30 protein-coding genes are annotated in these 40,461 nt (G+C 74.8%); 26 read left to right on the top strand and 4 right to left on the bottom strand.

Annotated elements, in window-relative coordinates; translation table 11 throughout:
- Nucleotides 1-259: 259 nt before the first annotated feature.
- The 17 genes from gatC to DNL40_RS15855 all read left to right on the top strand — a co-directional run bounded on the left by gatC (nt 260) and on the right by DNL40_RS15855 (nt 25,126).
- Nucleotides 260-556 (top strand): Asp-tRNA(Asn)/Glu-tRNA(Gln) amidotransferase subunit GatC, encoded by a 297-nt coding sequence (gene gatC, locus DNL40_RS15935; protein ID WP_111252254.1) that lies wholly within the window; start codon nt 260-262, stop codon nt 554-556.
- A 1-nt stretch (nt 557) separates the two neighbouring features.
- The gene (gatA, locus tag DNL40_RS15930; protein ID WP_111252253.1) at nt 558-2,063 is read left to right on the top strand and encodes an Asp-tRNA(Asn)/Glu-tRNA(Gln) amidotransferase subunit GatA; all 1,506 of its coding nucleotides are present in this window, start codon (nt 558-560) and stop codon (nt 2,061-2,063) included.
- A gap of 24 nt (nt 2,064-2,087) precedes the next feature.
- A complete protein-coding gene (gatB, locus tag DNL40_RS15925; protein WP_111252252.1) occupies nt 2,088-3,596 on the top strand; it encodes an Asp-tRNA(Asn)/Glu-tRNA(Gln) amidotransferase subunit GatB in 1,509 nt (502 codons plus the stop codon).
- Nucleotides 3,597-3,609: 13 nt separating this feature from the next.
- Nucleotides 3,610-4,209 carry a GNAT family N-acetyltransferase gene (locus DNL40_RS15920; RefSeq protein WP_111252251.1) on the top strand — a complete coding sequence of 200 codons (600 nt, stop codon included), beginning with the start codon at nt 3,610-3,612 and terminating at the stop codon, nt 4,207-4,209.
- A 115-nt stretch (nt 4,210-4,324) separates the two neighbouring features.
- Nucleotides 4,325-5,851, top strand: a complete 1,527-nt coding sequence (locus tag DNL40_RS15915) for a peptide MFS transporter (protein WP_111252250.1) — start codon at nt 4,325-4,327, stop codon at nt 5,849-5,851.
- 173 nt (nt 5,852-6,024) lie between these two features.
- Nucleotides 6,025-7,887: a dihydroxy-acid dehydratase gene (gene ilvD, locus DNL40_RS15910; protein WP_111252249.1), complete on the top strand. Its 1,863-nt coding sequence runs from the start codon at nt 6,025-6,027 to the stop codon at nt 7,885-7,887.
- 84 nt (nt 7,888-7,971) lie between these two features.
- Entirely contained in the window at nt 7,972-9,666 is a 1,695-nt protein-coding gene (gene ilvD, locus DNL40_RS15905) for a dihydroxy-acid dehydratase (RefSeq protein WP_111252248.1), read from the top strand.
- A 106-nt stretch (nt 9,667-9,772) separates the two neighbouring features.
- Entirely contained in the window at nt 9,773-10,633 is an 861-nt protein-coding gene (locus DNL40_RS15900; RefSeq protein ID WP_111252247.1) for a hypothetical protein, read from the top strand.
- 58 nt (nt 10,634-10,691) lie between these two features.
- Nucleotides 10,692-10,967, top strand: coding sequence for a WXG100 family type VII secretion target (locus DNL40_RS15895; protein ID WP_111252246.1), 276 nt, complete (start codon nt 10,692-10,694; stop codon nt 10,965-10,967).
- Between the two features lie 171 nt (nt 10,968-11,138).
- Nucleotides 11,139-12,404, top strand: a complete 1,266-nt coding sequence (locus DNL40_RS15890; RefSeq protein ID WP_111252245.1) for a hypothetical protein — start codon at nt 11,139-11,141, stop codon at nt 12,402-12,404.
- Complete coding sequence (locus tag DNL40_RS15885) at nt 12,404-12,973, top strand: hypothetical protein (RefSeq protein ID WP_111252244.1); 570 nt, start codon at nt 12,404-12,406, stop codon at nt 12,971-12,973. The genes DNL40_RS15890 and DNL40_RS15885 overlap by 1 nt, the downstream gene beginning before the upstream one ends.
- 80 nt (nt 12,974-13,053) lie before the next feature.
- Nucleotides 13,054-13,320, top strand: a complete 267-nt coding sequence (locus DNL40_RS15880; protein ID WP_111252243.1) for a hypothetical protein — start codon at nt 13,054-13,056, stop codon at nt 13,318-13,320.
- Between the two features lie 140 nt (nt 13,321-13,460).
- Nucleotides 13,461-17,834, top strand: coding sequence for a type VII secretion EssC family protein (locus tag DNL40_RS15875; protein WP_111252242.1), 4,374 nt, complete (start codon nt 13,461-13,463; stop codon nt 17,832-17,834).
- Between the two features lie 11 nt (nt 17,835-17,845).
- Nucleotides 17,846-20,674, top strand: a complete 2,829-nt coding sequence (locus DNL40_RS15870; protein WP_111252241.1) for a hypothetical protein — start codon at nt 17,846-17,848, stop codon at nt 20,672-20,674.
- A complete protein-coding gene (locus DNL40_RS15865) occupies nt 20,671-21,642 on the top strand; it encodes an AAA family ATPase (RefSeq protein ID WP_111252240.1) in 972 nt (323 codons plus the stop codon). The genes DNL40_RS15870 and DNL40_RS15865 overlap by 4 nt, the downstream gene beginning before the upstream one ends.
- Nucleotides 21,639-22,814, top strand: coding sequence for a DUF58 domain-containing protein (locus DNL40_RS15860; protein ID WP_111252239.1), 1,176 nt, complete (start codon nt 21,639-21,641; stop codon nt 22,812-22,814). The genes DNL40_RS15865 and DNL40_RS15860 overlap by 4 nt, the downstream gene beginning before the upstream one ends.
- Nucleotides 22,811-25,126 (top strand): transglutaminase-like domain-containing protein, encoded by a 2,316-nt coding sequence (locus tag DNL40_RS15855; protein WP_111252238.1) that lies wholly within the window; start codon nt 22,811-22,813, stop codon nt 25,124-25,126. The genes DNL40_RS15860 and DNL40_RS15855 overlap by 4 nt, the downstream gene beginning before the upstream one ends.
- A gap of 6 nt (nt 25,127-25,132) precedes the next feature.
- On the opposite strand, the gene DNL40_RS15850 is transcribed toward DNL40_RS15855, so the two are convergent.
- Together DNL40_RS15850 and DNL40_RS15845 are read right to left on the bottom strand one after the other, a co-directional pair.
- Nucleotides 25,133-26,908 carry a serine/threonine-protein kinase gene (locus DNL40_RS15850; RefSeq protein ID WP_111252237.1) on the bottom strand — a complete coding sequence of 592 codons (1,776 nt, stop codon included), beginning with the start codon at nt 26,906-26,908 and terminating at the stop codon, nt 25,133-25,135.
- Nucleotides 26,909-26,952: 44 nt separating this feature from the next.
- Entirely contained in the window at nt 26,953-27,903 is a 951-nt protein-coding gene (locus DNL40_RS15845) for a hypothetical protein (RefSeq protein WP_111252236.1), read from the bottom strand.
- A 166-nt stretch (nt 27,904-28,069) separates the two neighbouring features.
- On the opposite strand from DNL40_RS15845, the gene DNL40_RS15840 reads away from it, so the two are divergent.
- The 7 genes from DNL40_RS15840 (at nt 28,070) to DNL40_RS15810 (ending at nt 35,627) form a co-directional block, all read left to right on the top strand.
- Nucleotides 28,070-28,756: a VOC family protein gene (locus DNL40_RS15840; protein WP_111252235.1), complete on the top strand. Its 687-nt coding sequence runs from the start codon at nt 28,070-28,072 to the stop codon at nt 28,754-28,756.
- Between the two features lie 277 nt (nt 28,757-29,033).
- Entirely contained in the window at nt 29,034-30,872 is a 1,839-nt protein-coding gene (locus tag DNL40_RS15835; protein ID WP_111252234.1) for an acetolactate synthase large subunit, read from the top strand.
- Between the two features lie 7 nt (nt 30,873-30,879).
- Nucleotides 30,880-31,401: an acetolactate synthase small subunit gene (gene ilvN / locus DNL40_RS15830; protein ID WP_111252233.1), complete on the top strand. Its 522-nt coding sequence runs from the start codon at nt 30,880-30,882 to the stop codon at nt 31,399-31,401.
- A gap of 37 nt (nt 31,402-31,438) precedes the next feature.
- Entirely contained in the window at nt 31,439-32,467 is a 1,029-nt protein-coding gene (gene ilvC / locus DNL40_RS15825; protein ID WP_111252232.1) for a ketol-acid reductoisomerase, read from the top strand.
- A gap of 96 nt (nt 32,468-32,563) precedes the next feature.
- A complete protein-coding gene (locus DNL40_RS15820; protein ID WP_111252231.1) occupies nt 32,564-33,187 on the top strand; it encodes an ASCH domain-containing protein in 624 nt (207 codons plus the stop codon).
- A 68-nt stretch (nt 33,188-33,255) separates the two neighbouring features.
- Nucleotides 33,256-34,323 carry a 3-isopropylmalate dehydrogenase gene (locus DNL40_RS15815; RefSeq protein WP_111252230.1) on the top strand — a complete coding sequence of 356 codons (1,068 nt, stop codon included), beginning with the start codon at nt 33,256-33,258 and terminating at the stop codon, nt 34,321-34,323.
- Nucleotides 34,324-34,481: 158 nt separating this feature from the next.
- Nucleotides 34,482-35,627 carry a branched-chain amino acid aminotransferase gene (locus DNL40_RS15810; protein ID WP_111252229.1) on the top strand — a complete coding sequence of 382 codons (1,146 nt, stop codon included), beginning with the start codon at nt 34,482-34,484 and terminating at the stop codon, nt 35,625-35,627.
- Between the two features lie 86 nt (nt 35,628-35,713).
- Here DNL40_RS15810 and DNL40_RS15805 read toward each other — a convergent pair whose 3' ends face one another.
- Nucleotides 35,714-36,304 (bottom strand): hypothetical protein, encoded by a 591-nt coding sequence (locus tag DNL40_RS15805; protein WP_111252228.1) that lies wholly within the window; start codon nt 36,302-36,304, stop codon nt 35,714-35,716.
- A gap of 258 nt (nt 36,305-36,562) precedes the next feature.
- On the opposite strand from DNL40_RS15805, the gene cimA reads away from it, so the two are divergent.
- Entirely contained in the window at nt 36,563-38,164 is a 1,602-nt protein-coding gene (gene cimA / locus DNL40_RS15800) for a citramalate synthase (RefSeq protein WP_111252227.1), read from the top strand.
- Nucleotides 38,165-38,166: 2 nt separating this feature from the next.
- On the opposite strand, the gene DNL40_RS15795 is transcribed toward cimA, so the two are convergent.
- Entirely contained in the window at nt 38,167-39,042 is an 876-nt protein-coding gene (locus DNL40_RS15795; RefSeq protein WP_111252226.1) for a MurR/RpiR family transcriptional regulator, read from the bottom strand.
- A 252-nt stretch (nt 39,043-39,294) separates the two neighbouring features.
- Here DNL40_RS15795 and lplB point away from each other — a divergent pair, with 252 nt between their 5' ends.
- The gene (gene lplB / locus DNL40_RS15790) at nt 39,295-40,371 is read left to right on the top strand and encodes a lipoate-protein ligase small subunit (RefSeq protein WP_111252225.1); all 1,077 of its coding nucleotides are present in this window, start codon (nt 39,295-39,297) and stop codon (nt 40,369-40,371) included.
- Nucleotides 40,372-40,461: the final 90 nt, after the last annotated feature.

Below are 40,461 nucleotides of genomic sequence, written 5' to 3'. Positions count from 1 at the left end.
GGAAGCTCAGCCCTACAGCGCCGATGGTACTGCCCTGGAGACGGGGTGGGAGAGTAGGACGCCGCCGGACACCCTTTCACCGAAGGCCCGCACCACATGGTGCGGGCCTTCGGCATACCCCCATCCGGATGACAGCACGATCAGGCACATCGGACGCGGCGTCGCGCCCCGGTGCCGCCACATGAAGTGCGGTGTCGGTGCCGCGTTCTCCGGGCACGGCACGAACGGAACGGGGCCGCGGCCCCGATAGACTGGCGCCATGTCCACCATCTCCCGTGACGAGGTCGCGCGCGTCGCTGCCCTGGCACGCATCGACCTGCGGCCGGAGGAGGTCGACCGGCTCGCCGGCGAGCTCGACGTGATCGTCGAGTCGATCGCCAAGGTGAACGAGGTCGCCACCCCTGACGTGCCCGCGACGAGCCACCCACTGCCGCTCACGAACGTGTTCCGCGAGGACGTGCCTGAGCCGGCGCTGCCGGTCGCGGACGTGCTGGCGAGCGCGCCGGCCGCGGAGGACGGCCGGTTCGCCGTGCCGCAGATCCTGGGGGAGGAGTGACATGACGGACGTGACCCGGCTGTCTGCGGCCGAGCTGGCGGAGGCGCTGCGCAAGCGCGAGCTGAGCAGCGTCGACGCGACGCGCGCGCACCTGGACCGCATCGCTGCGGTGGAGGAGAGCGTGCACGCGTTCCTCCACGTGAGCGGGGACGACGCGCTGGCGACGGCGCAGGACGTCGACGCCCGACGTGCGGCCGGCGAGGAGGTGCACCCGCTCGCGGGTGTGCCCATCGCGGTCAAGGACGTCATCGTGACCAAGGGGATGCCGTCCACCGCAGGCTCCAAGATCCTCGAGGGCTGGATCCCGCCGTACGACGCCACCCTTGTCGAGCGGATCCGCGCGGCCGGTCTGCCGATCCTGGGCAAGACGAACATGGACGAGTTCGCGATGGGCTCCTCGACGGAGCACTCGGCGTACGGAAACACGCACAACCCGTGGGACCTCGACCGGATCCCGGGTGGTTCCGGCGGTGGTTCTGCCGCGGCCGTGGCCGCGTACGAGGCCCCGCTCGCGATCGGTACGGACACGGGTGGCTCGATCCGCCAGCCCGGTGCCGTGACGGGGACCGTGGGCGTGAAGCCGACGTACGGCTCGGTCTCCCGCTACGGCCTGATCGCTCTGGCGTCGAGCCTCGACCAGGCGGGGCCGGTGACGCGCACGGTGCTCGACTCCGCGCTGCTGCACGAGCTCATTGGCGGGCACGACCCGCGTGACTCGACGTCGATCGCCGACCCGCTGCCGAACCTCGTCGAGTCGGCGCGCAGGGGTGCCACGGGTGACCTGTCGGGTGTGCGCGTCGGTGTCGTGACCGAGCTTCAGGGGGAGGGCTACCAGCCGGGCGTGCTCGCCAGGTTCCAGGAGTCGCTGGCCCTGCTGGAGAAGGCCGGCGCCGAGCTGGTCGAGGTCTCGTGCCCCCACTTCCCGTACGCGCTGGCCGCGTACTACCTGATCCTGCCTGCCGAGGCGTCGAGCAACCTCGCCAAGTTCGACGGCATGCGGTTCGGCCTGCGCGTCGAGCCGGAGGACGGACCGGTCACCGCCGAGCGCGTCATGGCGGCCACGCGTGGCGCGGGCTTCGGTGACGAGGTCAAGCGTCGGATCATCCTGGGCACCTACGCCCTGAGCGCCGGCTACTACGACGCGTACTACGGCAGCGCCCAGAAGGTGCGCACCCTGATCCAGCGCGACTTCGCGGGCGCGTTCGCCCAGGCGGACGTGCTGGTCTCGCCGACCGCACCCACCACCGCGTTCAAGCTGGGCGAGAAGCTCGACGACCCGCTGGCGATGTACCTCAACGACGTCGCCACGATCCCGGCCAACCTGGCGGGCGTGCCGGGGATGTCGGTGCCCAACGGCCTGTCCGACGACGGTCTGCCGGTGGGGTTCCAGATCCTGGCCCCGGCCAAGGCCGACGACCGCCTCTACCGCGTGGGCGCTGCGCTCGAGGGCGCGCTCCAGGCGCAGTGGGGCGGCCCCCTGCTGGCCCAGGCTCCCGAGCTGGTCTGACGCGAGAAGACGGAGAACCACATCATGTCTGTTCAGGGAACCGCCCTGGTCGACTACGCCGACGCCGTCAAGCGTTATGACCCGGTGCTGGGCATCGAGGTCCACGTCGAGCTCGGCACCCGCACCAAGATGTTCGACGCCGCGGAGGCCTCGTTCGGTGCGGAGCCGAACTCGCAGACGACCCCGGTGAGCCTCGGTCTCCCCGGCGCTCTGCCGGTGGTCAACGGCAAGGCCGTCGAGTACGCCATCCGGATCGGGCTCGCGCTGAACTGCGAGATCGCCGAGTACTGCCGCTTCGCGCGGAAGAACTACTTCTACCCGGACGTCCCGAAGAACTTCCAGACCTCCCAGTACGACGAGCCGATCGCCTACGACGGGTGGGTCGACGTCGAGCTGGAGGACGGCACGGTCTTCCGTGTGGAAATCGAGCGCGCCCACATGGAGGAGGATGCCGGCAAGAACACGCACGTCGGTGGGGCCACGGGCCGCATCCACGGTGCCGAGTACTCGCTGGTCGACTACAACCGTGCCGGGATCCCGCTGGTCGAGATCGTGACGCGTCCGATCGAGGGTGCCGGCGAACGTGCTCCGGAGGTGGCGCGCGCCTACGTGCAGACGCTGCGCGACATCTTCCGGGCGCTCGACGTCTCGGAGGCGCGCATGGAGCGCGGCAACGTCCGCGCCGACGTCAACGTGTCCCTGCGCCCGACGCCCGAGTCACCGCTGGGCACGCGCACGGAGACCAAGAACGTGAACTCGTTCCGCTCGGTCGAGCGTGCGGTGCGCTACGAGATCTCGCGCCAGGCCGCCGTGCTGGACGCCGGCGCCACGGTGGTGCAGGAGACCCGGCACTTCCACGAGGACACCGGCAGCACGTCGTCGGGCCGCGTGAAGTCCGACGCCGAGGACTACCGGTACTTCCCGGAGCCCGACCTGGTCCCGCTGACGCCGAGCCGGGAGTGGGTGGAGGAGATCCGCGCCTCCCTGCCGGAGCTGCCGGCGGCGCGGCGTCGTCGTCTGCAGGGCGAGTGGGGCTATGCCGACGCCGAGATGCGCGACGTGGTCAACGCCGGTGCGCTCGACCTCATCGAGGCCACGGTCGCAGGCGGTGCCTCGCCGGCGGCGGCGCGCAAGTGGTGGATGGGTGAGCTGGCGCGGTACGCGAAGCAGACCGAGACGGCGCTGACGGAGGTGGCGATCACTCCCGCTCAGATCGCGCAGCTCCAGTCGCTGGTGGACTCCGGTCGCATCAACGACAAGCTTGCACGTCAGGTGCTCGAGGGCGTGCTGGCCGGCGAGGGCGACCCGGAGCAGGTCGTGACGGCTCGTGGGCTGGAGATCGTCTCCGACGACGGCGCGCTGCTGGCTGCCGTGGACGAGGCGCTGGCCGCGCAGCCGGATGTCGTGGAGAAGGTCCGTGCCGGCAACCAGGGCCCCGTGGGCGCCATCATCGGTGCGGTCATGAAGGCGACGAAGGGGCAGGCCGACGCCAAGCGCGTGCGTGAGCTCGTGCTGGAGCGGATCGGTTCGTGAGCCGGGGCCGGGCATGACGCGCGGGCCGGTCCTGCAGGGAGAGATGGTGCGCCTGCGCCCGGTCGAGGCACGGGACGCCGAGCGGATGTGGGACTCCCTGCAGGACCCGGAGGGGCTGCGGCAGACGGGGACGACCGCCACGTTCACGCCGGAGCAGATCCAGGAGTGGGCGGCCACGATCGCCGATCGTCCGGGGCGCTACGACTGGGCGATCACGCCCGGAGCCGTGCGTGACGGGCACCCGGTCAGCGACGACATGATCGGCGAGATTTCGCTGAACGAGATCGACGACGTGGCTCGCTCGGCGAACCTGCGCCTGCAGATGCTGCCCGACTACCGCGGTCGCGGGTACGGGCGCGAGGCGATCTGGGAGGTGCTGCGGTTCGCGTTCGACGGTTACCGGGTCGACGGCGAGCGGGAGCCCGGCCCGGGGTTGCACCGGGTCGGGCTCGACGTGCTCAGCATCAACCCGCGGGCGAAGGCCTTGTACGAGTCGCTGGGCTTCCGTGAGGAGGGCCGCCTGCGCGACGTCTACCGGGACGGCGACGGCTGGGCGGACGCGATCGTGATGAGCATCCTCGAGGACGAGTTCCGGGTGGCAGCCGGCGAGTAAGGCGAGTAAGCGGTGCTGCACCCCCGATCCAGGGACGTGCGTCACAGTGACAAGGCGCCGATAGCATCGCGACGCGATTTGGTCAATCTTGTGTGCCTGGTGCAACCATCGAAGGATGAGCACCTCTGACCTGTCGAGCCGGCCGCACCCCGCGGCGGCCGTCTCCGGTGACCGCCGGTTCTTCGGGCACCCGCTGGGCCTCATGACCCTCTCCGTCACGGAGCTGTGGGAGCGGTTCAGCTACTACGGGATGCGCGCCATCCTGGTGTACTACATCACCGACACCATCGCGGCCGGTGGGCTCGGCATCGACCAGGCGCTCGGCCAGGCCGTCGTCTCCATCTACGGCACGGCCGTGTACCTGCTGTCGGTCGTGGGCGGCTGGTTCGCCGATCGGCTGATCGGCGCCTACCGGGCGACGTTCCTCGGAGGGGTGATCATCGCCGCGGGGCACGTCAGCCTGTCGGTGCCCGGGGCCGGCTTCAGCTGGCTCGGCATCTGCCTCGTCGCGCTCGGTACGGGGTTCCTCAAGCCGAACGTCTCCTCGATGGTGGGGGAGTTCTACGAGCGCGACGACCCGCGTCGGCAGTCCGCCTTCTCGATCTTCTACATGGGGATCAACCTCGGCTCGTTCTTCAGCCCTCTCGTCGTGGGCGAGGTGCGCGACCGGTTCGGCTACCACGCGGGGTTCGTCGTGGCGGCGGTCGGCATGGCGTTCGCCCTGGCCTTCTTCGTCGGTGGCAGGCGGCTCCTGGGCGGTGCTGGTGACGCGGTGCCCAACCCGATCACGCCGCAGGAGCGCCCGGCTGTCGTCCGTATGGTCCTGGGGGTGCTCGCCGGGGTCGCAGCTCTCTTCGTCGTCGTGGGTCTGGTCGGCGGGTTCGGCATGACCACGGTGATCGACGGGCTCAGCTACCTCGCGTTCGTGGTCCCCATCGTCTTCTTCGTGGTCATGTACCGCTCGCCCAAGGTCTCGGACCCCGAGCGGAGCCGGCTGCTCGCGTACGTGCCGCTGTTCGTCGCGGCGATGCTCTTCTTCATGATCTTCGAGCAGGCCGCCACCACCCTGGCGACCTACGCCCGTGACAGCACGGAGCTGTCGTTCCTGTGGTGGGACCAGATCAACCCCGAGGCGTTCCAGTCGGTCAACCCGCTGTGCATCATCCTGCTCGCGCCGGTGTTCGCGTGGGTCTGGCTGAAGACGAAGGACCGGCCGGCGACGCCGTACAAGTTCGCGATCGGCCTCGCGCTGGCCGCCGGGTCGTTCCTCTTCCTCGCGGCGGCGTCCGCGCTGGCGGGCGGCGAGGCCACGCCGGCGTGGGTGCTGGGGCTCGTGTACCTCATCCAGACTCTCGGCGAGCTGTGCCTGTCGCCGGTCGGGCTCGCCGCGACCACGCTCCTCGCGCCCCGCGCGTTCCGCGGGCAGGCGATGGCGCTGTGGTTCCTGGCGCCGGCCGCCGGCCAGGCCATCACGGCCCAGCTGGTGCAGGTCACCGACGGGATGGCCCCGACGCCGTTCTTCGGCGGGATCGGCGCTGTCGCGCTGGTGTTCGCGCTGGCCGTGGCCGCGCTGGGGCCGTGGGTGGTGCGCAGGATGCGGGCTGCCGACGCCGTCGAGGGCGTACGGACGTCGGGCGACTGAACCGCCGGCGCGTCGTGCCCGTGTCGTGCCCTCGCCGTCGTGCCCCCCGTGCCGGGGCGCGACACGGGGGGCACGACGGCGAGGGCCGGGGGTCCAGGCTGGGGCTGACGCCGTCGAGGGTCACAGTGCGGACGGTCACGCTCCGAGCGGCGAGGCAGCCGTAGGGTGACGGCATGAGCCGCCCGCTGCGCTCCCGCACCTCGACCCACGGCCGCAACATGGCCGGAGCCCGCGCCCTGTGGCGCGCCACCGGCATGGGCGCCGAGGACTTCGGCAAGCCGATCATCGCCATCGCGAACTCGTACACCCAGTTCGTCCCCGGCCACGTCCACCTCAAGGACATGGGCGACCTCGTGGCGTCCGCGATCCGCGAGGCTGGCGGGGTGGCCAAGGAGTTCAACACCATCGCGGTCGACGACGGCATCGCGATGGGCCACGGCGGCATGCTGTACTCCCTGCCCAGCCGCGACCTCATCGCCGACTCGGTCGAGTACATGGTCAACGCGCACACGGCTGACGCGCTGGTGTGCATCTCGAACTGCGACAAGATCACGCCGGGCATGCTGAACGCGGCGCTGCGGCTGAACATCCCCACGATCTTCGTCTCGGGCGGTCCGATGGAGGCCGGCAAGGCGGTGGTCGCGGACGGCGTGGCCAAGACGCACCTCAACCTCATCAACGCCATCAACTACTCGGCGGACGACAACGTCTCCGACGCGGCGCTGGCCCAGGTGGAGGAGAACGCGTGCCCCACGTGCGGCTCCTGCTCCGGCATGTTCACGGCGAACTCGATGAACTGCCTGACCGAGGCGCTCGGTCTGTCGCTGCCGGGCAACGGCTCCACGCTGGCGACGCACTCCGCGCGACGGGAGCTGTTCCTCGAGGCGGGGCGCACCATCGTCGACCTGGCCCGGCGGTACTACGAGGACGAGGACGACTCGGCGGCCCCTCGCGGCATCGCCACGCGGGCGGCGTTCACGAACGCGATGACGCTCGACGTCGCGATGGGCGGCTCCACCAACACGGTGCTGCACATCCTGGCTGCGGCGCAGGAGGCCGAGGTCGACTTCACGCTCGACGACATCGACACGATCAGCCGCCGCGTGCCCTGTCTGAGCAAGGTGGCGCCGAACCACCCGAACTTCCACATGGAGGACGTCCACCGGGCGGGCGGGATCCCCGCGCTGCTCGGCGAGCTCGACCGCGGCGGCCTGCTCGACCACGACGTGTCGAGCGTGCACACCCCCACGCTGCGCGAGTGGCTCGACGACTGGGACGTCCGGGGCGGCAAGGCCACGCAGCGGGCGATCGACCTGTTCCACGCCGCGCCGGGCGGGGTCCGCACCACCCAGGCGTTCTCCACCAGCAACGTGTGGGAGAGCCTCGACACCGACGCCGCGAACGGCTGCATCCGCGACATCGAGCACGCCTACACGGTCGAGGGCGGCCTCGCCGTGCTCAAGGGCAACCTCGCTGAGGACGGCGCGATCATCAAGACCGCGGGCATCGACCCGGACGTCTTCCACTTCGTCGGCAAGGCCCTCGTGGTGGAGTCGCAGGAGCAGGCGGTCGAGAAGATCCTCACGAAGCAGGTCGAGCCCGGGCACGTGGTGGTGGTCCGGTACGAGGGCCCCGCCGGCGGGCCGGGCATGCAGGAGATGCTGTACCCGACGTCGTTCATCAAGGGTCGCGGCCTCGGCAAGGTGGTCGCGCTGATCACCGACGGCCGGTTCTCCGGCGGGTCGAGCGGCATCTCCGTGGGGCACGTCTCCCCGGAGGCCGCGGCGGGCGGCACGATCGGCCTGGTGGAGGACGGCGACGAGATCGAGATCGACGTCGAGTCCCGGGTCATCCGCGTCAACGTGCCCGACGAGGTGCTGGCCGAGCGGCGCGCCAAGATGGAGTCGTCGGAGCACCCGTGGCAGCCGCAGGACCGGGACCGCTACGTCTCCCCGGCGCTGCGCGCCTACGCGGCGATGGCGACGTCGGCCGATCGCGGCGCCGTGCGCGACGTCAGCCTGATCAAGCGCCGCTAGTCGAAGCCGCCCGGCTGGGCCCTGGGGCCGGCCGGGCGCGGCGCCGCCCGCGCGAGGTGCGGGCGGCGTCCTTACGCTCGGCCCATGGCTGCTCCTGACATCAAGCCGCGCTCGCGCCAGGTCACGGACGGGCTGGAGGCGACCGCGTCGCGCGGCATGCTGCGCGCCGTCGGCATGGGCGACGAGGACTTCGCCAAGCCGCAGATCGGCGTCGCCAGCTCGTGGAACGAGATCACGCCGTGCAACCTCTCCCTCGACCGGCTGGCGCAGGCCAGCAAGGAGGGCGTGCACGCGGCGGGCGGGTACCCGCTCCAGTTCGGCACCATCTCCGTCTCGGACGGCATCTCGATGGGCCACGAGGGCATGCACTTCTCGCTGGTGAGCCGTGACGTGATCGCGGACTCCGTGGAGACGGTCATGCAGGCCGAGCGCCTGGACGGGTCGGTGCTCCTGGCGGGCTGCGACAAGTCGTTGCCGGGCATGCTCATGGCGGCAGCACGGCTGGACCTGGCGAGCGTCTTCCTCTACGCGGGCTCGATCATGCCCGGCTGGGTGAAGCTCAGCGACGGCACCGAGAAGCAGGTGACGATCATCGACGCGTTCGAGGCGGTGGGGGCGTGCGCCCGCGGCCTGATGAGCGAGGAGGACGTCGGCCGCATCGAGCGGGCGATCTGTCCCGGCGAGGGCGCCTGCGGCGGCATGTACACGGCGAACACGATGGCCTCCGCTGCCGAGGCGCTCGGGATGTCGCTGCCCGGCAGCGCCTCCCCGCCGTCGGCGGACCGGCGCCGTGACGTCTGGGCGCACCGATCCGGCGAGGCCGTGGTGAACCTGCTGCGCCAGGGCATCACGGCCCGCGACATCCTCACCAAGGAGGCGTTCGAGAACGCGATCGCCGTGGTGATGGCGTTCGGCGGGTCGACGAACGCGGTGCTGCACCTGCTCGCCGTCGCCCACGAGGCTGACGTCGACCTCACGCTGGCGGACTTCGACCGCGTCGCCGACCGGGTGCCCCACCTCGGAGACCTCAAGCCGTTCGGCCGGTACGTGATGAACGACGTGGACCGGGTGGGCGGGGTCCCCGTGGTCATGAAGGCGCTGCTCGACGCCGGCCTGCTGCACGGCGACGCGCTGACGGTCACGGGCCGCACGGTGGCGGAGAACCTCGCCGAGATCTCCCCGCCCGACCCGGACGGCAAGATCCTGCGGGCCGTGGACGACCCGATCCGGCCCACGGGCGGCATCACGATCCTCCACGGGTCGCTCGCCCCGGACGGCGCCGTCGTGAAGTCGGCGGGCTTCGAGGAGGACGTCTTCGAGGGCACCGCCCGCGTGTTCGAGCGGGAGCGGGCCGCGCTGGACGCCCTGGAGGACGGCACGATCAGGGCCGGCGACGTCGTCGTCATCCGGTACGAGGGTCCTAAGGGCGGCCCGGGCATGCGGGAGATGCTCGCCATCACCGGTGCCATCAAGGGCGCGGGCCTCGGCAAGGACGTGCTGCTGGTCACCGACGGGCGGTTCTCCGGGGGGACCACCGGGCTGTGCGTCGGGCACGTCGCGCCCGAGGCGGTCGACGCCGGCCCCGTGGCGTTCGTGCGCGACGGGGACCGCATCCGCCTGGACGTGCGGCGCAAGACCCTGGACCTCCTCGTGGACGACGCCGAGCTGGCAGCCCGCCGGCAGGGCTGGTCACCCCTGCCGCAGCGGTACACCCGCGGGGTGCTCGGCAGGTACGCGAAGCTGGTGCAGTCCGCCTCACGGGGCGCCGTCCTGGAGTGACGGGCGCGACGGCGCCCCGCGCCGTCGCAGGATCACCCGCCGCCGGTGACGCCGGAGGTGGCCCTGCACCACGGCGTCCGCCAGACTGTGCGGCGATGGTGGACAGATGCTGCGGGTGACGCTGCGCGGGGTCGGTGTGCCGACGGTCGTGCTCGGCACCGGGGAGACGCTGCTGGTGGGGCGTGACCCGCACCCCGCGCTCGCCGACGCCGACGCCGACGCCCAGCTCGTGCGCACCGGTCTCACCCTGCCTCGCGCCGCACCGCACGTCTCGCGCGTCGTGGGGGAGATCGCCGTCGGCGAGGAGGTGGTGCGCCTGCGCTGGCGCGGAGCCACCGAGGCGCAGCTCTCCAGCCTCTTCGACGCGCCGGGCGGTGCGCGCCGGGTCGCGCTCACGCAGGGGATGACCGCCCTCCTCGACGAGGGCGAGAACCACGTTCTCCTCCTGCGGGGCCGCCAGTCCGCGCCCGGCCAGTACACGGACCTCGTGCTCGTGGTCGACGTCGAGGTCCCGCAGGAGCCGCAGGCTGACGCCTGGCAGCCGCCGGAGGACCTCGAGGGCGCCCCCACCGCGCCGGCCCCGCGGCTCGAGCGGTGGTCGCGGGAGTGGTACGTGGCGCTCGCGCTGGCCGAGCCGTGGCTGGTCGGCTCCGACGACTACCCCCGCCCCGCCTCCAACCGGGAGATCTACGAGCGCATCCTCGCCTGGCGCGGGCACGCCTGGAACCTGGAGCGCTCCCAGCGGGTCGACGACGCCATCCGAGTCGTGGCCCGCACGGCGTTCGGTCCGGCGGACGACCCGTTCACGCAGGGCGCCGGCCGGGTGCAGAACGTCCGCTTCGCCGTCGGGCGGCGCGCCGCGGAGACGCGGCTCGTGACCCCGGACGACCTGCGCGTCGTCGAGGCTGCCCGGGCTCGCGGCGAGGGCCTCAACCCGGAACGTTCCACCCCCGGCGACCTGGTCTGAGCGTCCCCCGGCCTCCTAGCGTCACGGCTACCACCCGTGACGACCTCAGGAGGCCGACGTGCACGACAAGAGCACCTTCTACGGCATCGACCCGCAGCAGAGCCGTGAGCACGCCCGCGCGATGAGGTCGGGAGCCGGCGACCTGTCGGACATCGTCGGCGCCATCGGCTCGATGCTCTCCCAGGTGACCTGGACCGGCCCCGGCGCCGAGCGCTTCCTCCAGGAGTGGGACGGCGCGCTGCGCCCCGAGCTGGAGAACGCCACCCAGAACCTGCGCGAGAACGCGGCCGAGCTCGACCGCCGCGCCGAGATGCAGGAAGAGGCCAGCCGCTAGGCACCAGGCCCGTGCCCGGCCACCTCCGGCGCGTCGGCGTCCCTCAGCCGACCCCGGAGGCCCCGCGACGAGGCGGAACCTTCCACCCCTGTCGCCCTGGCCGCCGGGCCGGCGCCGTCCCTAGCGTCACACCTGCCAAGCCCGCCCCGACCGCCCCCGCAGGAGGCTGAGATGTTCCAGGGATCCGATGTCGACGGCCTCGACCGCATCGTCGCCAGGATGAACGACGCCGCCGCCTTCGCCGACAAGCTCGTCGTGGTGCTCAAGGCGCTCGCGGCCGCGATGGAGGCGATGAGCTGGACGGGGTGGTGCGCGGCGTTCGCCCGCTACCTGCGTGCGGTGGTCATCCCGTGGGTGCAGTCGGTCTCGCGGTACCTCAAGGGCTTCGCCCGCGTGCTCGCGGCGATCTCGTCGGTCCAGCGCGTGACGAGCAACGACTCGCCGACGGTGCACATCCCCGCCGCGGTGTTCCAGCCGACCCCGATGCCGACGCTCTCCGCGGCGAACGGCCCGCTCCTGTCAGCGCCCGACACCACGGTGGTGCCGTCGCAGCCCGGCGGCGGCGCCGGCGGAGGGGGTGCGCAGGTCGTGGTGCCCGTGTCGATCGGTTCGATCACGGTGCACACCACCGGTGCGAGCGGTGCCGGGGCCGAGGTCACCGCCCCGGTGGTCCTCCCCGTCGTCGGGGCCGCACCCGGTCCCTCGCTGGGGGCGGCGGGCACGGCCACCGGCGCGGGAGGCGCCGTCGGCAGCCTGGCGGGCACCATCGCCGGAGGGCTGCTGCGGGACCCGGTGGGCACGGCCGGCCAGGTGGTCGGTGGCGTGGTGGGTGGCGCCGTCGGGCACGCGCTCGGCGGCGGCTCCCTCGGGGAGAGGGTCGGGGCGGCCGTCGCCGACCATGTGGCCGAGCGCCTGACGGCGCCCACCGGCGGTGCCGGGTCGCCCACGGGCGGCTCGGGGGTGCCCGTGGGCGCCCCGGGGCCGGTGGCGCCGATGGGCGCCGACGCCCTGCTCGGCGGCACACCCGGTGGTACGCCCGACGGCGTCTCGTCGGGCGTCGCGGGGGACCCTCCCGTGGCGGTGACCACCGCGGCCGGCGCGCTCGGCGCGCCCTCCATCCCCGACGCTGCCCGCGCCCCGGTGCTCGCAGCGGTGCAGGAGCCCGACGGCGGCACTCCCGTGGCCCTGGCAGCGGCCCCGCTGGGGCTGGGCGCCCTCGGTGCGGCGACGCTCGGGGCGCTCCGGTCCGGCGTGGCGGCCGGCGGTGACGGTGACGGTGACGGTGACGGCGAGGCTCCCGAGGGCGGCGCCGCGGAACCTCTCGTGGTCGCCGACGTGAGCGGCACGGACGCCTGGGCCGGGGGCGCGGCCAGCCCCGCGTCCGGTCTCGGTGACGCGGCCGCCGACCAGGGCGTGAGCACGGCGGAGGCCCGGTGATGAGCCCCGTGACCGAGAAGGCGGCTGCCGAGCACGACACCGAGCACGACACCGAGCGCGACGCCGAGCAGGAGGCCGAGCCCTGCGTCGTCGAGCACCCTGGCCCGCTGCTGCCCGGCCCGCCGCGGTTCGCCCTCGAGGTGCCGGCGGGCTGGACGGCGGCCCCGGCCCCTCGGGCGCTCGCGGTGGTCACGCCGTCGGACCCGGGAGCGCCGTCGGCCGAGCGGTTCGTCCCGAACCTCACGGTGACCGCCGACCTGGTGCCGGCCGGCACGTCGGCCGGACAGGTGCTGGACGCGATGCTCGCGGCCTACCCGGGCACCTCGACCCGGGCGGTGGCCGAGCACGAGGACCGCGCCGGCGCCCGTCTCGCACGTCCGCACGAGGCAGTCACCGTGCACCAGCACGTGGACGTCCACGTGGACGCGACCCGGGCGCCCGCCGGCCACCGGCACGCCGTCACGGTGGTGTCGAGCTGGTCGTCGACCACCCCCACCTCCGAGCGCGAGGCCCTGGCGCACGCGCACTCATCCTTCCGGCTCGGCACCGCCGCGCCGGTCGAGGCCTGATCCCCGGGCCGCGCCGCAAGGCACCACCCACCCCACCCGGCGAGGGCAGCAGCCCGAGCCACGAACGGAAGGACACCACCATGAGCACCGTTCTCGGCATGGACGTCAACGCCGCCCGCGACCTCGTGCGGGTCATGAACGTCGACGCGGACACGATCACCCAGATCACGTCGCGGCTGACGCAGCAGCTGCAGGCGACCCCCTGGTACGGCCCCGACGCCCAGCGTTTCAACGCGGACTGGTCGGGCCAGTACGTGCCGGCCCTGCAGCGCGTCGTGGAGGCGCTGCAGGCGAACGCCGCCTCGCTCGCGCAGCAGGCCGACGACCAGGAGCTCGCGTCGAGCTGACGCCCGACGTCACGGCCCGCACCCCGCCGGGGTGCGGGCCGTCGCCCGGCGTCGCCCGGCGTCGCCCGGCCGTGACCGCTGACCTGCCCCGCTGGCCTGCCGACCGACCCTGACGGACCCGACCGAGAGGAGCTGCGCACGTGTGGCGCCTGAGCATCGAGCCCACCCGCGACAGCGGGCTGGCCGCCGTCGACGTCGAGGTCGTGGCGCGGGAGGGAGCCCGCGTCGCCGACCTGGCCCGCGCGCTGGGAGAGCACCTGGCGGGCAGCCCCGAGACGTTGCTGGCACCGGTCACCGACGGTGCGCCGTGGCCGGCCGGGCTGGTGCTGACCCAGGCACCGCTGCGCACCGGGGCGGTGCTCCCGGTGATGCCGGTGCCGGCGTCGTGGCTCGGGCGGGCCGCCCCGCGGCGGGCGGCCCGAGCTCGTGTGCGGGTGGTGGCGGGGCCCGACGCCGGTCTGGAGGTCGCCGTCGACACGGACGCGTGCACGGTGGGGCGTGGTGCGGGAGCCACCGTGCGGCTCAGCGACCCGGCCGTCTCGCGCCTGCACGCGCGCCTGCTCCTGGTCGGCGGGGTGGTGGTGCAGGACGAGGGCTCGGCGCACGGCACCCGCGTGGCGGGCCGGCCCGTGGTGCGGGCGCAGCCCGTCGCGTGGGGCGAGCGCGTCGAGGTGGGGCGCACGGTCCTCGAGGTGCACCGCGGCGACGCCCCGCTGGCCGAGCCCGACGCGGCCGTGCTGCGCCCGCCGCGGTTCGGCGAGGCGCTGGAACCGGCGGAGCTGGAGGTGCCGGCGCCCCCGGCCGCCCCGCGGCGGCAGCCGTTCCCCTGGCCGATGATGCTGATGCCGGCCCTGCTCGGCGGTGGCATGTTCCTGACGAGCCGCAGCCCGTTCTCGTTGATGTTCATGATCGGGTTCCCGCTGCTGATGACGGTCAACCACCTGGTGGCCCGCCGTCAGGCGGCCAAGGAGCACGACGCGGAGCTGCGGACGTGGCGGGCCGACGTCGAGGACGTCCTCGCGCGGATCGACGACGCCGCGCGGGTGCAGCGCGAGCGTGCCGCGCAGGACGAGCCCGACCTGGTCACCGTGCGTGAGCGGGTCGCGGGCGGCCACCCGTCCACGTGGGTGCGCACGCGCGAGGACGAGGACTTCCTGGTGGTCCGTGCCGGCACGGGGCCGCGCCCCGCCGTCGTCACGGGTCAGGTGGCTCGCGGCGGCGACCGGGTGCAGCGCGACCTGGCGGTGCGGGAGGTCGAGGCGCGGCGCCGCCTCGCCGGGCAGCCGGTGCCGCTGGTCCTGGCGGGGCAGCGGGTCGTGGCGGTCACGAGCGCGGACCGCACCCGCGCCGACGCCGCCGTCCGCGCCCTGCTGGTGCGGGTGGCCGCGGCCCACTCGCCCACCGACGTCGTGCTGGCGGCGGTGCTCGGGGGTGCGGGGGAGCACGTCGAGACCTGGTTGCGCTGGCTGCCGCACACCGCGCACCGGGTGGCCGGCGCTCCGCCGGTCGCCGTGGGGGCGACGGCGGGCGCGGCGCTGCTGGACGCGCTCGTCGGCCAGGACGCGGCGCGCGGCCGCACCGTGTGCGTGGTGGACGAGGAGGCGGGCGTGCCGCGGCGCGTCGTGGAGGCGGTCGCCGCGGCGGGGCCGGAGCGCGGCGTCCACCTGCTGTGGGTGGGGAGCGACCCGGACCGGGTGCCGTCCGCCACCGACGTGCTGCTCGACCTCGACGCGCTGCGGGTGCGGCGTCGTGACCGCGGCGGCGACGACGTGCTCGACACCGCCGACACCCTCGACCTGGCTGCGGCGTGGCACACGGCGCGGGCGCTGACGGCCTGCCGTGACGAGTCGGCGGTGGTGCCGCCGGACAGCGCCTTGCCGGACGCCGTGCGCCTGCCCGACCTGGGCACCGACCTCGCCGACCCCGACGACGCCACCGCTGTGCTCGACCGCTGGTCGGCGGCGGCGGGCCTGCGCGCCCAGCTCGGTGCCGGGCCTGACGGCGTGGTCACCGTGGACCTGCGCGAGGACGGGCCGCACGGCCTCGTCGCCGGAACCACGGGCTCCGGCAAGAGCGAGCTGCTGCAGACGCTGCTGTGCTCCCTCGCGGTGAACAACCCACCCAGCCGCATCACGTTCCTGCTCGTGGACTACAAGGGCGGTGCCGCGTTCCGGGAGTGCGCGGACCTGCCCCACACCGTCGGGTACATCACCGACCTGACGCCCGCGCTCGTGCAGCGCGCGCTGGTGTCCCTGCGGGCCGAGCTGGCCGCGCGCGAGCACCTGCTCGCCGAGCACGGGGCCAAGGACCTCGTCGCCCTGGAGCGCCTGCGGCCCGACGTGGCCCCGCCGAGCATGCTGATCTGCGTCGACGAGTTCGCCGCGCTGCTCGCGGAGGTGCCCGAGTTCGTCGACGGCGTGGTGGACGTCGCGCAGCGCGGCCGCTCGCTCGGCATGCACCTGCTGCTGGCCACCCAGCGCCCGGCGGGCGTGGTCACGCCGCAGATCAAGGCGAACACCGACCTGCGGATCGCGCTGCGCATGGCCTCCACGGAGGACTCCGGCGACGTGATCGACGCCCCCGACGCCGCCGCGCTGTCCCGGCGCACCCCGGGCCGCGCGTGGCTGCGCCGCACCGGCCACGGCACGCGCGAGCTGGTCCAGGTGGCCTGGGTGGGCGCGCACGAGCCGGTCCGGGACGACGCGGCCGCCGTGCAGGTGCGGCCCTTCACGGTGCGCGCGGGTGCCGGGCCGGTGCCCGCCGCCGGCCAGGGCCGGGTGCACGAGCGGTCCGACCTGGAACGCCTCGTGCTCACCGTCGGGGAGGCGTTCGCCCGCTCCGGTCTGCCCGCCCCGTCGCGCCCCTGGCTCCCTGCGCTCGAGGACGAGGTGCAGCTGGCGGGCGGCGCGCCGGGCACCGTGCTCGTCGGGGCGCGGGCACGCGACGAGGCCGCCGTGCCCGGCAGCGCGCCCGACGTCCACGTGTGCGCCCCCGCCCCGGGTACCCTCCCGCTGGGCCTGGCGGACCACCCCGGCACCCAGGACCAGCGGCCGCTCCTGGTCGACTACGCCAGGGCTGGGCACCTCCTGGTGCACGGGGCCTCGGGCAGCGGCAAGACGGAGCTGCTGCGGACCGTCGCCGCCGCCGCCACGCTCGCCCACGACCCCGCGCCCGCCGTCGTCTACGGCATCGACGCCGCCGGCGGCGGCCTGGGCGTGCTCGACGCGCTCCCGTCGGTGGGGTCGGTCGTCGGGGAGCAGCAGCCCGAGCGCGTCCAGCGGCTCGTGCGGATGGTGCACCGCACCGTCGTCGAGCGCAACGCCCTCCTGGCGAGGCACGGCGCCGCCGACATCGGGGCGCTCGCCGACGCGGGCGTGGTGATGCCGCGGGTGCACCTGCTCGTCGACAACCTGCCCGCCCTCGTCGACCAGCTCGAGTCCGGTGGCCCTCTGCGCCGCGCCCACCTGGACCAGCTTTCCGCCGTGCTGCAGGACGGGCGCCGCTGCGGTGTCCACGTCACGGCCACCACGCCGCTGCGCACGGGGCTGCCGAGCGCGCTCGCGGCCTCGTTCGGCCAGCGCCTCGTGCTGCGCATGACGTCCGTGGACGACTACCAGGTGCTCGGGGTGCCGCAGGCGGTGCTCGACGACGCCTCTCCCGCCGGGCGGGGCCTGCTCGGCCGCACCGAGGTGCAGGTCGCGACCGTCGGGGCAGCGGGCACGCCCGAGCAGGGCCGTGCGCTGCGCGAGCTCGCGGCGCGCGAGCGCGACAGGTACGCCTCCCAGCCGCCCGTCGCCGTCCCGGCCATGCCGACGCGCGTGCCCGCGGACCTGGTCCCGGTGCCGGAGGCCGACGGCGTGTGCGTGGGGGTGGACGCCGACCTGGCCTCCGGTGTGGTGCTCTCCCTCCTGGGCGGCCCGCTGCTGGTCACGGGGCGGGGCGGCTCCGGGCGCACGTCGTTCCTGCTCGGCCTCGCCGACGCGGCAGCGCGCTCCACGGTGCCTCCTCGCCGCGTGCGCCTGCTAGGGCCCGCAGCCCCGGCACACCCGGGCGTCGAGCCGCTCGACGAGCCGGCGGCGGTGCTCTCGGCGCTCGAGGAGCACCTGGCCGCTCCCGCGCCGTCGGGCTCCGCCTGGGACCTGGTGCTGGTCGACGACGTCCACGTGTGGGAGCGCGGCTGGGAACGGGGCGGCGAGGACCGGCGGCTCGTCGAGGAGCTCGCACGGCTCGTCGAGGAGGGGCCGGCGCGCCGCACCGCGGTCGTGCTGGCCACCGACGCCGACGAGGCGCGGGCCCGGCAGCACGTGCCGGGGCCCGTGTCGGTTGCCCGCAGGGCTCGTCGAGCGGTGCTGCTGGGGCCCGAGATGGCGGACGGGTCCCTCGTGGGGGTCACCGTGCCGATGCACACCCACGAGCCTCTGGGTGGAGTCGGGCGCGGGTTGCTGGTCGCCTCTGGATCTGCCCGGACCGTCCAGGTACTGTCGCCGTCGACCGAGCGGGAGAGCGTGTCATGAGCGGATCGATCATGAGGACCGGCCTGCTCCGCAGGCTGCGCGGCGCCCCGGGCGACCGGCAGCGTGGTGTGGTCGAGGCGGGCGTCGCCGTCACCGGGGCCGCGCTCGTGCTGGGGGCCGCGCTCGGCAGCGGCGTGGCGAGCACCGTGGTGACCATGTCGGACGGCGTCACCTGGATCCCTGACGACGAGACCGGCCAGGTCGTCCAGATCAACCCCGCGACGGGGCGTGCCGAGCGCCGCCTGCAGGTGGCGGGGCCGGGCGCGGAGCTGGACGTCAGCCAGCGCGACGGCCACCTGGTGATCGGTGACGCCCGGACCGGCACGGTGACGTCCATCGACCTGGCCACCCTGCTCGCGGGCGGCCAGCGCGCCTCCGAGGAACCCGTCGAGGTCCTCGTGGGCGGGGGCCGGGTTTACCTGGTGACCCCGTCCACCGGCACCGTGCGGGCGGTGGACCCCCTCGCACTGACCGACCTGGCCCGCCCGTACCGGGCGCAGGGGCCGTTCGCCGACGCCGTCGTGGACGAGCAGGGCACGGTGTGGGTCGTCGGCACCGACGGCGTGCTGCGCACCGTCAGCTGGCAGCCCTCGGAGCGGGCGCTCACCGTCTCGGACCCCCGGCCCGTGCGCGGGGCGGGCACCGGCACCCGGCTGCTGCCCCACCACGAGGGGGTCACCGTGTTCGCGCCCGACGGCGGCGCGGTGCTCCAGGTGGGGGTCGGGCGCGACCTCGCTGTCGCGGTGCCCGACCTGTCGGGCGAGGTGCTGCCTGCCGCGTCCTCACCCTCGGACCTGGCTCCGGCCGGGGTGCCGGGACGCTCCGCGGTGGTCATGCTCGCGGGCGACCGCATCCTCGACGTCGGCGTGGGGGCGCTGGGCTGCGAGCGCCCGGGCCGCCCTGCCGTGTTCGGGGGGCGGGTGTACGTGCCGTGCACGGGGGCGGGCCGGGTGATCGTGCTGGCCCCCGACGGGACGCGCGGCGGTCCTGACGTCGTGGTCCCTGGCGGGCGCGACCCGCGGTTGCTCGTGGACGACGGCCGGCTCGTGGTGCTGACCGAGGACGGCAGCCGTGCGGTGCTGGTCGAGGCCGACGGGTCGAGCCGGCAGATCGACACCGGACGTGGCGGCGCTCCGGTGCAGGACCCGCGCAACGGTTCACCGGGGCCGCAGGCGTCGGCGCCGCGCCGGGCGGCGCAGCCCCCGGCGGCAGGGGCGGGCGCCGGCCAGCCGAGGGGGCCGGAGCGGGAGACCGTGCAGCCCCCGTTCGCGGGGGAGGCCCCGAGGGCGGACGCCGAGCGCCCCTCGGGCGTGTGGGGCGGGCCGGACGCGGGCACGGTGCCCGAGGGGGTCGCGCCGCCCCGGCTGCCGGACGTCGCCGGAGCGCCGCCGCTCGGCGCGGAGCCTGGCCCGGGGGCGGGTCGGGGCGGGGGTTCGGGGACGCCGCAGGTGCCGGGCGGTCCGTCGGCGAGCCCTGGTGCTCCGACCGCGGGGCCGGGTGCGGCCGTGCCACCGAGCACGGCGCCGCCGGGGGCGGGGACGCCCGCCCCGACGGTGAGCCCGACGTCGGCCCCCTCCTCGAGCCCGGCACCGAGCCCGGCACCGAGCACGACGGCGGAGCCTGACGCCGGCTCGACGCCGGACCCGGCACCGAGCCTGCCCGACGAGCCGGAGCCGGAGCCGGTACCGACACCCCCGGCCGCGGTGGCGCCGCAGCCGGCCACGGGCGTCGCCGCGACGGCGCGCCCGGACGGCTCCGTCACCGTGTCGTGGGCGCCGTCGCCGTCCGAGGTGGACTCCTACCTGGTCGGTCCTGAGGGCGGCTCGACCACGTCCTTCGGGCCGGGTGCCCGCTCGGCGGACGTGCGCGGGCTGCCGCCGGGCGACTTCCGGTTCGTGGTCGTGGCGGTGAGCGGTTCGCTGTCGACGGCCTCGGCGCCGAGCAACGTCGTGACGGTCGCGGGAACGCCCGGTCCCGTGGGCGGTCTGGCGGCGTCGGTGCAGGGCCGCGCCGGTGACGTGCTCGACGTGGCGGTCTCGTGGGCTCCGGCCGCGGACCACGGGTCGCCCGTGACCGGGTACGCCGTCGCGTGGTCCGGCGGGGGCGCCGTCGGCTCGACGAGCGTCGCCGGCACCTCCACCGCGCTCGCGGTGAGCTGTGGCGGCCAGCCGCTGTGCACTGCGGGCGGCACCCTGACGGTCTCGGTGACGCCCCGCAACGGCGTCGGCGAGGGTCCCGCAGCGAGCACCACCACCGCGGTCGCCGCCCCGCCGCCGCCAGGGCCCGCCCCGGGAGACCGTGTGGTCGACTGGGTGTCAGAGGGGACTCCCGGCACGCACGACCCGGTGGTGCCTGTCATCGCCTCCCTGTCGCCGCCGCCGGGCTGGGCGGCCCACCCGGGGCGCTGCATCCTCGTCTTCGACGGGCGGGACGTGCGGGACATCCCGTGCGGCACGTCCGGCCAGGTGGGGTTGCCGGGGAGCCCGGGCGGCACGGAGCACAGCCTGCGGGTCGACGCGGTGGTGGACGGTGCCCGCGTGCCGTCGGCGACGGTGACCGGCTACATCTCGCCACGCAACAACTGGTACTACTGCGACGAGAACGGTCTCTGCTACCAGCCGGTGAGCCTCGGGCCGGGCTCCGTGGGCGACCCCGACGTCGTCGTCGTGCCCCTGCCGTGGACGCCGGTGCCCGGTGTCCCGGGCGGACCCGACCGCCCCACCCTGCTCGCCGGAGGGACCGGTCTGCTGCTGGCCGCTGCCCTGATGCGCGGGCTGCGCACCCGCCGCGCCGCCACCGGCGCCCCCGACCGCCCCGCCACGAAGGAGCCCGCAGCATGACCGCCGCCGACGACCAGACCATCGCCGCCTTCCGCGTGCTGCACGGCCGCGTCGTGGACGCCGTCGAGCACGCCGTGCACGGCAAGCGCCCCGTCGTCGAGCTCGTCGTGGCCGCGCTGTTCTCCGGCGGTCACGTGCTGCTCGAGGACGTCCCGGGCACCGGCAAGACCACGCTGGCCCGGGCGCTGGCCGCCGCCCTGGGCGGCACGTCGCGGCGCATCCAGTTCACCCCCGACCTGCTCCCGGCCGACGTCACCGGCACCACGGTGCTGGACCCGGCCACCGGGCAGGTGGCGTTCCGGCCCGGACCCGTCTTCACCCACGTGCTGCTGGCCGACGAGATCAACCGTGCGGCGGCCAAGACCCAGTCCTCGATGCTCGAGGTGATGGCCGAGCGCCAGGTCACCGCCGACGGCGTCGCCCACCCCGTGCCCGAGCCGTTCCTCGTGGTGGCCACGCAGAACCCCGTCGACCTGGACGGCACGTACCGGCTCCCCGAGGCCCAGCTCGACCGGTTCCTGGTGCGCGTCAGCCTCGGGTACCCCGACGTCGAGCACGAGCTGGAGGTGCTGCGCCCTGGCACGGCGGCGGGCGACGTCCGCCAGGTGCCGGCCGTGACCACGCCGCAGGAGGTCGCCGGGTTCCGTCAGGCGCTGACCGCCGTGCACGTGGCCGACCCGCTGCTGCGCTACGTGCGGGCGCTGGGCGAGGCGACGCGGACCGACGCCCGCACGCGCCTGGGTGCGAGCACGCGCGCGCTGCGGGCGCTCGTGGGGGCCGCGCAGGTCCGGGCCGCGTCGGAGGGGCGGCACTACGTCGTGCCCAGCGACGTCCAGCGGCTCGCGCACGCCGTGCTCGACCACCGCGTCGTCCTGACCCGGGAGGCGGTGCTCGAGGGGCTGAGCACGACCGACGTCGTGGCGGCGGCGCTCGAGGGCGTCGACGTGCCGCGGCCCGCGGCAGCATGAGGCCCCCGCGCCCGGTACGGCTCACCGGCCGCGGGGCGGGCGTCGCCCTGCTCGGTGCCCTGACGTCGGGCGGCGGTCTCGTGGCGGCGTACCCCGGACTGGTGGCCCTCGGGGTCGGCGCTCTCGGCCTCGTGGCAGTCGCGCTCGTCTCCGTGCTCGTGCCGGCCCCTCTCGCCGTGGCGCACCGGCTGAGCCCACCGCGCACGACGCGCCTGGGGGAGGCGGTCGCGCACGTCGAGCTGCACAACCGGTCGCCGTGGCTGCCCCTCACCGTCTCGGGCGTGGAGCAGGTCGGCGGCACCGACCGGGTGGTGGGCCCGGCGTCGCTGCCGGCCGGTGGGCGCAGCACGATCGAGGTGCGGCTGCCCACGGAGCGTCGCGGGCTGGTCACCGTGGGCCCGTTCGCCCTGGAGCGGCGGGGCACCGCCGACCTGGTGGTCGCCCGCGAGCGGCGCGGCGACCCCGTGACTCTCGCGGTCACACCTCGGGTGCTGCCGGTCGAGGGGCCGCCCACCGGGCGCAGACGCGGCCACGTCGGTGCCCAGGAGCGCGTCGAGCACGGCGGGACCGACCTCGTGGGCCTGCGCGAGTACGTCGCGGGCGACGACCTGCGGCGGCTGCACTGGGCCACCAGCGCCCGCAGCGGCACCCTCATGGTGCGCGAGGACGCCGACCCGGCGCAGCCGCACCTGACCGTGCTGCTGGACGACCGGGCGCCGAGCCACGTCGCGGAAGGCTTCGAGGAGGCGGTCGACGTCGTCGCCTCCCTCGTCACCGCCTGCGCCCGGCAGGGGGTCCCCGTCCGCTGCGTGACGTTGTCCGGCAGCCTCGACGCCGACGTCCCCGCGGGCGTGCCCGGCGCGGGAGAGCCGCTGCGCGCGGCGGGCGGCGTCGTCGACCTGCTGACCACGCTGCCTGTCACCGCCGAGGAGGTGCCCGTCGCGCTGCCGGCCGGTGCGGGCGCCGTGCTGGACGTGCTGGCCGTGGTCACCGGGGCCGGCGCGCCGGTCGAGCCGCTCCTGCTGGCTGCCCGCGGTGCGGTGACTACGGTGGTGCTGTCGATCGACCCGCAGCCTCGGCGGGTGCTCGGGGCGGTCGGGAAGGCCACCGTGGTCAGCGGGCCACGGGCCGAGGACGTGCTGGCCGGCTGGGACCTGGTGGGCGCACGGTGAGCACGAGCACGAGCACGAGCGCGAGCACGGCCGGGGGCGTGGGCGCGCAGGCCGGGCGGCCGCCCGGCACCGGCCCGGGCCCGGCGGTGACGTCCTGGGCCGTGGCCCTGCTGCTCCTGGCCGCGCTGCCGCTCTCCGCCGCCTTCGACTCCCCGCTGGTGCTCGGCCCGCTGGCCGGGGCGGTCGTGGTGCCGTTCGCCGTGGTCGCCCTCGCCCGGCGGCTGCGCCTGCCCGCGTGGGCGGCCGCCTCGGCCACGCTGTCCCTCGTCCTGGTCGTCGGGGCCTCGTTCGCGCGCTCGGCCTCGCCGGCACTCACGGGAACAGGGGCGGGCACAGGGATGACCACGGTGGCGGCCTGGCGCACGACGCCGTTCGGGGAGGCGGCGGGCCCGGTGGTCGACGCGGTCGCCCGGCTCCTCACCGCGCCTCGCCCCGCCCCCGTCGAGCACGTGGTCCCCGTGGCCATGCTGACGGCGGTCGTGGCGCTCGCGGTGGCGCTCGCCGTGGCCCGCGGCTCCCGGGCTCGGCTGGCGCCCCTGGTCGGTGCCGTGGTGCTGTACGGCGCGGCCCAGCTGCTCACGGCGGGGGCCGCGGACGCCGGCCCGGTGGCGGCGGCCTGCGTGGTGGTCGCGGCGGCGGGGTGGCTGCTGCTGGACGGCGAGGCCGTGCGGCGCGGCACCCCGGAGGCGGTGCTGGGGCGTGCCGCTCCCGGCTCGCGGGTCCGGTGGCGCGCCGGGGGCGTGGCCGGTCTGGTCGTCGTGGCGCTCGTCGGCGCCGCGGGAGCAGGAGCCGCGACGGCGGTGCGCGGGGCGCCGTACGAGCCGCGCGAGCACGTGACGCCGCCGCGGGTGCCGATGAGCGCAGCGCACCCGGTCGCCGAGCTGGCGCGCTGGCACGCCGAGCCGGACGTCCCGCTGCTGCGGGTGCGGGGCCAGCACCCGGGCTATCTCTCCTGGGTGACCCTCCCGGACTTCGACGGTGCCCGATGGGCGGCGCACCTGGACCTGCGGCCCGTCGGGGCCGTCGTAGAACCGGCCCTGCCGCCCGGCGCCGCGCGCGGGGAGGCCCGCGCCGAGGTCGAGCTGCTGGGGCTGGCCGGTGCGTCGGGCCCGCCGGGGGTGTGGCTGCCGTCGGTGGGGCATCCCGTGTCCACCACGGCACCAGGAGCGCTGAGCGACGCCGACACGGGGGTGCTGGCCCTGGCCGGCCCGGACGCACGCCTGCCGGAGGGGCTCGTGTACGAGCTGCGTGCGCACGTCGACGTCTCCGACGTGGGGCACGCCGCGGCGGCCGGGGTGCCGGCGGGGGAGGAGGTGGCCCGCTACCTGGAGCTGCCCCGGCTGCCCGCCGACCTGCGCGCCTACGCCCAGGCGGTCGTGGAGGGGGCCCCGTCACGGCTCGAGCAGGCCATGCTCCTCGCGGAGGAGGTGCGCACCGGGCGGGAGCTGGCGCACGACGCCGTGAGCGGGTCGTCGTACGCGCGCGTCCGCGAGCTGCTGTTCGCCGAGGCGGCGGACGGTGGCCAGGTGGGTACGAGCGAGCAGTTCACCACGGCCTTCGCCGTGCTGGGCAGGGCCGTGGGCCTGCCCACCAGGGTGGTGCTCGGGTTCGAGGTGCCCCCCGCGGAGGGGGAGGAGCCCGTCGTGGTGCACGGGGCCGACGCCCGGATGTGGGCCGAGGTGTACTTCGCCGGTCCTGGCTGGGTGCGGTTCGACCCCACGCCCGGGGCTGCCACCGCGACGGGGCTGGCCCCCGACCTGGCGGCGCAGCAGGTCGGGGACGTGCCGCAGGACGGCGAGGACGGCCCCGCGCAGGACCTCGACCCGGCGGAGGGGGGCGCCGACGAGGACCCGGAGGCCTCCGGCGCACCCCTCGACGAGAGCGCGCCGGGGGCGGCAGGCCGGTGGGCCGGGGCGCTCGCCGCGCTCCTCGGCGTGGCGTTGCTCGCCGTGCCCGCCGGGCTCGCCGTCGCCCGCGCCGGCCGGCGCCGCCGCCTGCGCACCGCGGGTGTCGTGGGTGCGTGGCAGCACGTCGCCGACGCGATGCTGCTGCGCCAGGGCCTGCCCGCGCCGTCGCGCACGGCCCCCCGGATCGCCGACGACGTCGCGCGGCTGGTCGACAGCGCGACGGGCGCCGCTGCCGCAACCCTGGCCCGGGCTGCCGAGGCGGCCGCGTTCGCGCCCGGCCCGGCCTCGCCGGAGGGGTCGACGTGGTCCCAGGCCGCCCAGGTGTCCAGGGCGCTGCGTCGCTCGGCACCCTGGCGGCGGCGGATCACCTGGTGGGTCGACCCCCGGCCGCTGCGGCGCCGCTGACGGCGCTCAGCGCTCGACGCACGCCCGTTCGGAGACCCCGACCCTGTCGGCCGCCTCGACGTCGACCACGACCACCTGCACGCACACCCGCGCCGCGTCCGGGTCCACGCCCTCGACCGTGGTCTCCGTGACACCGGCCGCCACGCGCTGCAGCGCACGCGGCTCGCCCGGTGCGTCCGGGTCCACGACGATGGCGGTGACCCGTCCGCTCGTCGGGTCGGTCCAGGACAGCTCGAGGCTCGTGCCCCGGTCGACGGCGACCAGGTCCCGCGGCTCGAGCGCCGCCTCCGAGACCTGCGCCTGCACAGGGCCCGACGGCGGAGCGAGGGGTTCGTCGAGGAGCGGGACGTCCACCGCGGTGGGGGCCGCCTCCGGTGGTGGCGGGGCTTGCCGCGAGGACGTCCACAGCGTCACCGCGACACCCAGCGCGCTGCCCAGCAGCACCGCCCCGCCGACGAACGCGGCGACACCCACCCAGGCCCGCCGCGCCGGCGCGGGCCCGGCCTCGGACGGGTCCGGCTCCTGTGACGCCCCGGTCGCGGGCACCAGCTCCGGGTGCAGCCCGGTGGCTTCGTCGTCGGCCGCCGTCACCGCTGGTCCCGGCGTGCCGCCGCCGGCACCCTGCAGCAGGGCGAGCGCCGACGGCGCGAGCGGCCCCGGCGCTTGCGGCTGGTCGGGCGGGAGCTCGAGCCCTGCCAGGGCCGGGGGCGGCGCGGCGCCCGGAGGGACGTCGGCGGGCGGCGGGACGTCGGCGGGCGGCGGGGGTGTCGGCGACGACGGCTCGGGGTGCGCCGCCAGCACGGTCGGTGCTGGGGAGGAAGGGGCTGGGGAGGAAGGGGCTGGCGACGACGGCTCTGCCGGCGTCGTGGGGGCCCACGACCGCGTCTCGGTGGGTACCTGCCGCAGGGCGTGGTGCACCTCGTCGGCACCCGCGAAGCGGTCCTCCCGGTGCGGGGCGAGGCAGCGCTCGACGACGTCGAGCAGCTCGGTGGGCACGTCGTCGCGCTGCAGCGGCCGCCGCAGCCCTGTGCGCACCCGGCGCAGGTAGCCCAGCGCCGTGTCGTCGGCGGCGTCGGGTGCCGCGAACGGTGCGCGGCCGTCGAGCAGCGTGAACAGCGTCGACCCGAGAGACCACACGTCGTCGGCGGGGGTGGGCTCCAGGCCGTCGAGCACCTGGGGCGAGGCGTGCCGGTAGGAGAACCGCTCGAGCGAGGAGGTGTGCCCGGCGTCCGCCATCCGCGCGATGCCGAAGTCGGTCAGCACGTAGGACGTCGGCAGGAGGAGCACGTTCTGTGGCTTGACGTCCCGGTGCAGGACGCCGTGCCGGTGGGCGAACGCGAGCGCGTCGGCCACCGCGGTGCCGGCCGCGACCACCTCGGCGACGGGCAGCGGGCCGTGGCTGCGCAGCCGGTCGTGCAGCGAGCCGAGGTCGTGGAAGTCCATCACCAGGCACGGGTTGCCCTGGGCGGTGGTGCCCGTGTCCAGCACGGTGACGATGTGCGGGTGCTGGCGGCCCAGGCGCACCGTGATCTCCAGCTCGCGGCGGAACCGCGCCAGGGTCGCGGCGTCCGTCTCGAGCAGCACCTTGATCGCCACGTCCCGGTGCAGGGCAGCCTGCCGCGCGCGGTAGACGACGCCGTCCCCGCCGCGCGCGATCTCGCGGACCTGGTCGTAGCCCTCGAGACCCAGCCGGACCTCGTGCCCGGACGCGGGGTGGTCGGCGGGGGTGCGGCCCGCGGCACCCGCGGCCGGCGCGGGCGCCCACAGGTCGTCGTCAGTCATGCTCTCCCCGTCCACCGGCGCTGCGGGCCCTGTCGGGCACGAGACTAGCGGCGCGGCGCGTCGAGGGTCCCGTGACCGCCGAGCCCCCGCCACAGGTCGCGCGCCTGGAGCGCGACCTCCTCGACGGCGGTCTGGCCGAGCGCCGCCGGGGTGGCCAGGACGCCCGCGAACCCCACGGCGTCGAAGGTGGCGTCCATGCGGGACGCGAAGCGGTCGCCGAACCTGGTGCCCGCCATCGCCTCGTCGACCTGGGTGCCGGCCCAGGTGCCGACGTCCCAGGAGACGCCGAGGGCAAAGCCGGCCAGGTTCAGCCCGGGTACGTGGCCCACCGCCCCCAGCACCGCCGAGACGCCGTTGTCGACAGCGCCGTGCAGGTCCCCGCCGGTGTGGCTCCGGTAGGCGCCGTAGGCGTCCGTGAGGACGCCGGCGGTGCCGAGCGCCCCCGTGACCCGGCCCACCGCGGGGCCGACGTGGGCCTCGGAGACGATCCCGAACGCCTGGTCGAGCGTGCGGTACGAGGCGCCGCTCAGGTCCCACCGGGCGGCGGCGTGCGCCACGGCCGCGGCGCCGGTCGCCGTCGCGACAGGGTCGTACCGGTCGAGGAAGTCGGCCACCACGGCATGGGTGCGGTCCACCGCCTGGCGCAGCGCGGCGGCGTCCGGGCCGCCCGTCCCGCCCGGCCCGCCAGCCCCGCCGGCCGCCGCTGTCGCGGGGCCGCTGCCTGCCGCGGCGCTCACCGCCTCCTGCTCGTCGGCGTCGTCCAGCAGCCGCAGCGTCGCCTCGTCCAGCGCCTCGACGCACCGCAGCAGCACCGGGACGTGCTCCTGGCGCCACCCCTGCCGGGCGCGCTCGGCGTCCTGACCCTGCCAGGTGAGCGCCTGCAGCCCGGCGCCCACCCGCGCGGCGCACGCCACGAGCGCCTCGGCGGCCTGGTGCAGCGCGGCCGCCTGCGCCCGCAGGGCGGCGACGTCGGCGCCGCGGAAACCCTCGACCATGGCTCAGCTCCTCGTTCTGGTGACCACCCGAGCCTGGCGGGGACCGGGTGCGGCGTCGAGGCCCGCGGGGGTGGAACGTTCCGCTCCGTGCCGACCCCCTGCCCCTCGGCAGGGCGCTGACCTGCGCCGAGAGGCGTGCGCCCTCCACCCGCGCGAGGGTGGAGACATGGACGACCGCATCACTCCCGAACAGTTCCAGGGGGCGGACGGCACCGGGGACTGGCGCTCGCTGGGCCCCGCGTACGCCTTGTTCCGGACGGGCACCTTCCAGGCCGGCGCGCGCCTGGTGGCGAGGATCGCCGAGGTGGCGGACGAGCTGGGCCGCCACCCGGACGTCGACCTGAGGGGCGGCACGGTCACGGTGCGGCTCGGGTCGCACGAGGTCGGGGGGCTGTCGGCACGGGACGTCGAGCTGGCCCGGCGCATCTCGGCGGCGGCGGCCGGCATGGGGGTCGAGGCCGACCCGTCCGGGGTCCAGCAGACCCAGCTGGGCGTCGACGCTCTCGCCGGTGGGAGGGTCCAGCCGTTCTGGCGTGCCCTGCTGGGCTACGACGAGCGCCCCGGCGAGGAGGCCGTGCGGGAGGAGGAGGCGGCCCCGAGCCTCGTGGACCCGCGGGGGCGGGGGCTGGACGTGTGGTTCCCGCGCGGGGACAGCCCGCGCACCGAGCACAACCGGCTGCACCTGGACGTGTTCGTGCCGGACGACGTCGCGCAGGAGCGGGTGGAGGCGGCGCTGGCGGCGGGCGGCCACCTGGTGACGGACCGGTGGGCGCCGAGCTGGTGGGTGCTGGCGGACCCGGAGGGCAACGAGGCGGCGGTGTGCACGTGGCAAGAGCCGCCGCTGGAGGTGTGACGGCGTGCCCACGAGCGCGTCCCACGCTGCGGTCGTCTATCTCGTCATGTGAGACGTCCCGCGTGTGGCGTGACACCGCTCGCCGGGGCGGCGTAACGTGCGTCACGTGCAGACGATCCTCCTCGTAGTACTTCCCGGGCGCGCCGGCTGAGGCCGCCGTACTCCGTACCGGCTTCGTCAGCGCGCTCACCCCTCGATCGTCCCGGGCACCGCCCAGGGACCGGGGGGTTTTCGTTTGCCCCCGTACCACTCGTAGAACCGACGGCAGGAGAGTCCGATGGCCCAGCCGCACCCGAGCCCCGCACAGGTCGCCGCCCGCAGCGGCTCCGTCGCGCCGGCCGCGAGGGCGTCCGCCGCCCCCGTGCGCGAAGAGATGACCGGTGCGCAGTCGGTCGTCCGCTCGCTCGAGGAGGTCGGGGCCGAGGTCGTCTTCGGCATCCCCGGGGGCGCCATCCTGCCCGCCTACGACCCGCTCATGGACAGTGAGCGGCTGCGCCACATCCTGGTGCGCCACGAGCAGGGCGGGGGCCACGCGGCGTCCGGCTACGCGCACGCCACCGGCAAGGTGGGCGTCACCATGGCCACCAGCGGCCCGGGAGCCACCAACCTGGTCACCCCGATCGCCGACGCCAACATGGACTCGATCCCGATGGTCGCGATCACGGGTCAGGTCGGGGCGGCCGCGATCGGCACGGACGCGTTCCAGGAGGCCGACATCGTCGGCATCACCATGCCGATCACCAAGCACTCCTATCTGGTGACCGACCCGGCCGAGATCCCGCGCACCATCGCCGAGGCCTTCCACATCGCCTCCACCGGCCGGCCCGGCCCGGTGCTCGTCGACATCGCCAAGTCGGCCCTGCAGTCGCCCACCACGTTCGAGTGGCCCACCGAGCCGCACCTGCCCGGCTACCACCCCGTCACCAGGCCGCACGGCAAGCAGGTCCGCGAGGCGGCCCGCCTCCTGGCGACCGCTCGCCGGCCCGTGCTGTACGTGGGCGGCGGCGTGATCCGGGCCGGGGCGTGGGAGGGCGTGCGCCGCCTGGTCGACGTCTCCGGCGCCGCCGTGGTGACCACGCTCATGGCCCGCGGGGCCGTGCCCGACTCCCACCCGCAGCACCTGGGCATGCCCGGCATGCACGGCACCGTCCCGGCCGTCGCTGCGCTGCAGAAGGCCGACCTCATCGTGGCGCTCGGCGCCCGGTTCGACGACCGCGTCACCGGGAAGCTCTCGAGCTTCGCCCCGCACGCCGCCATCGTCCACGCCGACATCGACCCGGCCGAGATCGGCAAGAACCGCGAGGTCGACGTGCCCATCGTGGGCGACCTGCGCGAGGTCGTCGCCGAGCTGGTGCCGGCCCTGGAGGCCGAGCACGCCAAGAACGGCCTGCCCGACCTCGCGGCCTGGTGGCACCAGATCGACACCTGGCGCGAGACGTACCCGCTCGGCTACACGCCCACCGCCGATGGCCTGCTGGCACCCCAGCACGTCATCTCGCGGCTCGGGGAGATCGCCGGCTCGGACGCCGTCTACGTGTCCGGCGTGGGCCAGCACCAGATGTGGGCCGCCCAGTTCATCCGGTACGAGCAGCCGCGCACGTGGATCAACTCCGGCGGCCTGGGCACCATGGGCTACGCCGTGCCCGCCGCGATGGGGGCCAAGGTGGGCCGCCCCGACGCCACCGTGTGGGCCGTGGACGGCGACGGCTGCTTCCAGATGACCAACCAGGAGCTGGCGACCTGCGTCATCAACGAGATCCCCATCAAGGTGGCGCTCGTCAACAACAGCTCGCTGGGCATGGTGCGCCAGTGGCAGACCCTGTTCTACGACTCGCGCTACTCCAACACGGACCTGCACACGGGCCACGGCACCCAGCGGGTGCCCGACTTCGTCAAGCTCGCCGACGCCTACGGGTGCGTGGGCATCCGGGTGGAGCACGAGTCCGAGGTGGACGACGCGCTGCGGCGGGCCAACGAGATCGACGACCGCCCCGTGGTCGTGGACCTCACCGTCTCGCGCGACGCGATGGTGTGGCCGATGGTCGCCGCCGGCGTGAGCAATGACGACATCCAGTACGCCCGCGGGATCTCGCCCGCCTGGGACCGAGAGGAGTGAGGTGAGCATGTCCCGTCACACGCTGTCCGTGCTGGTGGAGAACAAGCCGGGCGTCCTGACCCGTGTCGCCGCGCTGTTCGCACGCCGCGCCTTCAACATCCACTCGCTCGCGGTGGGCCCCACGGAGCACGAGGACATCTCGCGCATCACCGTGGTGGTCGACGTCGACGAGCTGCCCCTGGAGCAGGTCACCAAGCAGCTCAACAAGCTGGTGCACGTGCTCAAGATCGTCGAGCTCGACGCCGAGTCGTCCGTCCAGCGGCAGCTGCTGCTGGTCAAGGTGCGCGCCGACGCGTCCACCCGCTCGGGCGTGCTCGAGGTCGTGAACCTGTTCCGCGCGCACGTCGTCGACGTCGTGCCCGACACCGTGGTGGTCGAGGCCATCGGCACCGACGCCAAGCTGGACGCCCTGGTGGCGGCGCTCGAGCCGTACGGTGTGCGCGAGATCGTCAAGTCCGGGACCCTCGCCATCGGGCGCGGGTCACGGTCCATCACCGACCGGGCGCTCGAGCGCGTCCGGACCGCCTGACCCCCTGCAACCGACAACCGCTTTAGGGAGCACCACCGTGGCTGAGCTTTTCTACGACGACGACGCCGACCTGTCCGTGATCCAGCAGCGCAAGGTCGCCGTCGTGGGCTACGGCAGCCAGGGGCACGCGCACGCCCTGAACCTGCGCGACTCCGGCGTCGACGTCCGCGTGGGCCTGCGCGAGGGCTCCGCCTCGCGCGAGAAGGCCGAGAACGAGGGCCTGCGCGTGCTGTCCGTGGCCGACGCCGTCAAGGAGGCCGACGTCGTCGTGATCCTCGCGCCGGACCAGGTGCAGCGGCACATCTACCGCGAGGAGATCGCCCCGAACCTGCAGGACGGCGCCGCGCTCGTCTTCGGGCACGGCTTCAACATCCGCTTCGGCTACATCGAGCCCGCCGCGGGCCACGACGTCGTCATGGTCGCCCCCAAGGGCCCGGGCCACCTGGTGCGTCGCGAGTACGCCGACGGCCGTGGCGTGCCCGTGATCGTGGCCGTCGAGACGGACGCCTCGGGCAAGGCGTGGGACCTGGCGCTGTCGTACGCCAAGGCCATCGGCGGCCTGCGTGCAGCCGGCATCAAGACCACCTTCACCGAGGAGACCGAGACCGACCTGTTCGGCGAGCAGGCCGTCCTGTGCGGCGGCGTCTCCCAGCTCATCCAGTACGGCTTCGAGACGCTGACCGAGGCCGGCTACCAGCCCGAGGTCGCCTACTTCGAGGTGCTGCACGAGCTCAAGCTGATCGTCGACCTCATCTACGAGGGCGGCATCACCAAGCAGCGCTGGTCGGTCTCCGACACCGCCGAGTACGGCGACTACGTGTCCGGGCCGCGCGTGATCGACGCCCGCGTGAAGGAGAACATGAAGGCCGTGCTGGGCGACATCCAGTCGGGTGCCTTCGCCGAGCGCTTCATCAACGACCAGGACGCGGGCGCGCCCGAGTTCAAGGAGCTGCGCGAGAAGGGCCAGAACCACCCGATCGAGCCGGTGGGCCGCGAGCTGCGCAAGCTGTTCGCCTGGGTCAAGCCCAGCGACTCCGACTACGTCGAGGGCTCGGCCGCGCGCTGACGCCCCCGCACGACGGCCCGGTGCCCCTGGTGGGCGCCGGGCCGTCGTCGTGCGCGCCGACCGGCCGAGCAGCCGGTCCGCTGGTTGGATGGGGTCATGAGCGACGCACGCGACCTGCCCGACGACCTGCCCGCCGAGCTCGCAGACGGTGCGGCGGCTCCCGTCCCGCCGGACCTTGCCGACGGGCTGCCCGACGACCTCCCGGAGCCGAGCGCCGAGGACCTGGAGCGTGCCGAGCGCGTGCAGCGGTTCTGGGAGTCGGCGCGCGGGCGCGCCGGCCTGGGCCGTGTGGTGGCCGTGACCGGCCCGGCGTGGGGCGAGGCGATGGCCCCGCCCGCGTGGTCGTTCGGCGACTCGCCCGAGCTCGCGGACGAGCTCCTGGGGCTGGTCCTGGAGGGTACGAAGACCGGCACGGCCTCGCTCGTGTGGGAGTACGACGGCGGCCAGGAGCCCATGCCCGCTGAGGGCGACCTGTCGATCCTGCTCGACGGCGCGGGGGAGCCGCGGGCGCTCGTGCGCACCACCGAGGTGCGGGTCGTGCCCTTCGACGAGGTCGACGAGGAGTTCGCGCGCTCGGAGGGGGAGGGGGACCGCACCCTGGCGTCCTGGCGCGAGGGGCACGAGCGCTACTGGCGGCGCAACATGCCGGCGGGGCGAGAGTTCTCCCGGGACATGCCCGTGGTGTGCGAGAGGTTCGAGCTGCTCTACCGGGCCCCGTGACCGGCGGGCCGCCCGGATGGTGAGACGCCTGTCCCGCATCCTGGCACCCTCGGCCTAGGCTCAGGGGCATGACGCAGGGCAGCGAGCAGGCGCAGAGCATCGACCTGGCCGTGGTGGCCGGAGACGGCATCGGCACCGAGGTCGTCGAGCAGGGCCTCGCCGTGCTCGACGCCGCGCTGGCCGGCACCGGCGTCAAGGTCACGACCACGGACTACGACCTCGGCGCGCGCCGCTACCACGCCACCGGCGAGACCCTCACCGACGCCGACCTCGCCGCCCTCCGCGGCCACGACGCGATCCTGCTCGGCGCCGTCGGCGACCCCTCCGTGCCCTCCGGCGTGCTCGAGCGCGGCCTGCTCCTGCGCCTGCGCTTCGCGCTCGACCACTACGTGAACCTGCGCCCCGCCCGGCTGTTCCCCGGCGTCCGCAGCCCGCTCGCCGACCCGGGCGAGGTCGACTTCGTCGTCGTGCGCGAGGGCACCGAGGGGCCCTACGTCGGCAACGGTGGTTCCGTCCGGACCGGCACGCCGCACGAGATCGCCACCGAGGTCTCCGTCAACACCGCCTACGGCGTCGAGCGCGTCGTGCGCTACGCGTTCGCCAAGGCCGCCGCCCGCCCCCGCAAGCACCTGACCCTCGTGCACAAGCACAACGTCCTCGTGCACGCCGGGCACCTGTGGCGCCGCACCGTCGAGGCCGTCAACGCCGAGTTCCCCGACGTGACCACCGACTACCTGCACGTCGACGCCGCCACCATCTTCCTCACCACGGACCCGTCGCGGTTCGACGTGATCGTCACCGACAACCTCTTCGGTGACATCCTCACGGACCAGGCGGCCGCCATCACCGGCGGCATCGGCCTGGCGGCGTCGGGCAACGTCAACCCCGACCGCACCGCGCCGTCGATGTTCGAGCCCGTCCACGGCTCGGCCCCCGACATCGCCGGGCAGGGCAAGGCCGACCCCACGGCCACCGTGCTCTCCGTGGCCCTCCTGCTCGACCACCTCGGCCACACCGACGCCGCGCGCCGGGTCGAGGCCGCGGTGGAGGCGGACCTCGCGGAGCGCTCCACGGGCCCGGCGCGAGTACGCTCGACGGCCGAGATCGGCCGCGAGCTCGCCGCGCGCCTGCACTGACTGCACAGACTGCACAGACCACACGGGCGCGCCGCCGAGAGCGGCCGGTCCGGCCGTCGTCCCCAGCCCCTCCAGCCGAGGGCCGCTGCGGGCGACCACGCCGGAAACACGGGCGTGGAAGACTGCAGGGGTCCACACGTGAAAGGCCCTTCGCAACCATGTCGAGCACCACGAGCAACCCTGCGTCGAGCACGATCCTCCCCGGGGGCATCGAGGAGATCGTCTCGCTGTTCACCGTCACCCCGACGGACACCCCCACACCGCCCGCCGAGCGTGCCGAGAAGATCGCCCGGCCGCGGTTCGGCACCGTCTTCTCCGACCACATGGCCCGCATCTCGTGGCGTCGCGAGGAGGGGTGGATCCACCGCCGCGTCGAGAAGTACGGCCCGCTCCAGCTCGACCCCGCCACCGCGGTGCTCCACTACGCGCAGGAGATCTTCGAGGGCATGAAGGCCTACGCGCACGCCGACGGCAGCGTGTGGACCTTCCGGCCCGAGGAGAACGCTGCCCGCTTGGCCCGCTCGGCCCACCGCATGGCGCTGCCCGCCCTGCCCGTCGACGACTTCGTCGCCGCCTGCGCCGCCCTCGTGCGCGTCGACTCCGAGTGGGTGCCCACGGCGGAGGACTCGAGCCTCTACCTGCGCCCCTTCATGTTCGCCTCCGAGGCGTTCCTCGGCGTGCGCCCCGCCGACGAGGTCGAGTTCCTCGTCATCGCCTCGCCGTCGGGCGCCTACTTCGCCGGCGGCGTCAAGCCCGTGTCCATCTGGGTGGACTCCGAGTACCACCGCGCCGGGCCCGGCGGCACCGGCTCCGCGAAGTTCGGCGGCAACTACGCGGCCAGCCTGCTGCCGCAGTCGCAGGCCGCCGCCAAGGGCTTCGACCAGGTGTGCTTCCTCGACGGGGCGACCAACACCTACCTCGAGGAGCTCGGCGGCATGAACGTCTTCCTCGTCATGGACGACGGGTCGGTGCACACCCCCGAGCTCACCGGCAGCATCCTCGAGGGCGTCACCCGCTCCTCGATCCTGCGGCTGGCCGCCGACCGCGGCCGCGAGGTGGTCGAGCGGCGCATCCCGCTCACCGAGGTGGTCGAGGGCCTCGCCTCGGGGCGCGTCACCGAGGCGTTCGCCTGCGGCACCGCCGCCGTCGTCACCCCCGTGGGGCGCCTCGCCGGCGACACGTTCGACTCGACCGTCGGTGACGGCCAGCCCGGAGAGCTCACCATGGCGATCCGCGCCGAGCTGACCGACATCCAGTACGGGCGCGCGGCGGACCGGCACGGCTGGATGCGGCGGCTCGCGTGAGGGCGGCGGCGTTCGCGGACCTCGTCCGCGAACGCCGCCGCCCTCCGCCCTCCGGCTCAGGGGGTCTGGGCGCCGGGGCGGGACGACTAGGCGCCGGGGCGGCGTACCAGGGTGCGGGCCAGCACGCCCGTGAGCAGCGACCACACGGCCAGGCCCAGGATGATCCACACGATCGCGGTCAGCACCGCGGGCAGCACGTCCGTGCCACCCGCGAACGGCAGGGCGGCCAGGATGATGGTCGCGAGAGCGACCACCCAGCCGAAGAACGACGCCGGCCGCGGCGTCGAGGCCACGAGCAGGTGCAGGAGGAGCGCGGCGACCAGGGCGGCCAGGCCGCCGGTCACGCCCCACGCGACGAGGTCGGACCCGCCGAACGGCGGAGAGACCAGCTCCTGGCCCGCGACGTCGCCGAGCACGAACCCCGCGGCCAGGCCGATGAGCGCGGCGACCAGCGCCGTCGCGACCGCCCCCGCCCAGTACCGCCCGACCTCGAGCCCCAGCCGCGGGTCCTCCGTGCCGGCGGTGGCCGGGTGGCCCAGGCCCGGGGCGGGCCCGGTCGCCTGCGGCGGTGCCGGGTAGGCGGCGGGCTGCGCGCCCGCCGCCTGCTGGGGCGGTACCGCCGGAGGCTGCTGCTGGCCGGCGGGCACGGCGTCGTCAGGACGCTGGGGGTCACTCATCGCTCGTCTCCTTCCGTGGGACGCGACCAGCCGACCACGGGTCGTGGCTGCTCGCACAGGAGGTCGCGACCGCGTCCGCGTGCTGACACGGTCTGTCCACGCAGCGGGACCGTGTGGCACCATGGCCCTGTGACCTTGCGAGACACGCGCCGCGTCATTCCCTAGCGCGTCCGGCACCACCCCGCCGGACGCGCCGACCTTCCCTACCCGGAGGGTCTTTTTTGTTGCCGGGAGACGAGCACCAGAGAGAAGGACGACGTGACCTTCGACGTGTACGACACGACGCTGCGCGACGGCGCCCAGCAGGAGGGCATGAACCTCACGGTCGCCGACAAGCTGGCGATCGCCCCGCTCCTCGACGAGCTGGGCGTGGGGTTCATCGAGGGCGGCTGGCCGGGCGCCATCCCCAAGGACACCGAGTTCTTCCGCCGCGCACGCGAGGAGCTGACCCTCAAGAACGCCGTCCTCGCCGCGTTCGGCGCCACCCGCCGGCCCGGGGTCGCGGCCTCGGCCGACCCTCAGGTGCGGGCGCTGCTCGACTCCCAGGCTCCCGTGGTGACCCTCGTGGCCAAGTCGGACGTGCGGCACGTCGAGCGGGCGCTGCGCACCACCCGCGAGGAGAACCTCGCGATGATCCGCGACACCGTCGACCTCCTCGTCACCGAGGGGCGGCGCGTCGTCGTCGACGCCGAGCACTTCTACGACGGGTACCGGTTCGACGCCGCCTACGCCACCGCCTGCGCCGAGGCGGCGTTCGGCGCCGGAGCCGAGGTGGTGGTGCTCTGCGACACCAACGGCGGCATGCTGCCCGACCGCGTCACCGACGTCGTCGGTGCGCTGCGCGCCACGCTGGGGGAGGGGCCGCGCCTCGGCATGCACGCGCACAACGACACCGGGTGCGCGGTGGCCAACACGCTCGCCGCGGTGGCCGCCGGTGCCAGCCACGTGCAGGGCACGGTCAACGGCTACGGTGAGCGCACAGGAAACGCCGACCTCGTCGCCGTCGTCGCCAACCTCGAGCTCAAGGCCGGGCGCGAGCTGCTCGCCGACGGCGGGCTGCGCGAGGCCACCCGGATCGCCCACGCCATCGCCGAGATCACCAACATCGCCCCGTTCCAGCGCCAGCCCTACGTCGGCGCGAGCGCGTTCGCGCACAAGGGCGGCCTGCACGCCTCGGCCATCAAGGTGGACCCTGACCTGTACCAGCACGTCGACCCGCTGACGGTGGGCAACGACATGCGCATGCTCGTCTCCGACATGGCCGGGCGGGCGTCGGTCGAGCTCAAGGGCCGCGAGCTCGGCTTCGACCTCTCCGGCCAGGCCGACCTGCTCGCCCGCGTCACCGCCCGCGTCAAGGAGGCCGAGGCCGCCGGCTACACCTACGACGCCGCCGACGCCTCGTTCGAGCTGCTGCTGCGCGAGGAGCTGACTGGCCGGCGCCCCGCCTACCTGACGGTCGAGTCCTGGCGCACCATCGTCGAGACGGCGCCTGGCACCGCCGGAGCGCGCGACGCCGTCGCGCTCGCCGAGGCCACCGTGAAGGTGCGGGCGGGCGGCGAGCGCATCGTCGCCACGGGGGAGGGCAACGGCCCCGTCAACGCCCTCGACCAGGCGCTGCGGCTCGCCCTGACCCGCATCTACCCCGAGATCGGCAGGTTCGAGCTGGCCGACTTCAAGGCCCGCATCCTCGACTCGGAGCACGGCACCGACTCGATCACCCGGGTGCTGGTGGTCACCACCGACGGCGAGCGCACCTGGTCCACCGTGGGGGTCGGTCCCAACGTCATCGAGGCAGCCTGGGAGGCGATGCTCGACGCCCACGTGTGGGGGCTGCTCCACACGGGCGTCGAGCCGAGGTGACCTCAGGCCTTCGGGTCGAGCCGGCGCGGGCTCACCGCCTCCGTGGTGGCACGCAGGGCGGCCGCAGCGCAGTCGTGGCGCCGCTGCACCACCCGGACGAAGAGGAGGTCCACCAGCGCGAGCTGAGCGATGCGCCCCGACATGGCACCGGGGCGGAACCGCGTCTCCCGCGCCGTGGTCGTCAGCACGACGTCGGCCGCCGCTGCCAGCGGCGAGGACGGGAAGTTGGTGATCGCGACGGCGAGGGCGCCCCGCTCCCGGGCCAGCGACAGGGCCTGGTAGGGCTCCACCGTGGTGCCGGTGTGCGAGATCGCGACGGCGACCGTGCCCGGCCCGAGCAGCGCGGCCTGCGTCAGCTGCTGGTGCGGGTCCACGGGCGCCGTCGCGAGGAGGCCCGCCCGCATCAGCCGTTGCGCGAGGTCCTGGCTCGCCAGACCGCTGGACCCCACGCCGAACACGTCGACACGGTCCGCCGACGAGACCGCCTCGGCGACCTTCTCCAGCGCTTCGACGTCGAGCAGGCGGGCAGTCTCCTCGATGGTGCGGGCCTCGTGGAAGGCGATCTTGGAGACCACCGCGGCGGCGGAGTCGCCGTCCTCGATCTCTCCCTCCGTGATGCCGGAACGCTCGAGCTCGAGCTCCCGGCGGCTGGTGGCCTGCGCCAGGTCGATGCGGAACTCCGGGTAGCCCGCATAGCCCACGGCGCGGCAGAACCGCACCACGGTGGCCTGCGACGTGCTCGCACGGGCGGCCAGCTCCGTGATGGTCGACGACACGACACCCGGCGGGTCGTCGAGCACCGCCTGCGCGATGCGCGCCTCGGCCGGGCGCAGCGTGGGCAGCTCCTGGCGGAGCCGGACGAGGACGTCAGCAGACATGGGTGTGTTCCTTGCTGGGATGGGTCGCAGCGGCGCGAGACCGAAGAGCGGGGACGGCGAGCGCGCCGTCGTGACCGCCGCGCGGCTCGAGGCGGCGGACGGCAGGGGGCAGGGTGCCGGTGGGGCGTGACATCTCAACTTTCCGGGTGGGCGGAGCCGGAGGTCACGTGCTCCTGGCACGTGTCACCTGGCCGCGGCCCCGAGACTAGCGCTCCCTGCCCACTTTTGTCCCCTACCACGTAGGTTGGGATCGTGCATGGCGAGTACAAGGTTCCTGGCGGCAAGCTCGTCGCCGTCGACGTCGAGGTGGCCGAGGGCCGCCTGGTAGGCGCCCACCTCTCGGGCGACTTCTTCCTCGAGCCGGACGAGGCGCTCGGCGTCATCGACCGCGCCCTCACGGGCCTCGAGGCCACCACGCCCACCGGGGAGATCGCCCGCGCGGTCGAGGCGGCGCTGCAGGCGGCGGAGTCCGACGGCACCCTGCCCGGACCCGCAGCCCTGGTCGGCTTCGACCCCTGGGCCGTGGGCGTGGCCGTGCGCCGGGCGCTCGGCCACGCGACCACCTGGGACGACCACGTCTTCGAGGTGCTGCGACCCGGCCCGCTGCCGCCCCGCACCCTGGCCGCGCTCGACCAGGTGCTCACCGAGGAGCTCGCCGAAGGGCGGCGCGGCCCCACGCTGCGGTTCTGGGACTGGGACGAGCGGGCCGTGTTCATCGGCTCGTTCCAGTCGCTGTCCAACGAGGTGGACCCCGCGGGGGTGGCCAAGCACGACGTCACCGTGGTGCGGCGCATCTCCGGGGGTGGCGCCATGTTCATGGAGGCCGGAAACTGCGTGACGTTCTCGCTCGTGGTGCCCGCCTCGCTCGTCGACGGCATGTCGTTCGAGCAGTCCTACGCGTTCCTCGACTCGTGGGTGCTCGGTGCGCTCGAGTCGGTCGGCGTCGAGGCGTTCTTCGCCGGCATGAACGACGTCGCCTCCCCGGCGGGCAAGCTGGCGGGCTCGGCGCAGAAGCGCCTGGCCGGTGGCGCGGTGCTGCACCACATGACCATGGCGTACGACATCGACAGCGCCAAGATGCTCGAGGTGCTGCGCATCGGCCGCGAGAAGCTCTCGGACAAGGGCACGACCAGCGCGGCCAAGCGGGTGGACCCGCTGCGCTCGCAGACCGGCCTGCCGCGCGAGGCGATCGTGGACGCGTTCGACGCCTACTTCCGCAGCCGGTACCGGACCGTCGACTCCGAGCTGCGGCCCGAGGAGCTCGAGCGGGCCGAGGAGCTGGTGCGGACCAAGTTCGCGACACAGGAGTGGATCGCCCGCGTGCCGTGAACCACGCGGCACACCTCCGCCGGGCCGGGCCGGGCCGAGCAGGCGGGGCCGGCCCGGCGGAGGTGTGCCGCGTGGTTCACGGCACGCGGG

This window comes from Xylanimonas oleitrophica (assembly GCF_003244315.1).
GTDB lineage: Bacteria > Actinomycetota > Actinomycetes > Actinomycetales > Cellulomonadaceae > Xylanimonas_A > Xylanimonas_A oleitrophica.
The sequence above is the reverse complement of the archived record's forward strand: the minus strand, read 5'-3'. Positions and strand labels throughout refer to the sequence as shown.

Coding starts and splice junctions, on each gene's coding strand:
- DNL40_RS15870 (WP_111252241.1), top strand. CDS start 17,846: ATGAGGACCGGCCTGCTCCGCAGGCTGCGCGGCGCCCCGGGCGACCGG.
- DNL40_RS15820 (WP_111252231.1), top strand. CDS start 32,564: ATGAGCGACGCACGCGACCTGCCCGACGACCTGCCCGCCGAGCTCGCA.
- DNL40_RS15880 (WP_111252243.1), top strand. CDS start 13,054: ATGAGCACCGTTCTCGGCATGGACGTCAACGCCGCCCGCGACCTCGTG.
- DNL40_RS15860 (WP_111252239.1), top strand. CDS start 21,639: ATGAGGCCCCCGCGCCCGGTACGGCTCACCGGCCGCGGGGCGGGCGTC.
- gatA (WP_111252253.1), top strand. CDS start 558: ATGACGGACGTGACCCGGCTGTCTGCGGCCGAGCTGGCGGAGGCGCTG.
- ilvD (WP_111252249.1), top strand. CDS start 6,025: ATGAGCCGCCCGCTGCGCTCCCGCACCTCGACCCACGGCCGCAACATG.
- DNL40_RS15850 (WP_111252237.1), bottom strand. CDS start 26,908: ATGACTGACGACGACCTGTGGGCGCCCGCGCCGGCCGCGGGTGCCGCG.
- DNL40_RS15920 (WP_111252251.1), top strand. CDS start 3,610: ATGACGCGCGGGCCGGTCCTGCAGGGAGAGATGGTGCGCCTGCGCCCG.
- DNL40_RS15915 (WP_111252250.1), top strand. CDS start 4,325: ATGAGCACCTCTGACCTGTCGAGCCGGCCGCACCCCGCGGCGGCCGTC.
- DNL40_RS15810 (WP_111252229.1), top strand. CDS start 34,482: ATGTCGAGCACCACGAGCAACCCTGCGTCGAGCACGATCCTCCCCGGG.
- DNL40_RS15900 (WP_111252247.1), top strand. CDS start 9,773: ATGCTGCGGGTGACGCTGCGCGGGGTCGGTGTGCCGACGGTCGTGCTC.
- DNL40_RS15805 (WP_111252228.1), bottom strand. CDS start 36,304: ATGAGTGACCCCCAGCGTCCTGACGACGCCGTGCCCGCCGGCCAGCAG.
- ilvN (WP_111252233.1), top strand. CDS start 30,880: ATGTCCCGTCACACGCTGTCCGTGCTGGTGGAGAACAAGCCGGGCGTC.
- ilvD (WP_111252248.1), top strand. CDS start 7,972: ATGGCTGCTCCTGACATCAAGCCGCGCTCGCGCCAGGTCACGGACGGG.
- DNL40_RS15885 (WP_111252244.1), top strand. CDS start 12,404: ATGAGCCCCGTGACCGAGAAGGCGGCTGCCGAGCACGACACCGAGCAC.
- DNL40_RS15865 (WP_111252240.1), top strand. CDS start 20,671: ATGACCGCCGCCGACGACCAGACCATCGCCGCCTTCCGCGTGCTGCAC.
- DNL40_RS15845 (WP_111252236.1), bottom strand. CDS start 27,903: ATGGTCGAGGGTTTCCGCGGCGCCGACGTCGCCGCCCTGCGGGCGCAG.
- DNL40_RS15815 (WP_111252230.1), top strand. CDS start 33,256: ATGACGCAGGGCAGCGAGCAGGCGCAGAGCATCGACCTGGCCGTGGTG.
- DNL40_RS15840 (WP_111252235.1), top strand. CDS start 28,070: ATGGACGACCGCATCACTCCCGAACAGTTCCAGGGGGCGGACGGCACC.
- gatC (WP_111252254.1), top strand. CDS start 260: ATGTCCACCATCTCCCGTGACGAGGTCGCGCGCGTCGCTGCCCTGGCA.
- DNL40_RS15795 (WP_111252226.1), bottom strand. CDS start 39,042: ATGTCTGCTGACGTCCTCGTCCGGCTCCGCCAGGAGCTGCCCACGCTG.
- DNL40_RS15890 (WP_111252245.1), top strand. CDS start 11,139: ATGTTCCAGGGATCCGATGTCGACGGCCTCGACCGCATCGTCGCCAGG.
- gatB (WP_111252252.1), top strand. CDS start 2,088: ATGTCTGTTCAGGGAACCGCCCTGGTCGACTACGCCGACGCCGTCAAG.
- DNL40_RS15835 (WP_111252234.1), top strand. CDS start 29,034: ATGGCCCAGCCGCACCCGAGCCCCGCACAGGTCGCCGCCCGCAGCGGC.